The sequence below is a fragment of the Rhodanobacter sp. 7MK24 genome (assembly GCF_014842995.1).
Taxonomy (GTDB): Bacteria; Pseudomonadota; Gammaproteobacteria; order Xanthomonadales; family Rhodanobacteraceae; genus Rhodanobacter_A.
The window spans coordinates 1-50,805 of the sequence record NZ_JACYXL010000016.1 but is presented as its reverse complement, the minus strand read 5'-3'; the positions used below and the strand labels follow the sequence as shown (position 1 = coordinate 50,805).

The 50,805-nt window shown below is 59.1% G+C and carries 47 protein-coding genes and 2 pseudogenes; 22 read left to right on the top strand and 27 right to left on the bottom strand.

Annotated elements, in window-relative coordinates; all coding sequences use genetic code 11:
- The 5 genes and pseudogenes from IHE49_RS17840 to IHE49_RS18545 form a co-directional block, all read right to left on the bottom strand.
- A pseudogene (locus IHE49_RS17840) lies at positions 1–682 on the bottom strand (transposase); the annotation flags it as partial.
- A gap of 53 nt (positions 683–735) precedes the next feature.
- Positions 736–1,575: a hypothetical protein gene (locus IHE49_RS17835; RefSeq protein ID WP_192160457.1), complete on the bottom strand. Its 840-nt coding sequence runs from the start codon at positions 1,573–1,575 to the stop codon at positions 736–738.
- 3 nt (positions 1,576–1,578) lie between these two features.
- Positions 1,579–3,003: an AAA family ATPase gene (locus IHE49_RS17830; protein ID WP_225578549.1), complete on the bottom strand. Its 1,425-nt coding sequence runs from the start codon at positions 3,001–3,003 to the stop codon at positions 1,579–1,581.
- 262 nt (positions 3,004–3,265) lie between these two features.
- The gene (locus IHE49_RS17825) at positions 3,266–4,426 is read right to left on the bottom strand and encodes a phospholipase D family protein (protein WP_192160453.1); all 1,161 of its coding nucleotides are present in this window, start codon (positions 4,424–4,426) and stop codon (positions 3,266–3,268) included.
- Positions 4,427–4,769: 343 nt separating this feature from the next.
- A pseudogene (locus IHE49_RS18545) lies at positions 4,770–4,865 on the bottom strand (integrase core domain-containing protein); the annotation flags it as partial.
- Between the two features lie 207 nt (positions 4,866–5,072).
- On the opposite strand from IHE49_RS18545, the gene IHE49_RS17820 reads away from it, so the two are divergent.
- Positions 5,073–5,558 carry a hypothetical protein gene (locus IHE49_RS17820; RefSeq protein WP_192160452.1) on the top strand — a complete coding sequence of 162 codons (486 nt, stop codon included), beginning with the start codon at positions 5,073–5,075 and terminating at the stop codon, positions 5,556–5,558.
- A gap of 97 nt (positions 5,559–5,655) precedes the next feature.
- Here the strand turns inward: IHE49_RS17820 and IHE49_RS17815 are convergent, their stop codons facing one another.
- The 13 genes from IHE49_RS17815 to IHE49_RS17755 form a co-directional block, all read right to left on the bottom strand.
- A complete protein-coding gene (locus IHE49_RS17815; RefSeq protein ID WP_192160475.1) occupies positions 5,656–5,841 on the bottom strand; it encodes a CsbD family protein in 186 nt (61 codons plus the stop codon).
- A gap of 272 nt (positions 5,842–6,113) precedes the next feature.
- The gene (locus IHE49_RS17810; RefSeq protein WP_225578548.1) at positions 6,114–7,223 is read right to left on the bottom strand and encodes a DNA topoisomerase IB; all 1,110 of its coding nucleotides are present in this window, start codon (positions 7,221–7,223) and stop codon (positions 6,114–6,116) included.
- A gap of 43 nt (positions 7,224–7,266) precedes the next feature.
- Positions 7,267–7,509 carry a hypothetical protein gene (locus tag IHE49_RS17805; RefSeq protein WP_192160450.1) on the bottom strand — a complete coding sequence of 81 codons (243 nt, stop codon included), beginning with the start codon at positions 7,507–7,509 and terminating at the stop codon, positions 7,267–7,269.
- Between the two features lie 63 nt (positions 7,510–7,572).
- Positions 7,573–8,454: a trehalose-phosphatase gene (gene otsB, locus IHE49_RS17800; RefSeq protein ID WP_192160448.1), complete on the bottom strand. Its 882-nt coding sequence runs from the start codon at positions 8,452–8,454 to the stop codon at positions 7,573–7,575.
- A 240-nt stretch (positions 8,455–8,694) separates the two neighbouring features.
- Complete coding sequence (locus IHE49_RS17795; protein WP_192160442.1) at positions 8,695–9,402, bottom strand: response regulator transcription factor; 708 nt, start codon at positions 9,400–9,402, stop codon at positions 8,695–8,697.
- A gap of 24 nt (positions 9,403–9,426) precedes the next feature.
- On the bottom strand, positions 9,427–9,774 hold the full coding sequence (locus tag IHE49_RS17790) for a PRC-barrel domain-containing protein (protein ID WP_192160440.1): 348 nt from the start codon (positions 9,772–9,774) through the stop codon (positions 9,427–9,429).
- 150 nt (positions 9,775–9,924) lie between these two features.
- On the bottom strand, positions 9,925–10,302 hold the full coding sequence (locus IHE49_RS17785) for a sensory rhodopsin transducer (RefSeq protein WP_192160438.1): 378 nt from the start codon (positions 10,300–10,302) through the stop codon (positions 9,925–9,927).
- A complete protein-coding gene (locus IHE49_RS17780; protein ID WP_192160436.1) occupies positions 10,299–11,366 on the bottom strand; it encodes an SDR family oxidoreductase in 1,068 nt (355 codons plus the stop codon). Before IHE49_RS17780 ends, IHE49_RS17785 begins: the two co-directional genes overlap by 4 nt.
- 12 nt (positions 11,367–11,378) lie before the next feature.
- Entirely contained in the window at positions 11,379–14,330 is a 2,952-nt protein-coding gene (locus tag IHE49_RS17775; RefSeq protein WP_343227603.1) for an FAD-linked oxidase C-terminal domain-containing protein, read from the bottom strand.
- Between the two features lie 256 nt (positions 14,331–14,586).
- Positions 14,587–15,657: an enolase C-terminal domain-like protein gene (locus IHE49_RS17770; protein WP_225578547.1), complete on the bottom strand. Its 1,071-nt coding sequence runs from the start codon at positions 15,655–15,657 to the stop codon at positions 14,587–14,589.
- Between the two features lie 22 nt (positions 15,658–15,679).
- On the bottom strand, positions 15,680–17,533 hold the full coding sequence (locus IHE49_RS17765; protein WP_343227602.1) for a thiamine pyrophosphate-requiring protein: 1,854 nt from the start codon (positions 17,531–17,533) through the stop codon (positions 15,680–15,682).
- Between the two features lie 112 nt (positions 17,534–17,645).
- Positions 17,646–18,956: a glucoamylase family protein gene (locus tag IHE49_RS17760; RefSeq protein WP_343227601.1), complete on the bottom strand. Its 1,311-nt coding sequence runs from the start codon at positions 18,954–18,956 to the stop codon at positions 17,646–17,648.
- Complete coding sequence (locus IHE49_RS17755) at positions 18,953–20,413, bottom strand: glycosyl hydrolase (RefSeq protein ID WP_192160435.1); 1,461 nt, start codon at positions 20,411–20,413, stop codon at positions 18,953–18,955. The genes IHE49_RS17760 and IHE49_RS17755 overlap by 4 nt, the downstream gene beginning before the upstream one ends.
- Before the next feature lie 538 nt (positions 20,414–20,951).
- On the opposite strand from IHE49_RS17755, the gene IHE49_RS17750 reads away from it, so the two are divergent.
- Positions 20,952–21,239, top strand: coding sequence for a hypothetical protein (locus IHE49_RS17750; RefSeq protein WP_192160434.1), 288 nt, complete (start codon positions 20,952–20,954; stop codon positions 21,237–21,239).
- Between the two features lie 155 nt (positions 21,240–21,394).
- On the opposite strand, the gene IHE49_RS17745 is transcribed toward IHE49_RS17750, so the two are convergent.
- The gene (locus IHE49_RS17745) at positions 21,395–22,126 is read right to left on the bottom strand and encodes a response regulator transcription factor (RefSeq protein WP_192160433.1); all 732 of its coding nucleotides are present in this window, start codon (positions 22,124–22,126) and stop codon (positions 21,395–21,397) included.
- Positions 22,127–22,569: 443 nt separating this feature from the next.
- Here IHE49_RS17745 and IHE49_RS17740 point away from each other — a divergent pair, with 443 nt between their 5' ends.
- From IHE49_RS17740 to IHE49_RS17725, 4 genes are all read left to right on the top strand, one after another.
- On the top strand, positions 22,570–23,532 hold the full coding sequence (locus IHE49_RS17740; protein ID WP_192160432.1) for a cation diffusion facilitator family transporter: 963 nt from the start codon (positions 22,570–22,572) through the stop codon (positions 23,530–23,532).
- An 839-nt stretch (positions 23,533–24,371) separates the two neighbouring features.
- Positions 24,372–27,950: a chemotaxis protein CheB gene (locus IHE49_RS17735; RefSeq protein WP_192160430.1), complete on the top strand. Its 3,579-nt coding sequence runs from the start codon at positions 24,372–24,374 to the stop codon at positions 27,948–27,950.
- Positions 27,947–28,315, top strand: a complete 369-nt coding sequence (locus IHE49_RS17730; RefSeq protein WP_192160428.1) for a response regulator — start codon at positions 27,947–27,949, stop codon at positions 28,313–28,315. The genes IHE49_RS17735 and IHE49_RS17730 overlap by 4 nt, the downstream gene beginning before the upstream one ends.
- A gap of 121 nt (positions 28,316–28,436) precedes the next feature.
- A complete protein-coding gene (locus tag IHE49_RS17725; protein WP_225578546.1) occupies positions 28,437–28,805 on the top strand; it encodes a response regulator in 369 nt (122 codons plus the stop codon).
- On the opposite strand, the gene IHE49_RS17720 is transcribed toward IHE49_RS17725, so the two are convergent.
- Together IHE49_RS17720 and IHE49_RS17715 are read right to left on the bottom strand one after the other, a co-directional pair.
- Positions 28,806–31,670 carry a PAS domain S-box protein gene (locus tag IHE49_RS17720; protein WP_192160426.1) on the bottom strand — a complete coding sequence of 955 codons (2,865 nt, stop codon included), beginning with the start codon at positions 31,668–31,670 and terminating at the stop codon, positions 28,806–28,808.
- Between the two features lie 510 nt (positions 31,671–32,180).
- A complete protein-coding gene (locus tag IHE49_RS17715) occupies positions 32,181–32,672 on the bottom strand; it encodes a DUF6496 domain-containing protein (RefSeq protein ID WP_192160424.1) in 492 nt (163 codons plus the stop codon).
- Positions 32,673–32,816: 144 nt separating this feature from the next.
- On the opposite strand from IHE49_RS17715, the gene IHE49_RS17710 reads away from it, so the two are divergent.
- The gene (locus IHE49_RS17710) at positions 32,817–33,809 is read left to right on the top strand and encodes an SDR family oxidoreductase (RefSeq protein ID WP_192160422.1); all 993 of its coding nucleotides are present in this window, start codon (positions 32,817–32,819) and stop codon (positions 33,807–33,809) included.
- Positions 33,810–34,156: 347 nt separating this feature from the next.
- On the opposite strand, the gene IHE49_RS17705 is transcribed toward IHE49_RS17710, so the two are convergent.
- Positions 34,157–34,300 carry a hypothetical protein gene (locus tag IHE49_RS17705; protein WP_192160420.1) on the bottom strand — a complete coding sequence of 48 codons (144 nt, stop codon included), beginning with the start codon at positions 34,298–34,300 and terminating at the stop codon, positions 34,157–34,159.
- A 205-nt stretch (positions 34,301–34,505) separates the two neighbouring features.
- On the opposite strand from IHE49_RS17705, the gene IHE49_RS17700 reads away from it, so the two are divergent.
- Positions 34,506–34,757, top strand: coding sequence for a hypothetical protein (locus IHE49_RS17700; RefSeq protein ID WP_192160418.1), 252 nt, complete (start codon positions 34,506–34,508; stop codon positions 34,755–34,757).
- Between the two features lie 500 nt (positions 34,758–35,257).
- Here IHE49_RS17700 and IHE49_RS17695 read toward each other — a convergent pair whose 3' ends face one another.
- Positions 35,258–35,461 (bottom strand): hypothetical protein, encoded by a 204-nt coding sequence (locus IHE49_RS17695; RefSeq protein ID WP_192160416.1) that lies wholly within the window; start codon positions 35,459–35,461, stop codon positions 35,258–35,260.
- A gap of 97 nt (positions 35,462–35,558) precedes the next feature.
- On the opposite strand from IHE49_RS17695, the gene IHE49_RS17690 reads away from it, so the two are divergent.
- From IHE49_RS17690 to IHE49_RS17665, 7 genes are all read left to right on the top strand, one after another.
- Entirely contained in the window at positions 35,559–36,152 is a 594-nt protein-coding gene (locus IHE49_RS17690; RefSeq protein WP_225578545.1) for a hemerythrin domain-containing protein, read from the top strand.
- Positions 36,153–36,287: 135 nt separating this feature from the next.
- Entirely contained in the window at positions 36,288–37,607 is a 1,320-nt protein-coding gene (locus IHE49_RS17685; protein ID WP_192160459.1) for a carbohydrate porin, read from the top strand.
- A gap of 366 nt (positions 37,608–37,973) precedes the next feature.
- Positions 37,974–39,278, top strand: coding sequence for a divalent metal cation transporter (locus IHE49_RS17680; RefSeq protein WP_192160414.1), 1,305 nt, complete (start codon positions 37,974–37,976; stop codon positions 39,276–39,278).
- Positions 39,279–39,376: 98 nt separating this feature from the next.
- Positions 39,377–39,829 (top strand): PA2169 family four-helix-bundle protein, encoded by a 453-nt coding sequence (locus tag IHE49_RS17675; RefSeq protein WP_192160412.1) that lies wholly within the window; start codon positions 39,377–39,379, stop codon positions 39,827–39,829.
- Positions 39,830–39,870: 41 nt separating this feature from the next.
- The gene (locus IHE49_RS18615; protein ID WP_255523437.1) at positions 39,871–39,999 is read left to right on the top strand and encodes a hypothetical protein; all 129 of its coding nucleotides are present in this window, start codon (positions 39,871–39,873) and stop codon (positions 39,997–39,999) included.
- Between the two features lie 49 nt (positions 40,000–40,048).
- Positions 40,049–40,948 (top strand): hypothetical protein, encoded by a 900-nt coding sequence (locus IHE49_RS17670; RefSeq protein ID WP_192160410.1) that lies wholly within the window; start codon positions 40,049–40,051, stop codon positions 40,946–40,948.
- A 73-nt stretch (positions 40,949–41,021) separates the two neighbouring features.
- A complete protein-coding gene (locus IHE49_RS17665; protein WP_192160408.1) occupies positions 41,022–41,180 on the top strand; it encodes a DUF3309 family protein in 159 nt (52 codons plus the stop codon).
- A gap of 240 nt (positions 41,181–41,420) precedes the next feature.
- Here IHE49_RS17665 and IHE49_RS17660 read toward each other — a convergent pair whose 3' ends face one another.
- The 3 genes from IHE49_RS17660 to IHE49_RS17655 all read right to left on the bottom strand — a co-directional run bounded on the left by IHE49_RS17660 (position 41,421) and on the right by IHE49_RS17655 (position 42,945).
- Entirely contained in the window at positions 41,421–42,119 is a 699-nt protein-coding gene (locus tag IHE49_RS17660) for an SseB family protein (protein WP_225578544.1), read from the bottom strand.
- 109 nt (positions 42,120–42,228) lie between these two features.
- Positions 42,229–42,498: a BPSL0761 family protein gene (locus tag IHE49_RS18635; RefSeq protein WP_304626446.1), complete on the bottom strand. Its 270-nt coding sequence runs from the start codon at positions 42,496–42,498 to the stop codon at positions 42,229–42,231.
- 81 nt (positions 42,499–42,579) lie between these two features.
- Positions 42,580–42,945 (bottom strand): hypothetical protein, encoded by a 366-nt coding sequence (locus tag IHE49_RS17655; protein ID WP_192160406.1) that lies wholly within the window; start codon positions 42,943–42,945, stop codon positions 42,580–42,582.
- Between the two features lie 127 nt (positions 42,946–43,072).
- Here IHE49_RS17655 and IHE49_RS17650 point away from each other — a divergent pair, with 127 nt between their 5' ends.
- A complete protein-coding gene (locus IHE49_RS17650) occupies positions 43,073–43,390 on the top strand; it encodes a helix-turn-helix transcriptional regulator (protein ID WP_192160404.1) in 318 nt (105 codons plus the stop codon).
- Positions 43,391–43,594: 204 nt separating this feature from the next.
- On the opposite strand, the gene IHE49_RS17645 is transcribed toward IHE49_RS17650, so the two are convergent.
- Entirely contained in the window at positions 43,595–44,227 is a 633-nt protein-coding gene (locus IHE49_RS17645; protein ID WP_192160402.1) for a hypothetical protein, read from the bottom strand.
- 441 nt (positions 44,228–44,668) lie between these two features.
- On the opposite strand from IHE49_RS17645, the gene IHE49_RS17640 reads away from it, so the two are divergent.
- From IHE49_RS17640 to IHE49_RS17615, 6 genes are all read left to right on the top strand, one after another.
- Positions 44,669–44,950, top strand: coding sequence for a hypothetical protein (locus tag IHE49_RS17640; protein WP_192160400.1), 282 nt, complete (start codon positions 44,669–44,671; stop codon positions 44,948–44,950).
- A gap of 170 nt (positions 44,951–45,120) precedes the next feature.
- On the top strand, positions 45,121–45,411 hold the full coding sequence (locus IHE49_RS17635; RefSeq protein WP_192160398.1) for a hypothetical protein: 291 nt from the start codon (positions 45,121–45,123) through the stop codon (positions 45,409–45,411).
- A gap of 19 nt (positions 45,412–45,430) precedes the next feature.
- On the top strand, positions 45,431–46,177 hold the full coding sequence (locus tag IHE49_RS17630) for a hypothetical protein (RefSeq protein ID WP_192160396.1): 747 nt from the start codon (positions 45,431–45,433) through the stop codon (positions 46,175–46,177).
- Positions 46,174–48,039, top strand: a complete 1,866-nt coding sequence (locus IHE49_RS17625) for a helix-turn-helix domain-containing protein (RefSeq protein WP_192160394.1) — start codon at positions 46,174–46,176, stop codon at positions 48,037–48,039. The genes IHE49_RS17630 and IHE49_RS17625 overlap by 4 nt, the downstream gene beginning before the upstream one ends.
- A gap of 10 nt (positions 48,040–48,049) precedes the next feature.
- Entirely contained in the window at positions 48,050–49,036 is a 987-nt protein-coding gene (locus IHE49_RS17620) for an ATP-binding protein (protein ID WP_192160392.1), read from the top strand.
- The gene (locus IHE49_RS17615; RefSeq protein WP_192160390.1) at positions 49,033–50,385 is read left to right on the top strand and encodes a hypothetical protein; all 1,353 of its coding nucleotides are present in this window, start codon (positions 49,033–49,035) and stop codon (positions 50,383–50,385) included. The genes IHE49_RS17620 and IHE49_RS17615 overlap by 4 nt, the downstream gene beginning before the upstream one ends.
- Positions 50,386–50,805 lie beyond the last annotated feature (420 nt).

The following is a 50,805-nucleotide window of genomic DNA, read 5'->3' as shown; positions in this document are numbered from 1 at the left end:
TTGAGGACGCGGGCGTCGGCGGTGCAATCGAACACGAAATCCATCGACCACACTTCGTTGGGCGCCGATGGACGGACCAGCGGTTGCCGCTCGCTCACCGGCACCTTCTTCCGCTTGCGCCGACGCACCTGCAGCCGCTCATCCCGATACAGCCGCTCCACACGCTTGTAGTTCACCGGCTCGTTGCCCTCCTGCCGAAGCTTCAGGTGGATCATCCCTACGCCATAGCGCTTGTGTCGCTGCGCCAGCTCCACGATCCGCCGCCGCAGCGCCACGTTGCGGTCTGGCTGCGCCTGATAGCGGTACGCGCTGGCGCTCATGCCCACGATACGCAACGAGCACCGCTCGCTCAGCCCCTTGTCGATCATCTGGCGCACCAACGCGCGTCGGGCCGGTGCGCCTACGGTTTTTTTCGCAGGACGTCCCGGATCACCTCGTTCTCAAGCATCTGCTCGGCCAGCAGCTTCTTCAGCCGCGTGTTCTCCGTCTCCAGCTCCTTCGGGCGCTTGGCATCCGGCACGCTCATGCCGCCGAACTTGCTCCGCCACAGGTAGTAGGAGGCCTCGCTGAAGCCGTGCTTGCGGCACAGCTCCTTGATCGGCTGGCCGGCGTCCGCCTCACGCAGGAAACCGATGATCTGTTCTTCGGAAAAGCGCTTCTTCACGTCCAATCTCCTTCGGATGGGGGATTGGACTCCAAACCACGGTGCTACTCAAAACCGGGGGGACGTCGAGACTACTCAGGAAGGAATCCGCCTTCGCAAAACCAATCCGACGTGGCCAACGCCTCATAGGTAGCACGCTGCCACGAATTCATCTGCGCCTGTGCTCGACTCCGCGCTTGCTCCGCCAGGTGCTCACGAACGGTTTGGGCAGAGCCGCTGCGCAAAATGCGCTCCAAGGCGAATCTAATATCGTTGATTTCTACGGCTGCATGCGATGCATAGAGTGGCGCCAGTTGAAAAACGCGGAAGTGAGTTTCGATCCGCTGTCCCAACCCACCCCAGTTCCTAGGTGGATTCGCGGAAAATGTGAGCGCTGCTGGTCGCTTCTCGATCACCTTTGCGAACAGCCATCGGTCCGCCTCCACGACATCGAAGTACGGATGGAGGGTTTGCTCCTCTTGGCTTGCCGCTTCCTGCGCCCGTTTGATGAAGTTGCATTCCGCGCATGCGGGTACCAGGTTTGGAGCCGTGGTGACGAGGAAGGGGTGATTTGTCTGCGGGAGATAGTGATCCAGCGTGGACACGGTCCGCTGTCCGCACAACGGACAGGTATCGTTCTCCGGAGCCTTTTTGATGGTGTCGTAGATATTGCGGGTGCGCTTACTCTTAACGAAGGTGCCGTTGTAGACACGCTTCATCTCTGCCGTGGTGACCTCACCTCCGACGTCGCTGGTACCGGCGATGTCGTGCAAGGTCCCAAGCGCACCTTTGGACACGTAGTTCTGTTCTGCCGTTTCGATGAGCGGAGTCACATTTTGCAGGCGATTCTTCAGCGATGAGTCCTGAATGCTCTCAATGCAGAGGTCGAGAATCTCTTTGGCGGTGACCGTAGGGCATGGAAGTCGGCGCATCGATCATTCCTCGTCGCGTTCAGCGACCAATGCACGGACGATGGAACGAGCTTCCGCGCCGAGCTGGCTGTTGAACCGGCGGACGATCGCGTCGTAGTCGAGGTTCTGGTCGACCGCTGCTTGGAGCATTTGGTGGAAGCCCGAGCGGGTGACTTCCAGACCAAAGACGTCACGCGTAAGCAGTCCTATGCTTTCACCGAACGTTTCGAGGGTTGGACGTTCGACCACCGAGACGGCACGCGCGCGGCGGAGCTTCCAAGCTGCTGAGCGAGGCACTTCCTGCAGAACGACCGGCGAATGGGTGGCGACGATGGCGACGCCATTACGCTTGACGAGAAGGTCCGAAAGGCAGCGAATGAAGGCGGATAACAGCGGGGGATGGAGGTGCCCCTCGGGTTCATCCAAGAGAACGAGCGTCTTTTCATCGACCAACTCGACCAGCCGAGTCACGGTCAACAACACGATGGCGTGTCCCGAGCTCAGCCGCCTAAAGAGCGCCTCAGCTTCGATCCTGCGCCGCTCTTCTTCCTCGATTTCCAGCAGCACCGCGACGTTGAGATCGCGAAAAAGATCATCGACTTCGAGGGTCAGAAGGGCCGCGCGCCAACGCTCAGCCTTTAGGCCCACTCGACAGCGCTCAAAGCTTTGCCGAAAATCCTGCGCGAGCGTGAGCGCATCCGCAATGCCGGCCACTGCGCCTTGCCCTTCCACATGGTGGCGCAAGCCGACTTGATGGGCGGTCAGGCGATCATCGGAATCGCCTTTCAGGTCAAAAGAGTCGAAGGCGCTGAATGAAATAAGGATGACGCCGGCGAATGCCCACCCTTCGTCGAGCAGCGCGATCTCACCATACGACTCGCCCTCCGGCGCTTGGCGCCCCAGCAGAGCCAGTGCCAGTTGCCGCATGCATCGCGTCTTTCCCACACCGTTGCGTCCAATCAGGACATGCACATTGGTCGGAGGGTGTGACTCCGGAACCACCTCGAAAGTGAGCGTCGCGGTAGGCACGTCGGCCGGGTGCGGTAACGTGTAGTTGAATCGAAATTCGGTGAGTTGGGCATCACCACGCGACAGCCGATTGAGGCGGCCTCGTACGTTCGCGGCTCGCACGTCACGCAACAGCGATTCGCCCATCACGTATTCGTCGAGATGGGCGTCAAAGATCAAAAGATTGAAGGCGCAGTCATTCAGGCCTTCCAACACACGTTGGCGCAGGGTCGGAGCCAATTGATTCAAGGTGGCGTAGTAGTCTTCGCCCTGTCCAACAGAAAAGAAGCGGTCGTCCAATCGATCAAAGGTGGGCAGCAGCGACGGTGCACGCTCCCCTTCGGCGGCGGTGCGCGAAGGCTTCAGGCCAACTTCGCCAATTTTGACTGAGCCAATTTCTTGCACCAGGCCGCGGTCGTCAACGACGACCAGCGTAAACATGGTGCGGTACTTGCCCCAGTCATCCCAATAGTCAGTCCTGAGGTAGGCAGAATTGGCGGGAGCGTCCGCGGGTGGGCGTACCCCTGCACCTAGGATGGTAAAGAACACATTTCCTCCTTTGAAACGTCAACGTGCGTCGTAAGGGTCGGCCGATAGCAAAAATTTGCTGATTCTGCGCCGAAGCTCCGGATCATCAATCGCCTTGGCCTCACCTGGGCGTGCGTCCGTAAATCCGGCCTGCCTCCTTCGCCCTATAGCGCCCCTAGATTTGGTAGAGGTCACCAGAGCTCCTCCCGTAAGTACGCCAAAGTAATGCATCCAGCTCAGCGAGGTTTTTGGCAGGGCCACGTCGATCCGCCTGGACGGCAGCCCGCAACAATCGGGCAAGGGAAAGATAGGAGGCGCCCTCGGATGCTCCGCGCGTAACCCTGAAGTCGATCGCCTTCATAAACTTCCGAATGGGATCGTTCTTGACGGGATAAAGCGAAGGGAAAGCCAAGCACAGCATTTCCGAAAGGAACGCGCCTCGAGCCGCCACCTTCCTGGCATGCAGCTCGTCAATCTTCGTAACCACGACATCATCACGTTCCGTATCGGATGCCTGAAGTATGGCCAGGAACGCTTGGCTCAGAGCTTTAAAATCACCCGTGCTGCCCGACCGTTCCCACCCGGCGCCTTGAAGGCGATTCTTCCACTTATGGCCCCAATGCAAGGGGAGCTTCTCATAGAACTCAGCAGAGCTTATCTTTCCGTTGGCGCACTGTTTAAAAAGCTGGACAAGGCCGGCTTTACGTAGCTGATACTCTTGTATTTGCTTGCGACGCTGCCTCACCAAACGTCTCGCGTCGGCGGGGCTCGGCAACGTCAGCGCCTCGTCGAACTCTTCTGACGCGGTCTTGCCCTTGGAGTTGGTCGGGCCACCATTTGGGGCTTCCCGATAGGTCTTCAACCAATTTTCATCGGCGTCAATGCAATCACCTGAGATGCGTTCGACCCAGTTCCGCGCTTCGTTGAATTGTTCTTTCTTGAGGTGGTGATAGAAATTTGCCTCGTAATTGGTCGAGAACGCAGCACGCGTTAAATTCGAAGAGCCAACCAGAGCATGCAAACTTCCATCGGCTTCCCTCCAAAACATGGCTTTAGGGTGGAATCCGCCGATGCGCTGAGCTACGAGAAAGCAGCTCTTCTTCTCCCGGGGTAGCCAGCGAGTTACGTCGCGACAAGCTTTTTTTCGAGTAATTCCATAGTCCTTTCCGATGATCATACGGAAGGTGACGCAGGCAGTACTAAGCTTGGACGGTGGACACCATTCGGTGAGATATGCGGAGAGAATGTATAGCTCTACTGAGCACTTGAAAGCACGCTTGTAGTGCTCCTCCAGACTCTTTGCTTCCGCTTTCGGAAGCAAAATTAGGTCACTCATGCACTCCAACTCCCCTGTGGTCACGCTCAATCCTAGCTGACAGCAACCCTGCTTCGCGAAGGCAACGGGTTAACGCTGCCCTGTGGTCCCTTCGATCGCTTCAGGTTGCCCCCTACCCCCGATAACACGGGCTAATCGGTTCGCTTTTACGTTGTGCTTTGCCGAAAGCTATCCCTTGGCCAAAGTCAGCTCATCGCCTCCATTGCGGCGAGCGACAGCTGGCGTTCCATCGCAGCTGCCGAGTGTCACATCTTGTCCTTGAAGAATGGCGCGAGCTGCCCGGTGGTTTCGTTACAGATGGCGTAACCATCGCCGCATCAGGTTGAACACACAGCTGAGGCAGCTCGTTGCACAGACGCCCGTTGAACGATTCAATGTAAGCGTTCTGGTTCAGCTTACCCGGCTCAATCAAACTCAACAACATGAAGCGTGAGGGAGAGCTGCCCGCGAGCACCCGCTTCGCCAAAGGAACTGCTACTGGCAGTTTTGAGTTGATAGCGCGAGTGGCTGTCGTCAGGGTTGACCAGAATCTGGAATATCCAAGCATTGATGCCGGTACAGTGATCAGGGGGTTTATGCGTCGAAGATCCGTGGATGCGCGAAATCGCACTATTTACCTGCGTCGTCCTAGTGACGGGAGAGTGCTGTGCCCAAAACACCCGAAGACACCCGGCTTGAGAGCTGGCATCGATTCTTCGCGGCCTACGCGAACAATGAAGCGTGGACACTGGCTGAAGCGCCACTGTCTCGGATGGATGATGTTTTAACGCTTCTCAATGCTGCGCATGCCGCGGCTTGGCATTGGCAGGCTGTCGGCAACGTCTTGAACCACATGCGCGCCCTCATGCTTCTTGCCCAGGCGCACGCTGTGGCTGGCCTGGGGCAAAGCGCTTTGCTATATGCAGACGAAATGCGCGCGTACTTTTTGAGTGAAGCTTCCACCCCGGAATGGGAGCAGGCTTTCATGCATGCTGTTCATGCGCGCGCAGCGCATGCCGCGGGGGAGCATGCCCAGCACGCAAGCTCGTACGCTTCAGCAGAAAGTGTCATCCGAGCCCTCACAAACGAAAATGATCGAGCCATGGTTTCTCGTATCTTTGAACAGGTGCCCCGGCCGTGGTTGCCGTCGTGAGGTTGGGCTCTTCCATAACGAGCGTATTGTCGGCCCTGCGGGCGCCCAAGAAAAAGGCCGGTCGAACTCCGACCGGCCTTTTTCACTACTAACTCACTCAATGCTTTTTGGCTTCGTCACGGGCGCGATCTGCAGCCTTCCCTACGGCATTCTGAACTTTGCCAGCGTTCTTCTCAATGTTGCCAGACGCTTCTTTCGCCTTGTTGCCAGTTACTTTGCCTACTACCTCTTTGATGGCGCCTTTGACTTCGTGTTTGGTGCCTTCTGTCCGGTTCTTGTCCATGGTGCGGTTGCTCGCTTTGGCCGCAGGGGCGCGGCCATTTCTTATAGGCGCGAACTGGTCTTCCTCGCGTGAATCTTTGTCGAAAAGCAGCCCACATAGTTCGGGTGGTGAAGCGGAGAGTTTGCCAGGCAAATCTGTTCTTGGTGGCCCAATGGCCGTCTATTCTCTTTGACAATACGACACTCACCCAGCAGTGGCATCAAGAGTGCAACTCGGCCGCGCCATTCTGAGTGGCGCATCGCCTCCTCGTGTCAGCAGCGGTGGTTTGCTTCTCAGGACCGAGCCATGTGGTGAAGAAAGCGCAGGACGCCGGCCTCTAGTTTCCGTGGAAAGTTGACGATCTCGGCTGGAACGAAGTGTTGCAAGGTTCCCTCTTTCCAACCCCTTAAAACGTAGGGATGGACGTAGGAAGCGCGGCATACACTGGGCGTATTGCGCAGTAGGGTTGCTACTTTGGTCATGACAGCGTTCAGTGCAGCCTGATTAGACCGCTCCCGGGCACGCACCGGTGTTTGTGTTAGCAATCCAGCGGCCCTTACCGTGCCCGACCAAGTGCGAAAGTCTTTGGCGGTGAAATTGCCCACCGACGCCTGCTGCAGATAAGCATTGACCATTCCGGAGTCCACAGCGTGGCGTCCTCCCTCAGCATCTAAATACTGAAAAAGGCGTTGCCCGGGCAATTGCTGTACACGACGCAACAACCGGACCAAGCGGTTATCCGACAGCATCAATTCGACGTGCCGACCGCTCTTGGCACGAAAGCGCAACCGCAAGCATCCATGTTCCCGCTTGAGATGTCGCGTGCGTAAGGTGGTAAGACCATAGCTTCCGTTGTCATGGGCGTATTCCTCGTTACCCACTCGGACAAGCGTCTCATCGAGCAAGCGGACCACCAACGCTAGCACCTTGCTTTTAGGCCAACCTGGCAATGCCAAGTCGGCGCGCACGCGACGACGAAGACTTGGAAGGATAGCCCCGAACTCGCGCATATGATCAAACTTGTCCGCATCGCGATGCCGCCGCCAGTCGGCATGATAGCGATACTGTTTGCGTCCCCTCGCATCACGCCCCGTCGCTTGCAGATGGCCGCGCGGATCGGCGCAGATCCACACATCGGTGTAAGCCGGAGGGATGGCCAGCAGGCGGATTCGCTCCAGAACATCTGCACGCGTAACCCGCCGCCCGCGGGTATCGTAGTAGATAGTCCCCTTTCCCTTGCGAGCGCGGCGATACCCTGCCTGGGCATCGCTGGAATACACCAAAGGCCCTGCCACTTTGCGGGTTCGTTCCAGTCTTTTATGGATCCGCTTTTCTACATCTGCCATTTCTATAAAGAGAGAGGGCGCATGACAGTGGCTCGCTTTTGGACGCAGCAATGGCAAAGTCTGGGCTTGTTTGCATGATCACCGCCACGCTTACCCCTGCTCAATCTTCCTTGACCTCGTCGCCTTCACTATTTCGGCTTTTATGCCCGCCACCCGGAGTGTGGTTGTCCTCACCTGTGCCGTTCTTGGCATCACCGCTGCGATCCGTATCTTCCGGCTTTCTGGGAATTTTGGACGTGTCCACTTCATACGTAGAACAGTGGTTCGAGCTCTTGGTCATCGCAAAGTCTTCCTTCTTCTGGATCTGCGCCTTCTGGACTGCTTCCTCGATGTAGCCAAGCATGTTGCCGGTCCTGGTTTCGATGACGCTGTCGAGTAAATAAGATGAAGGTTGGATCAACGGTACCTAGAGGCTCAGCCGTTCGAGATCACGCTCTTCGTAAGAGCTGGTATGCACCATCACATCCGCAAAGAAGTTCATTTGATCTGAAGGCACACACACATAGGGCTTGTCCGGATGGAGCTTCGCGGGTGCCGAGCGACGCAAGGTCCCAAGCAGATCGCACAGGTAGCCGCGAACTTCGGCCGGCTCTGCCAGATGCTGAGTTGCCCAGCTTGCCGCCCGACTGCCTGTCAGGATGGCGTTGCCACTTAGACTGCGTACATGCGCGAAGGCTGCCTCATCGGAGTGATCGTCACCGAAATACCATGGCTTGCGATCCGCGAATGGAGCGAGTCTGAGCAATCGCTCGACCGCATACGCCTTGGTGATGCCGAGTGGCCTGAACTCGATCGCCCTGTCCCTCAATTGGATGTCGCATCCGGGCAGCGCGGGGGCCAGCAGGCTCGCCTGTAGCAGCAATTCCATCCAGGCAGCATCGTCATCGTGCGCATGCAAGGTCATCATGATCCCCTTGTCTTGCAATATGACGCCAGGGATCTTCAGCGCCAGTTCCGTCACTGCAGCACGCATGCGTGGGCGATCCACGATCGGTATCGCCAGGCGCCGAAGCCGGCCGCCACAACGGATCTCCATGCCGTAAAGACCAGCGACGTTCCAGTCTGTATTGCCGAACAAGCAGTCGATATCCTCGATGCTGCGACCACTCACGAATGCCAGTGCACCGTCCAACGCTTGGCGCAGCTCCATGAGGAGCGCCAGCAGCTTTTTGTCTGCGCACGGTTCACGCGAGCCCTTGACGGCGCCAAGCAGAGTCCCATCGATGTCCAGCAGAATGGCAGGACGCATTTCCGGTCGGTCCTCAGGTGTGGCGAGTAGCGCATGCATGGCAAATGTCATTCCTGGGTTCGATGCCTGCTTGGCAGGGTCCTAAGTGATATCCGCGCAGTAGTGAATTCTTCGTTGCCCATCGACATGACCCAGGCTGCCTCTTTGCAACGAAATTTTCGCGGTTGGTCTATGTCACGCTTACCAAGATGCCGCCTCCCTCGCGCTATCCGCAGGGTGCGCTCCAGCCACCTGCTCCCAATGCTCGATACCCTGCGAATCAACCGTTTGCGAAGAATGTCACCGCATCGACTCCAAATTCGCGAGACGATAGCCAGCCGAATGTATGGTGTGGAGCAATGGCAGATCGAACGGTTTGTCAATGACCTGTCGCAAGTTATACAGATGCGAGCGAAGTGTGTCTGAGTCGGGCATTACGCCGCCCCACACCTGTCGTTCTAGATCACGCCTCTTCACGACATGAGGTGACTCTCGCATCAATATCGTCAGTAGCTTGAGGCATATCGGCGAAAGGCTGAGTTCGCGGCCGCCACGCGTCAATCGCAGCGTCTGGGTCTCCAGCTTCAAGTCGCTGACGATCAAGATATTCTCGAAGACCTGACGCCGTTCGCGGCGTATCAAGGCTAGCAAGCGTGCCTCAAGCTCCCTCGATTCAAACGGTTTCGCCAGATAGTCATCTGCTCCTGTACCCAGACCACTTATCTTGTCATCCGTACTGTTGCGGACACTCAACATCAGAATAGGCGTGGCCTTTCTTGCCTCCTTTCGAAGCTTGCTACACAGGCTCAGGCCGTCCAGCCTGGGTAACATCACATCGAGGACGATGGCATCGTAGTCATCTACGATCGCCATGTGCAGCCCCAACACTCCTTCAGCTGCGCGGTCTACTCTATATCCGGCCCTTTCCAGCAGTATTTGGGTCGTCAATGCGACCTGCTCGTCATCTTCCACCAACAAGATGCGGCCCAAGTAGTCACTTGTATCCATACCCCCTCCCCCGCAGATAGCTGCTTACAACTGGGAGTAGTACTGCCGCACCCGATCCTCAAATCCTGGGTCGGCGAAATCCGGCCAATGATCTTTGTCGAATCCAGGGGCGCTCTCGAGACGGTCCTTGTTGACATTCAAGATGAGACATTTGTTTTCGCCATCGACGGTCAAGGCGTCCCACGGGACAGCAAAGAGCTTGTCGCCAATGCCGAGGACTCCACCGTAGGAAAGGACGCCATAACTCACTTCGCCACTCTGCGTGTCGATCATGATGTCCTTGAGCTCGCCTAGCGCCTCATTGTTGAGGTTCTTTACCTTATCTCCGGTAAGCGTCGAAGCCGAAAGGAATTGGGTACTTGTGTTCGTCATAGCGATGTCCAAATTGAAGTGATGGCCAAAAAGGCGGGGAGCAACAATGCTGCCTGTCCGGGGATCAAATCCCGGTCGATCACCCGAAGGCGAAAATTGACATACTGATAACATCCGCAGGCTCGACCGCTCTGAATCGCATCAGGGACGTCAGGCGCTTTCACCGAATGCAATCGTGCTCAGCAGTGCAAGGGCATCCTTGCGTGAGTCCAGTCGCGTGTGTTGCACCACGATCGGGACATCTGATTCGAACACGCTGGAGTAATCGGTGTCGCGCGGCACCGGTGCTGGATCGGTGAGGTCGTTGAAACGCATGTGCAAGCTGCGCCGTGCAGGCACGATGACGTGGTAAGGCCCCACTGGATCGCGGTCCTTGAAATACAGCATGATGCGCACCTTGGCATCGCAATCGCTTGCGTTGAGCATGCAGGCGGCCTCATGGCTGACGAAGCGGCGGTCTTCATCGTCGCTGCTTTGGCCAGGGATGTAGCCCTCGGCGATGGCCCAACGACGCATCCCGATGCTCATGACCACCTCCGCTGCAATTTGCGCGCACTGCGTTGCAGCAAATTGTCTGATTTGGCTTGGCGACTCGCGGCGTACCAGCAACCTGCGGCCAGCGCAGCCGCGGTGAACAACGCAGCGCCCAGCAAGGGCGAGCGGTTCTTTTCTATCCACAGTGCCCCGCTATGGTTTCGTGCGCGCTGGCTGAAGCGACCGCGTGCGCCAGAGTCGCCGGCCACCGGCGTAAACAAGTTGTCGGCACGATTGGGATCATCGGGCTCGTTGGTCTGCTGACCGCTGTAACCGGTGCGGCCCAGGTAGCGATCAAGCAGGCCCGGCGCGATTTTCTGTCCCCACTCAGCCATCAACGTTGGGGCGCCCACTGGCACACTGCGCCGGCGATGCGCTGCGGCCCATACGATCGCGCTAGCCGCCACCTCCGGCTCGAAGATTGGAGGTACCGGTTGCGGTCGGTTCGGCATGCGGTTGCGTGCCCATGAGAACTGTGGCGTGTTCAACGCCGGCATCTGCACCGAGGTGATGTGGATGCGGCTGCGGTCGTGAATCAGCTCGCTACGCACCGCGTCGATGAACCCCACCAACGCATGCTTGGCTCCGCAGTAGGCCGACTGCAGCGGGATGCTGCGATAAGCCAGCGCGGAACTCACCTGCACAATGGTGCCGCGGTTACGGGGCCGCATGTGCTTTAGCGCCGCCATTGTGCCGTAGACCCCGCCGAGATAGGTGACCTCCGTGACGCGCTTGAACTCCTCTGCATCGATCGCGCTGACCGGCGCGAAAATCGTCACCATCGCGTTGTTGACCCACACGTCGATCGGGCCCAGTTCGTCCTCGATCTTCTGTGCTGCCTGGCCCACTGCCTCCGCGTCAGCCACATCGACGCTGCAGGCCAGCGCACGCACGCCCAGCAGTTCGAGCTCGCGCGCCGTGGCGTTCAATCCCTCTTCGCCGCGGGCCAGCAAGCCCACATGAGCTCCTGCACGGGCGAAGGCGCGTGCGGTGGCGCGACCGACACCGGCGCTAGCGCCGGTGATCACTATTACCTGGTTCTTGAAATCGATAGTCATGTACGTTCCTCGTTAGTCGGGGGCGCGTTGCGGCGCGGGGGCGGCCGGCGCCGTGCCGTCATGGATTGCGCGTTGCAGTACCTGGGCTAAGTGCAGCGGCATACGCCCGGTGGCCTGACGCACTTGCTCGCGGCAACTGAAGCCGTCGGCGATCAGAAGAGTGTCGGCGCCAGTGCGGCGCACAGCGGGCAACAGCACACGCTCACCAATGGTTTGCGATAGCGCGTATTTGTGCGTTTCGAAACCGAACGAACCTGCCATACCGCAGCAGCCGGAATCGAGCAGCTCGTAATCCAGGCCAAGCTGCTCGAACACGTGGCAGTCGGCCTCCTTGCCCATCACCGCGCGATGATTGCAATGCATGTGCACTATGGCTTTCGCCGCAAGACGGTTGGGAACATAGGCGTTCTTCTGCAGGAATTCGGCCAGCGTATGCGTCTGCTTGCACAGCCGCTTGGCATCTTCGTCATGCGGGAATAAGTTGCCAAGCTCGTCGCGGAATGCGGCCACGCAGGCCGGCTCCAATCCCACAATGGGCGTGCCAGCACGGATATCCTCGTGCAGCATGGCGAGGTTCCGCTTCCAAAGCTCGGTGGCGCGATCGAGCATGCCCCAGTCGTACAGCGGCCTGCCGCAGCACAGCGGCTGTTTGGGTAGCACCACGGTGCACCCGGCATGTTCCAATACCTCGACTGCAGCGATCGCGGTCTCGGGAAGAAAGTGGTTGGTGAACGTGTCCGGCCAGAGAATCACGCGAAGGCCGTCCGATTTGCCCTCGCTACGCCGAGCGAACCAATCGCGGAAGGTCTGCTTCGCGAACTCGGGCATCTCGCGCTGTGGTGCTATGCCGCCCAGCTTCTTGAGTAGCGGCGACCACAGACTGCTATGGGTGAAGTAATTCACCGTACGCGGCAGATGCGCTGCCAGTCGTGCCCATACGTGGATCAGGCCCATCGTGTACGCGGCGCGTCGACGCAGGTGCCCCTGGTAGTAGTGGGACAGGAACTCGGCCTTATAGCTGGCCATGTCGACATTGACCGGACAATCGCCCTTGCAGCCCTTGCAAGCCAGGCATAAATCTAATGCGTCGCGTACGTTCTCATCGCGCCAGCCGCCGGTAATCACCTCGCCTTTCAGCATCTCGAACAGCAGCCGTGCTCGCCCTCGCGTCGAATACTTCTCCTCACGGGTGGCCATGAAGCTAGGACACATGGTGTCGTGATGGGTGCGCCGGCAATTGCCAATTCCCACGCAGCGCAGGATGGTGCGACCGAAGTTGTGGTCGTCCTTGGGAAAATGGAAGTGCGTCTGCGACCTTGATGGCGCATAGCCTGTGCCGATGCGCAGGTTTTCAGTAGGTAGGTAAGGATCGACGATCTTGCCCGGGTTCATGTGGCAACCCGGATCCCAGATGCGCTTGAACTCACCGAACGCCTGCACCAGTTCCGCACCGAACATCCGACCGAGGAACTCGGCCTTGGATTGACCATCACCATGCTCGCCGGACAGTGAACCGCCATAGCTCACCACCAGGTCCGCTGCATCGCCAAGGAAACGATGGAATTTATCGATGCCCGGCTGGGTTTCCAGATCGAAATCAATGCGTGTATGGACACAGCCCTGGCCGAAGTGGCCGTACAGATCGCCTTTGTACGAGTAGCGCTTCAGCAAAGCGCGGAAGTCGCGCAAATACGGGCCAAGCTTCTCGGGGGGCACCGCAGCGTCCTCCCAGCCCTCCCAGGTAATCTGCTTGTTCGGTACATGGGCAGTCGCACCAAGTCCTGACTGACGCACCTTCCAGATCAGCTCTTCCTTGGACTTGTCGTCGTACAGCTTCATATCCAACGGGGCATCTTCCCTGCCCTTGAGCTGCTCCATCAGCTTGTGGGCCTTGTCGTCGGATTCGTCCTTGGTCTCGCCACCGAACTCCACCAACAGCCAGCCGCCGCCTTTGGGCAGCAGCTCAAGGTCGTCCGGATGCAAACCAATCGCCTTCATATCGGAGACCAGTTCTTCACCTAGTCCTTCCAGCCCCACTGGGCCGGCGGCCAGCGCGTCCATTACGTGGTCCGCGGCGGAGAACACATCGATGTAGCCAAGCACCAGCAGCGACCGTACCGGCGGGCTGTAGACCAGGCGCGTGGTGGCTTCCAGGATGGTGACGCAGGTGCCCTCGCTGCCGACGAGCGCGCGTGCCACGTTAAAGCCGTTCTCGGGCAGCAGCTCGTCGAGGTTGTAGCCAGACACACGACGTGGAATTTTCGGATAGCGCGAACGGATCAGCTCGGCATATTTGTCGCGCAGCGTCTTCAGTGCGGCGTAGATTTCGCCGCGTCGACCGCCCTCGCGGATGAACCGTTCCAGTTGCGCATCGGACGTGGCGCCCACGCGCATGCGCAAGCCGTCGTAGGTCAGTATCTCCAGTTCCTCGATGTTCTCGGAAGTCTTTCCACCCATTACCGAGTGCACGCCACAGGAGTTGTTGCCGATCATGCCGCCCAGGGTGTTGTGGGTATGCGTGGACGGATCGGGCGCGAAGGTCAGCGTGTGTTTTTCGGCAGCGTCGCGCAGATCGTCCAGGATCAAACCCGGCTCAACCCGTGCACGCTTGTTGGCTGGGTCGAGTTCGACGATGTTGTGCAGGTATTTGGAAAAATCCATCACCACGGCGACATTGCAGCACTGACCGGCCAGCGAGGTGCCGCCGCCGCGCGAAAGCAGCGGTGCACCATATTTTCGGCAAGCGGCCACGGTGGTCACCACGTCCTCGAGTGACTTCGGCAACACCACACCGATCGGCACTTGCCGGTAGTTGGAGCCATCGGTGGCATATAGCGCGCGGCTGCCGGCGTCGAAGCGCACCTCACCTGAGATGCCGGCCAAGTCACGCACCAACGCGTTGACGTAGGCCGGCTGTGTTACCCCAGCGCCGCGCGCATCGGGCTTCAACGCTTCGGCCTTCACTGCTCGTTTTCCGCTAGCGAATGGGTACCAGCGCTGCAGTCGTCATGACCGCACTGGCAACCGTCGCCCGCCCTCGTGCGCACTGAAGATCCCTCAGCCGCGTAGCGGCACTCCTCACTGCAATACGCCTGCCCATTGGGCACTCTGCATCGGCATCCGTGGCGCTGGCATTGTTCCTGCTCGTGATCGATCTGCATGACATGTTCCCCGCTCACCTGAGCTTGCCCGCTGGCCGGAATCACCGGACCGTCGCGATTCAATGCGCCGCGTAGCGCGCGGCGTCGTGTTCTTTCAAAACCAACCCCAACCCTGGCCGGGTTCGATCTGGGCGCAGCACGCCGTCGACCGGCAAAAGCGCACCATCGAAGAGCAGTTGCTCGATGCGCACGTGGTCGTGGAAATACTCTGCATGGATCGCCGGCCGCAGCGCGCAAAGCGGCTGCACGTGGATAGCCGGCGCACAATGCGAGGACAGCGGCAAGTCGAACGCTTCGCACAGCGCGGCCACGCCAAGCAGGCCGCTGATGCCGGCGCAGCGCGTGGCGTCGGCCTGGAGTACGTCCACCGCGTCTGCCGCGAGCATGCGGCGGAAGTACACCGCGTCGTAACCGTATTCGCCGGCGGTGATGTCCATGCCGGGCGGCGCGCGGTCCCGCAGCAGGTGCAGGCCATCCAGGTCATGCGAGGGGCGCGGCTCCTCGAACCAGCTCACGCCAAGTTCGGCGAAGGAATGCGCCAGCGCCAGCGCCTGCTTGCGCGTGTAGGCGCCGTTGGCGTCCACAAACAGGCGCGTACCACCGACAGCGCCGCGAGCCGTCCGTACACGCGCCACGTCGCGATCCGGACTCCGCCCCACCTTCATCTTGACCATGCCGATGCCCGACTCCACCCAACCGCCAAGCTGTTCGGCAAGCTGCTTGTCGGTATAGGAGGTGAAGCCGCCACTGCCGTATACCGGAATCGCCTCACGCACCGCGCCCAGTAAATCCAGCAGAGACAGGTCCAACAACTTCGCCTTGAGATCCCACAAGGCATTATCCACCGCAGCGACGGCCATCGAGGCAATGCCGGGGCGACCGAGATTGCGGATCGCAGCGAGCATCGCTGCCCACACGGCGGCAATGTCCAGTGCGTTGCGTCCAGTCACGACCTTGGCCAGGGTGTCGCGTACCAAAACGGCTGTGGCGCCATCGGCGTAGCTGTAACCCAGGCCGTGTTTGCCCCCAGCGTCGATCTCGACCAACACAAGCGTGGTTGATTCCCACGCCAAGGTACCATCGGATTCCGGCAGGTCAGTCGGCACTGTGTACACAGACACTTTTGGCATCTGGAGTTTCACCGCATCCATGTCAATGTCCACGATGACCGGGAAGGAAGGTGGCAAGCACCTCCTTGGCGGACTGCCGGATCATGCCGCCCGTGTCCTCGTCGCCCTTGAGCATCGATTCGGCAAACGCTTTGGCCTCTTTCAGCGTGATATGAGGCGGCAACGGCGGCACGTCGGGGTCGGTGATCGCCTCGATGACGCATGGTCGATCCGCGGACAACGCGGCGTCGAATGCAGCACCGATCTGTGCGGGATCATTCACCATGATGCCTTTCAGCCCGAGCATCTCGGCGTAGCGTGCATAAGGGAAATCCGGCACATGCTGGGCGACTTCGAATTTCGGATCGCCTTCCATCACGCGCTGCTCCCAGGTCACCTGGTTCAGATCGCGATTGTTGAGCACCAGGATCACCAGGCGCGGGTCGGCCCACTCCTTCCAGTAGTCGCCGATCGTGATAAGTTCGGCATTACCGTTCATCTGCATTGCGCCGTCGCCGACCATCGCAATGGCGACGCGCTCGGGGAACGCGAATTTTGCCGCGATCACGTACGGCACGCCCGGCCCCATCGTTGCCAGGCAACCGGATAGTGAGGCCATCATGCCGCGCCGAACCTTGAGGTCGCGTGCGTACCAGTTGGCCGAGGAGCCTGAATCCGAAGCTAGGATGCAATTGTCAGGCAGTCGCGAGGACAGCTCCCAGAACATGCGTTCGGGATTGATCGGAACGGCCTCATGCATCGCCCGCGCCTCCAGCACGCGCCACCATTCGGCAACGTTCTTCTCGATCGTCTCGCGCCAGCCACGGTCAGTCTTGTGCTGTAGCAGTGGAATCAGCGCACGTAACGTGGCAGCAGCGTCGCCGACCAGACTGATCTCCATCGGGTAGCGGATCGAGAGCATCGCGGGATCGAGATCGATCTGCACGCCGCGCGCCTGCCCTTCCTTTGGCAGGAATTCAGAATACGGGAAGCGCGATCCGATCATCAGCAGCGTGTCGCACTCCATCATCATGTCCCAGCTCGGTTTGGTACCGAGCAGGCCGATGGACCCGGTGACGTACGGCAGCTCGTCGGGTAACGCCGCCTTGCCTAGCAGCGCTTTAGCTACGCCCGCACCAAGCAGCTCGGCAACTTCGATCACCTCGTCGGCGGCCGCCAACGTGCCAGCACCAACCAGGATCGCCACCTTGCTGCCCGCATTCAGCAGATCGGCGGCATGACGCAGATCGCCCTCGACCGGTACCACCCGTGGAGGGCGATAGCCGAAACCGGAATGGATGGTGCCATGCGCACGGGGCGGCACCGGCACCGCGCCGAGGATCTGCACATCGTTAGGTACGATGATGCAGGTCACCGTACGCTTGGCGATCGCGATGCGCAGCGCGCGATCCACCACATGACGGACCTGCGCGGGGACCGTGATCATCTCCACGTAATCGCTGGCCACGTCCTTGAACAACGAGACCAGGTCGACCTCCTGCTGATATTGACCACCCAACGCCGCGCGCGCCTGCTGGCCTACAATGGCTACGACGGGCTGGTGATCGAGCTTGGCATCGTACAGGCCGTTTAGCAGATGGATGGCGCCTGGCCCGGAAGTAGCCAGGCACACGCCGACCTCGCCGGTGAACTTGGCGTGCGCACAGGCCATGAATGCGCACATCTCCTCGTGCCTTGCGCGCACCAACTTGAATTTGTCGCCTGCGCGATCGATCGCGCCCATCAGTCCATTGATGCCATCGCCGGGAAAGCCGTATAAGCGCTCGATGCCCCATTCGGTCAGCCGGTGCAACAGAAAATCGCTGACGTTCTCGCTCATGGCTCGGTTCTCCGGTTCTGATCGGGGACATGGGCCGTAAGCGACCCGCGCAGGCACCGAACAGGGTCGGCGAATGAAAGTCATCCTGCGCGGCATGTCGTTAGTGGACTATAAGTACGCTGTGTGTATCTTCATCACACCAGTGACGGGCGCGCTCACGTTCTTTCCTTCAGGACGCATGATCAAGCCAACCACCGTGAAAGCCGGCGCGGCGCAGACCGCGCACCAAAGGCGCGCAGTCGCGCATCAAGCGCCAGATCAGGCCATTGCGATAGTTTTCCAGCATCAGCACGATGGGACCCTGGTGCAATCCGTAGTGCCACGGTGAAGCCCAGCCGACATCGCCACGTTTGGCATGGAAGCTTGAATTGAAAGAGGCGTAGAACCCGAAGTCGTTGCGCGGGTTCTCAGTTTCCTCGACCAGATGGCGCAGGGTGGGCACCACCAACTCGGGTGCGAAAGGCAGTGAAGCCAGCGATGCCCACGGCGCCATCGTTCCGTCGTCCGGTCCGAATGGCGCGCCGCGTGCAGCGTAGCCGGCGAAGCGCAACAGCTTACCTTTCCTCTTTTGCGCCGCCGGCCCTGGGCCATGGGTAGCGGTCAACCCCCAGCACTTCGCCTGATAACCTTCGAAACCTCGCGGGTTGCGCCGTGCGTATTCGTATTGCACATACGTGGCACGGCGACTGTTCTCGAAATAATCGATACCCTTCTCCGCCATATAGGCATCGTGGATTCCCAGGAAGTCGATCCAGACATGCGAGAACTGATGAATAAACATCGGTCCGGCATACACGTAGGCCAATTCATAGATCCGCTTCCAGCGGTAGCCGCTCAGCCAGTGGGCATAGACATTGGAGGTGGGTGGATGGCTTGCTGAACCGAGTGCCAGCGCATACATGATCAGCGCCTCGTTGTAACCCACCCAGCTGGCGCGCTGGAAGCCACGCTCCGGCTTCCACCCCATCGAGATGCCGGCGCCACCATGTTGTGCCCAGCGCCAGTCGACGCTGTCATAGATTGCATTCGCTGCGGTGCGGATTTCGGCTTCTTCACGATGCTCGCCGCTGAAGTACTGCGCACAGGTGAGCATGCCCGCCACCAGCAATGCGGTGTCGATAGTGGAAAGCTCGCAATTACCCGCGCGCCGTCCCGTCCGGAGATCGAGGAAGTGATAGAAGAATCCTTTGTAACCGACGCCATCGGGCGCGCCGGACTGATCCGCCATCAGAAAGAAGCGCAACGTCCCCAAGACCAGCTTGCGCGCCGCTGCGCGTGTCATCCAGCTCCGCTCCACCGCTACTGGATAACAAGACAAGGCGAACCCCACCGCGGCGATGCTGCATGGCGAGTGCGGCTCGGTCGAGTCGGGTATCAGTCCGTTGCCGGGCTGGCGGTGATCGATGAAGTATCGGAACGAATCGTGCTGGATCAGGTCCAGCAAATCTTCGTTGCTGGATCCTGTCATTGATTTTTTCACGAAGATTCTCCCGTGCTGTCGTCATTCGGGACATGCAGCGTGATCGCAGCGACGGCGTGCGGAGGCAGATCGATGTTCAGTGAGAATCCACCGGTCTTCGCGTGCCACCGCAATGGCTCGCGTTGCAGGAGCGCAGCCTCGTTCAGCCGATGCTGCTGCTCGGCATTTGGATAGTCCGGAGAGCCAAGCTCCTCCCATAGCTTGCGCGGATTGCAATGATCTTCGTCGATGCGCTCCAGCCACGCGCCAGTGGGTGGCTGTGAGCAGGCAAGTTCAATTGTCACTTTCTCGGCCGCGATCGGATGTTCTGGGAACGCGTGGTTGCTCAGCAGCACCATCACGACGCCCTCCCCGCGCACCACCGCAGCGTCCACTGTGACATGCGCACCGTCCACCCGAAGCCGTTCATGACCGAGCCGGTGCAGCATCTGGAACGCGCGATAAGTAGGTTTGGGGATGCCGTCTATAGTGAGTAGGCCGAAGCCGCCATGGAACGGTACCGAGGAAAAGTAGTTCTCGGCGAAAATGTCCGAGAACGTCCACCAGCTATAGCACTGCACCAAATCGGCTACGGCCAAGAAGTTCTTGATCATGAAAGCTGCCGCGTATGGCTCGTCATGAAGCTTGAAGAACGGATTGGACGAGCTACACCATTCTGTGTAGTACACAGGCAGAGTGGCCGCTGCGGCACAGCTGTCCAGCACGCGCCGATGCAAGATGCCACGCGTTGCCAACGAAAGCTGTTTTTCGGTGTCGTCGCCCGGCTTGCCGAATGCGTCGGTTGGGTAATGATGGGTTGATACGAAATCACACGGCAGCCTCGCTCGCCGGCAGAACGCCACGAAGTCCGCGATCCATTCGTCATTGGCAGTGGCGGGACCACCCACCTGCAACTGAGCATCGACCGACTTGATGGTAGTCGCGGTGTGCCGGTACAGCTCGAAATAGTCGGCCTGGGTTCCGGTCCAGAACGAGGAAATATTGGGCTCATTCCATACTTCGAAGTACCACCTGCGCACCTCGTCCAGTCCGTAGCGATCGACCCAGTGTCGCAGCAGTCGATCGATCAGCGCTTCCCAGTCGGCCAGTTTCTTCGGCGGCGTCACGTTGCCGCGATAACTGAATACTGTGGTGTGGCCTGATGCCAGCGCGGTGGGCATGAAACTCAGTTCCACGAACGGGCGCATGCCGATCTCGCGCAGGAAATCGATGATCAGGTCCGCGTTGTGGAAGCCGTAGTGCAGCGTGTCCTGCTCATCCAACAGAATCGCCATATCGTCGTCGAGCAGCCCATGGAAGCGCACATATTCGACACCGAGTTCCTCACGCACACGGCGCATCTGCTCGCGCCAATCCGCACGCAAGGCCATACGCGCGTGATCGCTTCCAATGGTGTGCGACCACACATGGCGCAAGAGGTCGCCTGTCTGGTCGAGATTGCAATGGAATTCGGGCATCGTTCATCTCCTCCGTTCAGATGTCACCACCCTGCATGCGGTGCTTCCTTGCGTCGGCATACCGACCGCCGCTAGCACGATCGGCATCGACGACCATGCAAGCCCAGCCGCCGAGGCAGTGAAGATCAGCGATCCGCCGCGCAAACACATGAAGATCGTCATAAGCAATACCTAGTGCTGCGCGATGCCGAGATTGGTGAACGCATCGAATACCCCGAAGAGAAATCAGTGCACTGCTCGCGCCAGGAAAAATCAGCAACACGATCAATGTGTCGATCTGCTTAGCTAATGCGGATGGCGAGGCCAGCTACGCTGGAGCGGCAACGTTTAGTGTTCATCCTGCGCGTCTCACCAAATAGATCAGCGGAAACACGAAGACTCACACGATTTCTTCGAGGAAAAATCTAAGCGTAGGAATGGCGAAGTTAACGCGGTGTGGTTGTTACGTTCTCACGAGGACATGCGTGGCGTTTCGTCACCTCAAAGATGCAAGAGTCCTGCAAGGATCCATCTACAGAATATTTTTCGGAGAACTCACATGCCCATGGTTCGATTTCGACTCATCGGCCAACGTGACGATGCAGACACTCTCATCACTTCGTTGCACGGCATCGACGAAGTCGACCATGTCGAAGAAGTCGACGACTTGATACCTCGTATGCGCGACGATTCCAGCTCGTCGGAGCAGGCCAGTGATAGCGAGGGAAAGGTCTATTGTGTCGAAGTCGAGGTCCGCGACGACGAGGTATTCGATACTGTGCGCAGAAAGGCGGAAGACCTTACTCGCCGGCTAGGCGTCGGCATCGAATTCGTTGACGAGTTCTAGAAAACAGCTTATCCGTCGCGGCCACTTCTGGCCTTGACGGGGCATTCGACTCGTCGCAGGCATTGTCTGGACTTGATTCGCCACATCTCTTTCCGCCACACGATTTGCTTATGGCATTCGGCGGAAAGGACAGGTAGTTCCAGGAAACATCGGACTCAGGCCGCATCCCCCGCAGCGCTCATTTCCGTATCAAGATCCGCGACGCGATAGCCTGCCGAATGAATGGTATGGAGCAGTTGGTTGGCGAATGGCTTGTCGATGATGCGACGCAGGTTGTACAGGTGCGAGCGCAAGGTATCGGAGTCAGGAAGCGTATCGCCCCAGATTTCGCGCTCGATGTCGCGTCGGCTTACCACGCGCGGAGATTCACGCATCAGGATCGCCAGCAACCTCAGTCCAATCGGCGACACATTGAGCACCTTGCCAGCACGCGTTAACCGCAGGATCGCCGTATCGAGCACCATATCGCCGACGGTCAGAATCTCGGTAGACACCTGCCGACGATCGCGTCGAATCAGGGCATGCACCCGCGCCGCAAGCTCACTCAACTGGAACGGCTTCACGAGATAGTCGTCAGCACCTGCTTCCAGACCCGTGAGCTTGTCGTCCAGGCTGCCGCGCCCTGTAAGCATCAGAAGAGGAGTGGCTCTGTTTGCTTCACGGCGCAGTTTCCGGCATACCTCCAGGCCGTCCATCCCAGGCAATGAGAGGTCGAGCACGAGGACGTCATAGCTGCCAGTCACTGCAAGATGCAATCCGCTAGGACCGTCGGCAGCGTAGTCGACGGAGTAACCGATTTTTTCGAGAAATTCGCCTAATGGCTCGGAGATCTGGCGATTGTCTTCCACCAGCAAGATCAAACCTTTCTGGTCATCACGCATGCTCATGTGAATTCCTGCGATATCGCCCCCTGCACATACCAGCTAAGCGGAGAAGAGATGACGGGCAAGTGAAAGTGACGCGCCCGCTGGATGTCTTGCAGCTGCGACAATTCACCCACCCAAAGTTCATGGCGAAGTAACAAGCGGCCCGAAATGATGGAAGCCATCGAAAAAATCGGAATCCCTCATGTTTCCCTTTACGTTGTCGTCGCTCTTGCAAAGCATGCCGGCTCCACCGGAACCTGCGCCTGCGCCACAAGAGCCCGTACCACCAAGCCATCCCGGCGAACCGCCAGCGCCGATGCCACCACCCGCTCCGCCATTTCCGCAACCGGGGCGTCCACCACTGGTCGAGCCGGAACCCGCGCCATTACCAATAGGCGATCCCGTGCCACCACCTCCCGAACGCCCCACGGCATGAGGCACCGATCACGGCGATACCTTGCCCGATGCCTCCCTCCGCTTCACACAAAGTGGTCTATGTTGCGCTCGGCGGCAACCTGCTGATTGCTGTCGTGAAGTTCATGGCAGCAGCTTATTCCGGCAGTTCAGCAATGCTGAGCGAAGGCGTGCATTCTCTTGTCGATACCACCAATGAATTGCTGCTCCTTTATGGTTTGCGCCGCGCCGCTATGCCTCCGGATCCACTGCATCCGTTCGGACATGGTCGCGAACTGTATTTCTGGAGCTTCATTGTGGCGCTGCTGGTTCTGGCGATAGGCGCTGGTCTCTCCTTCTACGAAGGTGTCGTCCACATTGCACGCAATAAGACGATCGATCATTCCGGCGTGAATTACATCGTTCTGCTGTTTTCGATGCTGTTCGAAGGCAGCTCATGGTGTGTCGCATTGCGCGAATTCCGCGCCCGCAAAGGCAAGCTTGGCTACTTCGAGGCGTTTCGCCTAAGTAAGGATCCGACCACCTTCACCGTGCTACTGGAAGACAGTGCGGCTCTGGTCGGGTTGCTGATTGCGCTGATTGGACTGGCAGGTGCGCAACTGCTCAAATTGCCGGTGTTCGACGGCATTGCCTCTGTTGGCATCGGCTGCGTGCTGGCCGTCTCGGCTCTGCTGCTCGCACGGGAAACCAAAGGGTTGCTAATCGGCGAAACCGCCCATCCCGCCGTAAGCGATGCGATCATGGCGATCGCCGCCGCCGACGCTGACGTGCGCACCGCCAATGGCGTATTGACCGTGCAGATGGGGCCACATCAGGTAGTTGCTGCGCTGAGCGCCGAATTCGAGGATGTGCTTTCCACCACACAGATCGAAGCCTGCGTCCATCGGATCGAAAAGCGAGCAAAGGTGGCTCGCCCGGAGATCATTTCGCTGTTCATCAAGCCGCAGACCGCCAAAGTCTGGCAAGATCGCCGCCGCGCGATCGAAGCGAACGCGCATGAACTGGATAACTGAACTCTCATCTCCGCTTGGCCGCACCACAAGGCCTGTGGACTTTGAGTACAAACCGCCTTCGATTCGCTCACTGAGCGTCAGTTGTTCTTGTGGCTCTTCCGATCCAACTTCGCATGCCGTTCCGGACTGCTTCCGGGATGACTTCATCTCGATCTCGTTCGCTCCGTGTACTGCTCACGTTGCCCGACTGATTGCCAGGACCACTCTCTCCACCCTATACGCGGCATCAGGCATGGGCTTTTTTTTACTGACGGCGAGGTGGGGCCGCGCGATGTGCGTCCCCTCGCGTTGAAGGTGAGCTAGGGCGACTGACACTATAGGTGACGTACACGCGTCTTTAATCGGCTCATCGACCGTGGGGAAGCAGTTGACGGCATCCGGTTGTGACGAAAACTCAACGTGGCCGCGATCATGATCGAACCGGTTTCGAGAAATGGCTGATGCGATAGGCGGCTTCAGCGCCTTCCTTCGTGGCCGCGATCTCGCTGGCGAATCCTGTCGCTCAGCAAGGTGCGGACTCCTAAGAGAATCCCGAAGGCGGCGCTCGATCCACCCAACCGGAGAAACCGATGAACGATCGCGAGCAACGTTGTGCCCATCCCGCCTGCCATTGCATGGTGCGATGCGACGAGCCTTATTGCAGCGACTACTGCCGTAAGCGCGTGGAGACACCGCTCTCGGATGAACCGGCCGAATGTCGCTGCAGGCATGCGGCATGCGCTTCCGGTGCAGCCAAGCTTCCCGAGCATTGAGCTTGCGATCCAGCAGGATGAAACAGTACACGCCACGACGCATAATGCGGAATGCTTAGGCGGCGCAAGCCGCCACGGACCGATTCGATGAAGAAAGCGTCGTCCATTTCGCGCGAATCCATGGACAAGGATAAAGCCTCCTTGCCTCGTCCTGCAGCGACGCCGGAGCAACTTTCGCCGCTTTTGGTAGTCGGCATCGGCGCCTCTGCTGGGGGTCTGGAAGCGTATAAGGCCTTCTTCTCGAACCTGCACACGGATGTAGGCGCGTCCAAGGGTGGCTTTGCGTATGTCCTCGTACAGCACCTCTCGCCAGAACACGTTAGCCTGCTTGCTGAACTTGTGGGACGCGCCACCACCATGCCCGTGACCGAAGCAACCGATGGCGAGCGTGTAGCCCCTGATCATGTTTACGTAATTCCGCCCAACGCCACGTTGACCATCGCAGACGGCGTGCTCAAGGTCAGCAAGCCGGCTCCGCCGCGCCAGGATCGCTGGCCGATCAATACGTTCTTTGCGTCGCTGGCAGAGGATCTTGGTGACTGTGCCGTTAGCATCGTGTTGTCCGGCACCGGTAGCGATGGCGCGCTCGGCTTGCGCGCGATCAAGGACCGAGGTGGCCTGACTATGGCTCAGTCCGGCTTCGATCACCTAGCGATGAGCGGCATGCCAGCCAGCGCAGCGTCCACCGGCTACGTCGACGACGTTCTGCCCGTGGAAGCGATGCCAGCGCGGCTGTTGACCTATCGCAAGCAGATTGTCGACACCCGTAAAAGGCATGACGACCATGGCATCCGCCGGGATCTGGGAGCGCATCTGCGGACGTTGTGCCGGCTATTGCGCACCCAAGTCGGTCACGATTTCAGCCATTACAAGCGCAGCACCCTGCTGCGACGTATCCAGCGCCGGATGCTGGTATGCCAGACCGAAACTGTTCCCGACTACATCGCCTACCTCGAGCAGCACTCACAGGAACATCAGCAGCTGTTTCGCGAGTTGCTGATCGGAGTCACGGAATTCTTCCGCGATGCTCCCGCTTTTGCCGCGCTGCGCGACGAGGCGATACCGCGCATGCTGGCCGACAAGGGCGCTGCCGACACGTTGCGCGTATGGGTGCCCGGCTGTGCTACTGGCGAAGAGGCATATTCGATCGCGATACTGCTGCGCGAGGCTATCGGCGCTCAGAGTGCACCCAAGGTGCAGATCTTCGCCACGGACCTCGACGATCGCGCTATCGACATCGCTCGAGCCGGGCGTTATCGGATGCCCTTGCAGGGAATGACCCCAGAGCGTCTGGAGCGCTGGTTCAACAAGGATGGAGAAGATTACTGCGTGGCAAAATCCCTGCGCGAAATGTGTATCTTCTCGCCACACAGCGTAATCAAGGATCCGCCCTTCTCGCGGCTGGATCTGGTTTCATGCCGCAATCTGCTGATCTACATGGATTCTGATCTGCAGGAGCGGCTCTTCCAGACCTTTCATTACGCCTTGCAACCCGGCGGGTTCCTCTTGCTCGGGCCATCCGAAAGCCCTGGCCGCAGTGCGCAACTATTTGCCGAAATCGACAAGAAGCGACGCCTGTACCAGCGCCGCGAAAGCCAGCGGGTGACCGGCATACCGGCGTTTCAAGCGAACGAACGCAGTCCGGTCGGACGGATAGGTGCACGTATCGCTGCCCCACCCTCCCGGAGTATGGAAGACAGTATTGATCGAAACGTACGCCGCGTGTTGGAGAAATATTCGCCCGCCTATCTAGTGATCAATAGGCATCACGACATCCTGCGCTTCTCTGGCGACACCGGCCGCTATCTCTCGCCTTCCACAGGAACGGCCAATCTCAATGTTCATACATTGCTGCACAAGGGCCTACGGGAACCGGCGCGCGCACTCATACGCGAGGTTTTCAGCGGCAATCAAGCACTCGTCCGCGATGGACTCTCGGTGGAAATCGACGGGAGAAGGCAGCTTCTTCGGCTGATTGCCGAACCGTTGACCGACGAGAATGACCTCTGCCTGCTTGCTTTCGAAGAACGGAGTCTGCCATTGCCTCCGGCCGACACAGTAGACGGGACACCTTCCGACGCGCTCGAGCGTATCCGTGCCCTTGAGCATGAGTTGGATTCGGCGCGGACGCAGTTGCATACGGCCATCGAGCTACATGAGTCAGCCACTGAAGAGCTGAAGTCGGCCAACGAGGAATACCAGTCGGTCAACGAGGAGTTGCAGTCCGCGAACGAGGAGCTGGAAACGTCCAAGGAGGAGATGCAATCAGTCAATGAGGAACTGAATGTCGTCAACGCCGAAGCCAGTAGCAAGAACGAAATACTGACGCGGCTGAACAGCGACTTGGTCAACCTGATGGACAGCACCCAGATTGCCACGCTGTTCCTGGACCGCAGCATGCACATCCGCAACTTCACGCCGGCGATAAAGGAGCTTTTCCACTTGCGCGAGGGCGACCGCGGCCGCCCGATTACTGAGATTTCCGCGCGCATCAACTATCCCGACCTGGCCAGTGACGTGGCGCGCGTCACAAGCGAGCTTGGTGTTTTCGAGCGGAGGTTGGGCGAGGGCTCCCCCGGTGAATCGGTCTATTTGCTGCGCATACGGCCTTACCACACCGTCGAGCAGGTCGTCGATGGTGTGGTTTTGACCTTCGTGGATATCACACAGAACCATCGCAGCGAGACCGCACGCGCACGGTTGGCAGCCATTGTCGACAATTCGCAGGACGCGATCATCGGTTACACCGTGGACGATACAATCACCAGTTGGAATGCCGGGGCCGAGCGTATTCTCGGCTATCGCGCGGAGCAGATACTAGGCCAGCCCATCGCGACGCTGCTGCCACCCGGCGCCGGCAGCGGGGCGTACGACGCCTTTGCGCGCGAGCACGACGGCGAGTTCGAAGCCACCTGGCGTACCAGCGATGATCATCAGATACCTGTATCGGTGACCAACGCGCTAATGCGTGATGCAGACGACCGCATCATCGGCGGAGCGCTCATCGCGCGCGATATTACCGAACGTCGGCATGCCGAAGAACATGGCCGCCGGATGATTGGAGAGCTTAATCACCGAGTCAAGAATACGCTGGCCAGCGTGCAAGGCATCGTCATGCAAACGCTCAGCCGCGCCTCCAGTCTCGAAGAATTCCAGACCGATTTCCTAGCCCGACTGCAGGCCCTATCGAATACGCACAACCTGCTCGCGCAAAAGTCCTGGGAGGACGTCAACCTCAACGCTCTGCTCTTGAACGAACTTGCACCCTATCAGGAAGGCAATGGGCCGGACGTCGCTGCGAACGCGCGAGTGCAGGTTCAGGGCACGGACGTTAGGCTCGCCCCGAAATCTGCCTTGGCGCTGAGCATGGCGCTGCACGAACTGACCATCAACGCTGTGAAATATGGCGCCTTGTCAGTCCCGAATGGACGTATCGAGGTGAGCTGGAAGGTTGATTCCGCGCGTCGCAATCCCCGGCTGCATCTGTGCTGGCAGGAAATCGATGGGCCTGTCGTGGTCGAGCCCACCCATCGCGGTTTCGGTGCGCGCCTGATCGCCAATGGCCTGCCGCATGAGCTGGATGGCAAAGTTAAGCTCGAATTTCTTCGTGAAGGCGTTCGCTGCACGATCGACGTGCCACTCGATGCGCAAAAGGCGTCACCATGAGCAGCGCCACGCCCTGCATTCTGGTTGCCGAGGATGAAATGCTGGTAGCAATGACGCTGGAGGATGTGATTCAGCGCGCCGGCTTCAGCGTATTGTTGACGGCCCGATTGAGCCAGGGCATGGAGCTCGCTGCGACGGAGTGGGTCGATGCCGCTATCCTGGACATCAATCTCGCAGGTGAAGATAGCTTTCCGCTCGCCGCGGAGTTGCGCCGCCGAAAGATCCCGTTCGTATTCGCTTCCGGTTATGGAAGCGACGGATTACCGGACGAATATCGCGACGTCGAAGTGTTGCTGAAGCCCTATAGCGTGAAGCATATCGAGGATGCCTTGGATCGCATGATCGCCGCCGGGCGAGCCGCGTAGCCTAATATTGGAACTGTTCGAAGAACACTCGTCCCCATGATGCATGTTGATGGTGTCATGCTGCGATTGGCGATAGGTTGAACACCGGGAACAGGTCGTATGAGAGGACTATGGAGGGGGCATGCAGGGCGAAATATCGATGCTTGGACGCGTGTTGGTGATCGAAGACGACCCCGTCGTCGCCATGGTGCTGGAGGACGTCCTGCAAAAATTGGGGCTGGAAGTCATCGTCGACCTCAGTCTGGTCAATGCGCTCACGGAGGTTGACGCGGGCGAATTCGATGCCGTGTTGCTCGATATGGAACTGCGCGGCGAAAGCGCGCGCCCTGTGCTGCTGGCCATGATGGCGCAAAACGTCCCGTTCGTCGTGATCTCCGGCAGCGATCAGTCTGCCCTGGTAGCGGAGTTCCCGCAGTTGTGTGTTCTGATGAAGCCGGTGAGCAATGCGGAGCTGCAACGCACCGTGCGATCCTTGCTTCGCCAAGCGTAGTCAAGCGCCGTCCTTCTGCACGGGATCTGGTTGCGAGTCCTCTTCCTTACTCATCACTTCGCGAATGCAGCGGGCAAGTTTCGCGGTGCTGAAGGGCTTGGTGATCAGCGGCCACTTCTGAGTCGCTTGCTTGCCGCCTTGGGTCTTATCTGGCGCATAGCCGCTCATCAGCAGAATCTTCAGTTTCGGGCGCATGACGTGGGCGGCCTCCACCAGAGTGCATCCGGTCATTCCAGGCAAACCTAGGTCAGATATCAGCAGATCGACGGACTCCTGCGTCAGGAGCAAACCGAGCGCCTCATCGCCATTAGCCGCTTCCAGGGTGGAATAACCCAACTGGTGCAGCACCTGGACGACGATGCCGCGTACCACTGGCTCGTCTTCCACCACCAGAACCAGTTCGCCCGCGCCTCTGATAGGGTGCAGTTGCGCTACGCGCGGCGTTTCCGGCGGAGGCGCAAGGTTCCTCGGCAGACCGATACTGACGATGGTGCCCTTGTCCACCTCGCTGCGGATCTCGCAGAAGCCGCCGGACTGTTGTGCAAACCCGTACACCATCGACAATCCCAAGCCTGTTCCACGTCCGACTTCCTTGGTGGTGAAGAACGGGTCGAACACTTGGTCAACGATCTCTTTCGGGATGCCCATTCCCGTATCGGTAATCGTCAGTAGCACGAATTGCCCGCAGTGGAGGTCCGGCCGATGAGCCGCGGCCGACTCGTCGATATCGAGGTTAGCCGAGCGCAGGGTCAAGCGTCCGCCCTCCGGCATGGCGTCGCGGGCATTGATCGAAAGATTGAGCAATGCGCTTTCCAACTGGTTCGCGTCGCACCGGCAGGACCACAGGTCGTCTGCAAGCTCCAAATCGATCGCGACTGCTTCCCCCATGGTGTGCTGTAGCATGTCGCTCATGGACAAGACTAATTGATTTGCATCGACCGACTGCGGATCGAGCGGCTGTTTGCGCGAAAAGCTCAACAGTCGCTGCGTGAGCGCGGCAGCGCGCTGGGCGGAATTCAATGCGCCATCGATGAAGCGGGAAACGTCGCGCGTATCGTTGTCCTTGATTCGCAGATCGATGATCTCGACCGCGCCGATAATCCCTTGCAGCAGGTTGTTGAAGTCATGGGCTATGCCTCCTGCCAGCATGCCAACGGATTCCATTTTTTGCATTTGACGCAGTTGCGCCTCGATCGAAATCCTTTCACCGATATCACTGATAAACAGGTTGAGTGGATCATTGCCCCAGGATGAGCGAGTGCCGAAGTTAAGCTCGACAGTAACAAGATCGCCGCCTTTCGCCCGCAGCTTGAGCGGTACCGCATCATGCTGGAACATGTTGGCGCTGCTCAACGAAACACGTTCAACAAAGCGGTCGCGTTCGTCATCCGGCACGATCAATTGAATGAGTTCCTTACCGATCGCCTCCTCGCGCGACCAGCCGAACATCGTGACTGCGGCGGGATTCCATTCGACTACCCTGCCCGCGGGATCCAATTGAACGAAGCCGTCCGGTGCGGTATCGATCACAGCGCGTGCTCGCCGCTCGTTCTCGACGATAGCTGCCTGGCTTTTCATCCTTTCGGTGATGTCCCGGGTTATCTTGGCGAAACCCACCAGTTGCCCCTTATCGACGATAGGATCGACAATGGCGCTCACCCAGAAAAGGCTGCCGTCCTTGCGTAGGCGCCAACCTTCTCCCTCATGTCTACCCTCGCACGAGGCAGTTGCCAGTACCTTCTCCGGCATCCCGTTGGCGCGGTCTTCCGGGGTGTGAAACGTCGAGAAATGCCGGCCAACGATTTCCTCGGACCGATATCCGTAGATCCGTTCGGCGCCCCGATTCCACTGGGTGATGTTGCCCTCCGGATCCAGCATTATGATCGCGTAATCAAGCACGCTCTCCACCAACAACGCGAACTCGCGCTCTCGGCGGTGCAGCCTCGCCAATGCCGCCTCTGCTCTGTTGGTCCGATACAGCACCCGCTGCTCCAGCGTTTCGTTGAGACTACGAAGCGCTTGCTCTGCATCGATCCGCCCGCTGATATCGATCAGCACATTCAACGCGCCGACGAGCACGCCCGACTTGTCGAGCAGTGGCGTAGGATAGGCCTCGCAAACCACCCGACTACCGTCTGGCCGCACGGTGACGATCTGACTAGCGTACCTGGCACACCCATCGCGTAGCGTGGCCGCCATGGGACACTCGTCATGCGGCAGCGGTGTTCCATCGGGATGAAGCAACTTCCAGCTGACGCACCATTTGTCCTTTACGGACGGGCGGCGTCCCGCAAGAGCGACCGCGGCCTCGTTGAAGAACATGATGGTTCCATTGACATCCGTGGTGTATACCGCGACAGGCAAAGCTTGCAGCATTTGGCGGAATAGATCGTCCTGCCGATGCTCGCGCTCTGCGGTCCCCTTCCACCCGAATGTCGCGGTCAAGTCACTGAAGGGCGGCGGGTCCTGAAAGCTGCACAGGCAGGCTTTGACGGAACCGTCCTTCCCCACCAGTGGCGTCAGCCTGGCATGCAACAAAAGACGAACGCTGGGGTCACTTTCGATTTCCAGCACCGCGTCGCATGCTGGACCGCCGCTCTGCAAGACATCAATCAAGGATGTTCCGACTGCCCCGGCTCTCTGTCCATTTCGCAACAGATCCCGGAACCGGGCTTCGATCGTCGAATCATCCGGCCTGACAAGCTCCAACAGACGCTTCGCATCTTCGTTCCAGGCCAGCAATTGGCCTTGCCGGTCGCAAACGCACGCAGGCCACGGCATCGCCTGAATCATGCAACGCCCAAGATCGCCGAACCATGCGTCCGCTTCGGGTCGGTTCCCTAGTATCCGATGCAGCCAGGTCATCGACGAAGCCTCGTGTAGATGATGTGAAAGCAGTGCGAACCGCGACGCCGATGCGTGCGTTTCCGTGGAATGGCAGCAGACTATGCGGTGGCCGCTGGAATCCACTTCAGCATCCGTCCATCAGAATCTACCGAAAGAAGGGAGTAAGTAATACCACTCCAGCATCTCGGTCAGGATGCGGCTTTCGGTCTGCTCGCGGTCCACGGCAAATTGGGCATCGAGTACGTCGCGCAGAGCACTGGGCGCGGATGGACACGGCTCGAAGGAGGCAGGATTGAAGTGTTCTTATGGGACTTGGGCCAACCAGATCGTAGATCGCGCGGACACCCGCAACGTTGTGCGTAGAAGGCGATGTTGGGCTCCTAGCGCCGGCAAAGATGCCGATGCACAAACGCTCGTTTCTCCGCACATGCGCCGCGTGATCAATTTCAAAGCGATACCGGCATGTTGAGCAGACCGTAGGAACGCGTATCTATCCAGATGAGCTGAGGTATGTGAGGCACTCCTTGCTCAGGACGCGTTCCGAGCCCGCGTCCTGGCGGCCTTTTTGGCAGCAGCTGATCGCCCCGCTGCGCCCTTGGTTCGTGCCGCCTTCTTGGCGGCCGCCGAACGCGATTTCGGCGTGCGCTTAGCGGCTGCCTTCTTGGCGTTCGACGAGAGCGCGGATGAGGAAGCCGCCTCGTGCCCCTCCTTCTCCAGTGCGTGCTTGGTCGCCGCGGAGCGCTTCCGTGATGGCTGTTTGCGACGATGCGAGGCTGCTTCGTCCTGCGCTGCCTTCTTCTTCGTCGATTTGCTGGCGGACTTGCTGATCGGGGCCTTGATTCCGGCACGGCGTGCCTTGGAGAGACCAATGGCGATGGCTTGCTTGGTCGATCGCGCGCCGTGCTTGCCTTCACGCACATGCTCGATTTCCTCCCGCACATATTCCCCGGCTTGCGTGCCCGGAGACTTGCCTTCCTTCTTGTCCTTAGCTGCGGCGCGACGAGTGCGTTGTTCAGGCATGACCATTCTCCCAAAGGACGTGTGCCGACTATCACGACCTGCGTGTCCATGCGTCGTCAATAGACATCGCTCTGATCCATTGTTCACTGGAGCGGAACAAATTGCCGGATAACGTGAACCATCCCGCCATCGGAGCACGGGACCATGAGTACGAAATCGCGAGACACCAGCAAAACCGCCGAGAAGCATCGCGATATAAAGGCGCAGGCTGAACGCAAAGCGCGCGATAGCAAAGAAAATCGTGCTCCCATGCCATCCACAAAAAAGACCAAAACCGGAGACCATCAGCATCCGGAAACACCGTTTCCCGAGCGGCAGCTGACGAAACCAGGCCTGGAGCACGATCTCGATCCGCGGCCACAGTTCCTGGCGCCCACCTATTTAGGTAGCGGCAAGTTGCACGGCATGGCGGCGCTCATCACCGGTGGCGATTCGGGCATCGGGCGGGCGGTGGCCGTGCTGTTTGCCCGCGAAGGTGCCGACGTAGCTATCGTGTATCTGTGTGAGGACGCCGATGCGGAGGAAACCCGGGATTACATTCAGGCTGAGGGCCAACGCTGCCTCCTGATTCGCGGCGACGTCAAGGACCCCAACTTCTGCAAGCAAGCTGTCGAGGCCACGGTCGAGAAGTTCGGCAAGCTGTCCATCCTGGTTAACAATGCCGCCTTTCAGCAACACGTGGACGCCATCGAGGACCTCACCGAAGCGCACTTCGACGAAACGCTGAAGACCAATCTCTATGGCTACTTCCACATGGCCAAGGCGGCGTCACCACACTTGGGCAGCAACTGTTCGATCATCAATACCGGCTCGGAAACCGGCTTGTTCGGCAACGACAAGCTGCTGGATTATTCGATGACCAAGGGTGGTATCCATGCCTTCACCAAAGCCTTGGCAGCGAACTTGATCTCGCGCGGAATCCGCGTGAATGCAGTCGCACCCGGGCCGGTATGGACACCGCTGAACCCGGCCGACCAATCGCCTGAACAGATCCGTGACTTCGGTAAATCCAGTCCAATGGGCCGCCCTGCCCAACCAGAGGAGATCGCACCAGCTTATGTCTTCCTCGCCTCACCCTCATGCGCCAGCTACATCTCGGGTGCGATTCTTCCGGTTATGGGCGGTCCTGCCCCATAACAACAAGCCAAAAATGGCGAGGTTGCAGGACTACCTGCAAAACGCGATTTCTCGAAGAGATGAGAGACCCACCTGGCGTGAGTTCGAATACCGAACTCCATGCCATCTCCTAGTGCAACTGCATCGCGAACCGTGGTAGCGCGACTTGCACGTCTACGTTCAGACCCATGGGAAGTTGCAACAGAGCTTTGGTCGAAGCGATGGACCAGCAAGCGGACTGTTGTTCAGGATGATCAAGCATGCTCACGACGAACTTCCCACCCGTCGCTAACCCCTGCTCTGTAAGTATCAGTAAGCCGCTTCCCAGCGGTATTTGCCGAACACAGCGACTGGAGAAATTCATGACCTCATCTGCCGAATCCACCACTCAGACACTCGCCGAAGCGCACGAACATCACGACAAGGCTGCCGAACATCACAAGCAAGCGGCGCACCACCACGAGGAAGCTGCCAAGCGCCTTCGAGACCACAACACCGCTGAGGGTGCTCATCACGCTCATTTGGCTCACAGCCACGGACTATACGCTACGGAGCATGCCAACAAGGCGTCCAAGAGCTTCGCCAAGCGCCATGGCCTCGGCACTCTCGACCGACGGTAGACGATGCGCATCGCCTGCGGCCGCAGCTATTTCGCTGTGGCCGTAGTGCTACCAGCAGCAATTGGACTTCCGCACCACCAAGTCACGGGATGCTGTCATGCTTCAACTCAATCCACCGCTTCCTATGAATACGCCCAAGGGAGAAGGGTTCGCTCATATCCTCATCGACTATGGCCCGGAATCGGACTTGTATTGGACGGTGTTGATCACCGCCAGCGGCGAGATATGGACCTTTGCCAACCGGGACGTCCGGGCCTCAAAGAATATTACCTTGGGCCGTGTCTCGCCCGGCAGCCCGCAAGACGACGGTGCGCCCATCCCGATGCGTCCACGCAATCGCGACGGCTAGATCAACCTCGTTTCGCACAAGATGGCGGGGTTCCGCCGTCATCAAGCGATGAGGGAGCACGACTCAATAGCATTCCACCGTGCCAAGAATCTGTGGTGAGTCCTGCACCGAGCTCAAAGTGATCCGAGATTGCCCGGGTTAACCAGATGGCCATGTATCCAGGGGTCTTTACCCATCCCGTGAACAACTCTCGCTAGCGCGGCACGCGCAGCCTCCCGACTCCCCACACATGAACCGGAGGAACCGGGCTTGTCGCTGCGCAGGTACACGGAAGGGTCGCGGATCCATCCGGCGGTTGTGGCGGCACTCCCTGATAGCCGAGGCCGCGTCCCCAGCGCTCTAGTCCTCGTCGGAAGATGCATCGCGTGCAGACTTGGACAGTTCCTTTGGCGCGAGATCTTCGAATTGGCGCCTTCGAATTGACGCAAGCTCGGTTGATTCGACCCACAAGAAGCGAAAGGCGCGGAAAGCCGCGCCTTTCGCTTCGTTCCATTGATCCATCAACGGTCGTTCTTGTGGCTCTGCTGGCCGGACTTCATATGCTGCTCTTGGCCGCCGCCACGCACAGAACCGCCTGAGTTCTTGGAGTCCTTGGCAGCGCTGGAACTGCGGTCTTCGTTCTTGGGATTTTGTTGACCAGCCTTGATGGGCTGCTCGTGATTGCCGCCTCGTTCGTTGTTCTGGTTGGAATGCGAATGTGTCATCAGTGATCTCCGGAGAGCGCAAGGACGTTACCGACGAAGCTGCGCGAATTCACCGTCGGACGCCAAGTGTCGCGTTCCACTCATCAAGCGCGCATGCATGGGGCGTGAGAACTCCTTGGATCTTCATGAAGCGCGCTTGTCTGCGTCGTTCGTGATGACCGAAAAGCTGCACAAGTTTCACGACGAATGCATCATGCCGCATCTACAAGTGGGCGCCCCATCAGGAGCACCGCTCATGAAAAATGCCATCCAGCTACTCACTGACGACCACAAAAAAATCAAGTCACTGCTCGAAGAACTGGCTAACACCTCCACTCGCGCGGTCAAGAAGCGCGCACAGCTTCTGGACGAGGTAGCCACGATGCTGAAGATCCATACGACCATCGAAGAGGAAATCTTCTATCCGGCATTCAAGCAGGCTGGCAACAAGGACGACGCCAAAACGTACTTCGAGGCGATGGAAGAACATCGTGCCGCCGGCGAGCTCGTGCTCCCCGACCTCATGGGCACAAAACCCGATAGCGAGCAATTTTCCGGTCGAGCGAAAGTACTCAAAGAACTTGTCGTCCACCACGCCGACGAGGAAGAAGAGGGAATGTTCAAGCGTGCCAAGTCCATCTTCGACAAAGCAGCTCTCGACGCATTAGGTGAGCGTATGCAGGCACGAAAGGCACAGATGCTCGGCGAGTAGCCGCCGCGATCACAGGGCTGGATCGATCGCTCCCTCGCCATCCAACAAGGCGCTCCGGTTGTTTCTGGCCATCTGCGAAATTCGATGGCGCGAGCGCCGCACGCGCAGTTGTTTGAATAGGAAATTAGCTTGAACATGCGCCTGGCGGTTGCAACATTCCTCGTGCTGCCGGCGTGTTCGGCAGGTGCAGCAGCCGATGACGTAGATTATCTGATGCCGCAGTTGATCGGTGCGCAGTACACCTTCATCGATCAGCGCCAAAACAGCCTGCACTCGCCCTATCAAGGGCCATTGAGCCTGCGTCCACAGGCCAACCAGGCACGCTCTCATACCTTTGGCCTTTACTTCGGTCTGCCGATCACACCTCGTTGGGCGGCCTATCTGGACGTGGAAATGTTTCGCGGCGGCGGCGTCAGCCACAGCACTGGTTTGGCCGGGCTCACGAACGGCGACGTCGTTCGCGGCGGTGGCGGATCGCTGGGACGCGATGCTTATGTGGCACGGGTGTTCCTTACCTACGACGTTCCGCTAGGCGGCAAAACCACCCCCCTCAAACGAAAAATGGACCAACTGCCGGGTGAGCAAGCGGACCATCGCCTGAGCTTCAAGGCAGGCCTGTTCGCCGTGAACGACGATTTCGACCAGAGCCGCTACGCAGACTCCACACGTACCCAGTTCCTCAACTGGGCGCTATTCAACAATGCGGCGTGGGACTTTGCCGCAGATACGCGCGGCTATACCGTAGGCGGTGTCGTAACCTATGCAGCCGGACCGTGGACGTGGCGCTACGGGCTGTATCAGATGCCCTATCGCGCCAACGGACAACGACTCGACGCCATTTCGCGCGCACGTGAAATGGACGCGCAGGCGACCTGGCAATCGAACCCGGATGGACCGGCGGTCTGGCTGCTGCTCTATCGCAACACCGCACGCATGGGCATCTACCAGGTTGCCTTGGCGCGTGCGCTGCAAGCCGGAACCGTGCCCGACATACGCCAGGACGACCACGGTGGCCGGCACAAGTACGGCATTGCGCTGGGTGCTGACCTGCCCCTAGCAGATCATGGCGATACAGGGCTCTTCGGCCGCCTTGGCTGGAACGACGGCAAGACCGAGTCGTTTGCCTTTACCGAAGCGGATCGCAGCTTGAGTATCGGTGGACAGCTCGCCGGAGTGCGCTGGCACCGTCCGGATGACCGCATTGCCCTAGCGCTGGCGGTCAACGGATTGTCACCCGATCATCGTGCCTACCTCGCTGCAGGCGGCACGGGTTTCAACTTGGGCGACGGGCAATTGAACTATCGCACTGAACAGATCCTGGAGACCTATTACGATCTCGCTATCGCCGGCCATGTGTGGGTGACGACCGATCTGCAGCTAATACACAACCCTGGCTACAACCATGACCGGGGGCCGGCGCGCTTCGTTGGCGTTCGCGTGCACCTGGAATACTGATGCTCGTTGCTCCGGCCTCACTTGAAGATGCTGGTGGATTCTGGCCAGTGTCCCGGAAAATCACCCCAAGACGGTTGCCAGCGAAACACGCTGCCGAACTCATCACACCGGGAATTCAGGTTGGCGTTCGTGTTGATCGAGGCGGTCTTGCTTCGGACGACGCGTCGTCTGCGAACCGTCGATTCCATCTGATCGCACTGTCCTGCCCATCAATGTCCGTATGGCGGTTTCAAGGATACGCATTCGGACACATCAAAGCGTTGTTCACTTCAGTTTCGCGCGGGCGATGCGTGCACCTGAGGATGCTGAGTGTGCCTGCCTTGGTGCTCTCCGTCAGGTGCCCGCGCCTTTCGGAATCCGATTCTCATGGTCGCAAAAGCAGCTGCATTGACAAGCAAGTCGCTCGAAACCGACGAGGGGCGAAAGTTATTTTTTGGCCGCTTAAGTGCTGGCCTGATTACCGGGGCGGCGGACGATGATCCCAGCGGCATCGCGACCTACTCGCAGGTGGGCGCCGCCTTCGGTTACAGCACACTTTGGGCAATCCTCTTGACCATGCCGCTGATGGTGGCCATCCAGGGGGTAAGCGCTGGCATCGGGCGAGTGACAGGACACGGCTTGATGGACGGCATCCGCCGCCACCATCCTAAATCCCTGGTATACGCGCTTACTACATGCATCCTGGTTGCGAACGTGATCAACCTCGCCGCCGACATTGGTGCCATGGGCGCTGCGCTGAAGCTGCTAGTGGGCGGACCGGCACTCGTCTACGCCGCTGTGTTCGGTTTGGGATCGCTGCTCCTGCAAATGTTCATTCCGTTCTCGCGTTACTCGCCTTTCCTGAAAGTGCTGACGCTGAGCTTGTTCGCCTACGTCGCCACAGTGCTTGTGATCCACGTGCCGTGGGGAGAGGTACTCAAAAGCATCGTGCGACCAGCGATCGCCTGGAACGCCAAATATGCGGTTGGTTTGGTGGCATTGCTTGGTACCACCATCAGTCCTTATCTGTTCTGCTGGCAAGCCTCGCAGGAAGTTGAGGAGATTCGCGCTAGCAATGAGCGCAAACCTTTGAAGAGGGCCCCGCATCAAGCTCCAGACGCATTGAGGCGCATTGGAGTCGACACTAGCACCGGGATGATTTTTTCCAACCTGATCGCTTTCTTCATCATCCTGACCGCGGCCGTCGTACTCCACGCGCACGGCAAAACCGATATCCAGACCTCATCCGATGCTGCGCAGGCATTGCGCCCCCTGGCAGGAAAGCTAGCGTTTGCGTTGTTTGCGGCCGGCATCATCGGCACCGGCCTCTTGGCCGTACCGGTACTCGCCGGCGCCACAGCGTACGCTGCCTCCGGGGCCTTTGCGCAACGCTCAGGGCTGCAGCACAAGCCGCAGCATGCGAAATTCTTCTATGGGGTTCTGATCGTCGCCACCGTGATCGGATTTGGGCTGAATCTGACGCCGCTTGATCCGATCAAAGCGCTGTACTGGAGCGCGGTGATCAACGGTGTAGCCGCGGTTCCACTCATGGTCGTGATGATGTGGATGAGTTCCCGGCGCAAGGTAATGGGCGAATTCACGATCCCATGGGCCATGAAGATTTTGGGTTGGTTGGCCACCCTCGCCATGGCTACCGCCGCCATCGTTATGTTCGCGACTTGGGGAAAGTGAATGAAGTTCAGTCACGTGCTCTGGACGGTCCGTTCACGTCAACTAAGCGCCGCATCGCTGATTCTTCCTGTCCATAATTTTCTTCGACTGGATGCGTCATGACCCCCACGAATATCCACGACATCGCAGTCTTGAACGGGCTTGTTCAAACCGCGATCGACAGTGTTGACGTCTATGCTGAGGCAGCCCGAAAAGTAAATGACGCTTATCTGAGTGGCAGCTTTTCACGATGGTCGGAAGATCGCAGTCAGGTCGTCGGTGCACTGAAAGCCCATGTCAGCACCTTGGGCGGCGATGCCGAACTTGGAGGCACCACCCTTGGCTCTGCACATCGCTTGTTCGCCAAGCTTCATGAGGCGCTGGTCTCGGGGGACACCCCGATCGTTGACGAAGTCGAGTGCGGGGAAGACCGCATCAAACACAGATTCGAAGAAGCGCTGAGGGATCGCGCCCTCTCCATGCCGACCCGGCGAGTCATTGAACGCGCCTACGTATCTGTCCTCGCCGGTCATGAGCAAGCCAGTGCCTTGAAGCGTTCGAGGCGTGGCTAGATCGTGGCCCGAATGCCCCTTCCCTCTCAAAGGAGACCGTCATGAACGAAGGTTCCGCTTTCCCATCGAGTCGAAAGGAACGCGGCGGGATCGGCTATGTGCTGCTGTGGTTGCTGGGGGTACCACTTCCGATATTGGTTCTCATCGCTCTGTTGCGAGGCTGCGCCTGATGTAAGGCGTGGGCTGCATGGCTTATCGACGCAGTGACGGAGAAAGATGATGAATTCGAACATCGCAAGCACCGAATCAGCGGCAGGGGTGGAACATCCGCGCATGAGCTGGGGCGCCGTGATCGCTGGGTGGGCGATTGCAGTCGGAATGGCATCGCTGTTGTACATCGTCGGTCTGGCTGTCGGGCTTTCAGTGTTCGATCCGGAACGCGCCGCGAACAGCGCCAGGGGGATGGGAATAGGAACGGCTATCTGGATGATCCTTACCTGGGTCGTCTCGCTTTTTCTTGGCGGCATGTTTGCAAGTTGGTTCGACGGCAAGAACGACACGACGATGGGCACGATGCACGGAGTAACGGTGTGGGGTCTCGCCGTTGTGATGAGTGGCCTCTTGCTCTCGGCAGGAATCGGGCACGCCATGAATGCACCTGCGCTGTTCGGTGATCACATGGGATCAGGACAAGCCAACGAGGCAAATGTGCCAATCAATGGAATGCCGGGCTCGCCAGCGGCAAATGCCTCCGCGGACATTCAAGCCCAGTTGGAGTTGGGAGCTCGATCGGCTGACGGCGCCGCCAATGCCACCCCTCGATACGCCATGGCAATACGTACCGAGCCGGGAGCCATTGCCATGGCCACTGACGCAATAATGTCATCGCAGCCGCAAACGGCGAAAGACATCCTCGTGGCCTATACCGCCATGACACCGCCACAGATCGATGTCACGGTCGCCAATGCGACAGCACGGGCGCAGCGGTATCAAACTGAAGCGAAAGCGCTTGCTACACGGACCGCCAAATGCACGAGCGCTGCGCTTTGGGTCGTCTTTCTCAGTACATTCCTAGGCCTGCTTGCGTCAGCCTTGGGTGGCTGTTTGGGAGCAGCGCGGGTTCACCGCGTGTACCACCTGCGAACATACCGTCCCATGATTTCGACCGAGTTGAATTGATCGGATCTATGCAGGCACGCCCGCATCGGCAGGCGTGCATCCCGTTCTGGCATACCGACAATGAGGTGCACCCATGGCGCTCTCCACCATCCTGATCATCGTGCTCATCCTGTTACTGCTCGGCGCGCTGCCTGCGTGGCCGTATAGCCGCACATGGGGCTATCGTCCCATGGGTGGGTTGGGTCTCCTGTTAATCATCTTGATCGTGCTATTGGCACTGAGGGTAATCTGATGGCCTCGATCTATGATCAGGCTAGCGCGAATACGGTGCGTCCGATCTGACCAAATGATATGGCTGTACGCGCCGCCTAACTACGATAACGCGCCCTAATCACCAACAGGTCATGGGATCGCGTACTCATGCCAGCTTCGGGACGCCGCGGACGTCATGGGGTGTCGGCGGTGAGCAACGACCCTGGCGCTTCAGGTTCCGTAGAACTGGATACCGTGATGGCATAGCTCGGGCAGTGGCTCATCGGGAAGAACGCACATCATCGTGACGGGAAGCGCCAACGGCGGGGACACGGAGTTCAACTCCAGCGTGGTGAGCTGCACCATTACGTTCGGTGTTCCCTTTCGTCACTACCAAGGTCAGCAGCAAGAAAACGTCCGAATCGTCCGGCCCGCGGTGGGCTTCCACCAGATAGCCGGCTCGCACGGAGGGTTCACGCTCGTAGAGAGCGTGGAGCGCCAGCACCAACGCATCCGTCGGCACGGATGGTGGGCACACTCCGACCTGCTCATTCGCCCCCAGCGTTTCTTTAGAAAAGACGCCCAGCGGGCGGCCTTCCAGGAGAGCGCCGATCTCGGGCGGATAGAACGTCAGCTGATCTCGGTTAGGGTTGAGTATCAGGGTCGCGCCACGGGTCAGCTCAAAGAGCCGCCGCCCGGCCATGGCCACGATCATCACCTTGCCTGCGGCTGCCACCACCTCCGCCTGTTCCCGATCACTGAAAAACGGCAGCACCGTCTGTCCGTTGTCAGGCCTGATGAACTGAACGAACCGGATGCGATCGGGTTGCGCGGGTTCGGTAGGGACGTGCGCATACACCGTGGCCTCCATAAGTGCCTTATAGAAGGCCTGCTCGGCATCCATGATATCTGCGGGGTTCGAGGCAGCCCTCGCTGCTTCAAACAAAGCGTCAAGTGGTGATCCGGCTACCTTGGGCATGGGGCGGTCGTCATCTTGGTCATTTGCTAGATCGATTCCATGGGCAGCGGGAAATACGGCTGAGAAAACGTGCCGCTACACGCGGGCCGTCACACATTTGTTCATGCGGTCATTTCACGGTGCGAGGTACTCGTGGCGTTGGCCAGTTGGGCGAAGGCGATCCGTCTATGCTCATGTCAAAGACTGGCTCCAGGATTAGGTGGGGATCGGCAAGCGCTTGCCACCCCGCATGGAACACATCGCTCGGGCTTGGATAGTGGCGCAGCAGAGTGCGCGCCTGCTCGCGAACGGCGACAGGAACGCGTCGATTGGCCAGCACTTTTGTCAGGAAACGCCGCGTTTCGACGACAGCCCAAGTGCGTTCGTAAGGTAGGGTCATGATCAACTGATACGTGGTGGTGCGTGCGATCGACACCCTGCGGTTTGTTTGACGCCGTATTGGCGCGCGATCCGGGCGAAGCTATCCACTGGCGGGGCCCGTCACGCGTCGGCGTCGTTCGCGGCTGGCGCGGAAGGTATCTTCGAAGCGGTCGATGAACTCGTGCGCTGCGCCGCGGAAACGTAGCGCATCGGCAGGTAACGACACACGTAGCTCGCGAGCGATGTCCATGGCGTACTTCACTTGACTGTCGGTCGGTAGCTGCAGGTCGGTATCAAGGCACGCTGCGAGCGAGTTCGCAAAACATTCTGATAGGCGCTCGACAAATGTGAGGTCGAACTCGTCGCGGCAGGCCCGCTCACGCTGCACCCCAAGCGCTTCCTCGAGCCGATCGTCCATCGGCACGGGGATGGACCACTGATCTTCGAACACCAGTTGCAGGGGCATGGGTCTGGCTTCCCATCGGTCGGTACGGTGACCAAGTGCGAGGCTATCGGCGAAACTACGAATATCGTAGTATCGACGACACGGCAAAGCAACGAATCTCGCAGGAGTCCTCTTCCACGAGATTTCGATGCTTTGCGCAGGTGAACCGACATCCGTCTTCAGCAAACGTTTGAAGGAGGCGCGCTTGGATGCCGGCCTTTCCCAGCGGGAACTGGGCCTCCTCGCCGGTTTGGATCCGTTTGTGGCCAGCACTCGCGTCAATCGTTATGAGCTCGACGTCCACGCACCGGACAAGGCCACCGCACAGCGCCTCGCCAAAGCGCTTGGGGTTCCACTCGCCTATCTCTATGCCGATTCCGATCGCCTTGCACGCATGATTCGTGCCTTCAGCGCGATGGATGCCACTGAGCAAGATAGGCTTCTAAAGGCCATTGAACACGCGTAGCGGGCACCGATGGGCCGTGACCTCACGGCGCGCCCGCGAAGAAGTCCGGGTTTATCACTTATCGGAAGTTCGGAGCTGATTGAATTCGATCACCTAGAAGCAATTGCTGGTCACCCATCATGCGCAGCGTCGTTGCGTCAACGCTCTAGACCGGCGGGACCTACGAGTTCGCCTCCCCTTGCTGGATGAATCTTGGATGGCGACCTATTCAATGCTGTCCAAAGATGGCAGTTCCGTCGGGTCTAACGCCCCGGGGTACATCGTCCGAGTAGCCGCTATCCATTCTGCTTTGAACATCGGTACATGGAGGGGATCGGTGGGCGGCAGGTGATGAATCGGTCTCATATCGAGGCAAGGACAAAGGACATGCTCCACGAGTTCGGGGAGTAACGGCTCAAGGGCCGGATTGCTCAACCACCGCTTTAGCACGTCTAGCAACACAGCGCTGTGCAATCGATACAGGTCATCTTCGTCCGTCAGGTAGCTTTCATTGACGAGGGCGATCAGAAGCGCGAGAAGTTCTGGCGCAATCGCTGTGGACACATTTTCCAGAGCGGCGCGGTAGGTTGAGAGGACCTCGCTGCGGGGTGCTGCAAGTGCAGCTTGATACGCCACGTCGCCGATGATGGGTCGACGCTCGGCCAACGTTGGGCGTACCAGCCCAAGACTCCGCAGGGACAACGCCAGACAGTGACGCACCTCTTCAACGGTGGGGTTTCGTCTGGCTAACAACCACCAAAGCGGCTTATCCAACCAACGGCTGCTCCCTGGAACCAGTTGCTCACCCAACTCAACCGCATCAAACGAGATTTGCCGGTACGCCTTTGCCAACTGCATAGGACCACCTTGTCTCGGCCCCGATACCCGCCTTTTCACCGTGGGGAGCTCTTGTGCCTCAGCCCCTAGGTCAAACGCCTCTTCAACCCTCCACACCAGCTGCCTGGGATCATTGCCCTCTCTAGCCACACCGCGCAATCCCTTCGCCTCGGGCTGGGGTGGCAATGGCTTAGAAAATTTTGCGCAGACCAGTCGGTGCTCAAGTGTGGCCCAACTCGTTGCCGGAGGCTGCCCCTTTGCGCTGTTATCTTCCGCCGCGGCCGCTCGGAACATGGCTGCCCAAACGCGGCGGGACAAGCGCGCAATGGGATGCTCCGCGGGGCGACCTCTGTCTTTGAAATTCCCCAATTTCGAATCCTCGACGTCCAGGTTAAGAGCTGAGTACCGTCCCTCCACGCTATGTGTACAAAGCGTTACGTGCCGTAACAAGGCAGATCCCACATGTCGCTCGACACACCACAATCGCTCGGTGAGTACCGCCTCGAACTGACGACGCTTTATGGGCCGCTGATCGGTGGCCGTGAGCTCGGTCGCGTCCTCGGTTTTTCGACTCAGGAGGCTTTTCGACAAGCTGTGAAGAGGGGGAACATGCCAGTTCGGACGTTTGCCATCAACGGGCGCCGCGGAAAATTTGCGGCGACTGCTGACATCGCCGCCTGGCTCTGGAGCGCCTGTCATCCACTCGAGCCACCGTATCCCACCACGAAAAAAGGAGGTGTCTAAGCCCAGCTGCCGCAACTCGAACAGAAAAATTTCACCGATCGCGCGCACAAAAAAGCCCCTGCGCTAACAGGGGCCGGCGATGCCCGGAGGCCTCGAACACCTCCAGCATAACCCGTTCAGTCGGTGGGTCAAGCCCTGCCCCGCATCCGGGGCCTACTGGAGGTAACACGATGATCGATCTGATCGCTGACAACTTGCACTCCGATTCTGCTCCTCAGCCCCAGGCCGATTTGCCGGGTATCCCGAGGGGTAGCTCCCTGCACGAGATTTTCTCTGGCTATGGTCTGTCGCCTGTCGAGCCACCGAGTGGGCTTCGGCGCTTTCGGCACGAGTTGGCGTGTGGCGAGCTCTCGGCCATCGCCGAGTTTTGGCTGACGAGTAACGGCACCGTCGAAGCCTTCCGCATTTGGTCGGTTCGCCCGCGCATGCCACGCCCCGGCACCGCCTCGACGACTGCCTGATAAACGCAGGGAGATTTCCATGTCTTCATCTTCGACAAAGGGGGCGGCATCAGCCGCCCCCTCCCGGCACGCGTTTGACCTCGCCACGCCTCTCCACGATGGCCGCGAACGGCCCTTTTCACCTCGTCTGCTTAGCCATAGTGAATTTAAGAAAAGGGATGTCTACCGCTTTGTAAGCCCAAAGGAGAACCGCCCCGTCAACGTGTGTGGGCCATTTGAACTCGGATTTCGCCTTTGTCTTGAATTTGATCCCCAAGTGACTGCTGCGACCGAGCGCCCCCGCAAACTAACGGTCGGCGGCAAGCCGGTCGAACTCTCCTTTTGGTGGCGAGAACGCTCCGGGCGAGAACAGCATGCTCTGTTGGTAGCAGACCCTGACACGCTCCCAGGAACCGATGGTAAACGCCGGCCGCGCCAGCTCGAGCGACTCACAACGGCTGCCAACGATGCAGGCATCCATCTGAAGATTATCACCGAGCCGGAACTCCGGGAGCGCTCAACGCGGATCGAGCTGTACTACCACCTACTACCTTTCGTGCAATCGGCCCGGGATCTCAATTCGGACCTTGTGCTCCGCCACGAAGTGTTGAGCGTCATTTCGCTCTACCCACGAGTCCGCGTGGAACAGGTCGTGCGTGAACTGGCGCGGTTCCCGCAGGCCCAGATCCACATCGTCGTCGCTGAACTGTTCTACCTCGGCGCCATCGAGACCGACGCAACGACGCGGCTTCGAAACAACTCCCTGGTGTGGAGGGCTCCTGGATGAAGCTGCGTCTCACCGAGGAGCTCGTCGAGCACATCCGCGCGACGCCAAAACCCGATGAAAAAGCCTTTGTGGCAGAGGAATGGCCTGCAATCGACGACCGAATCAAGGCATTGGATGATCTCCTATCTGGAGCCACGATCAGTGCAGTCGCCACACGCCACTCAATTGACCGTAAGACGATCAGTCGTCTCCTACGGAATGCCGTCGAACGCGGGGTGGACGGACGATACATCGGCTATCAGGCTTGTATCCCGTTCAAGCGATTTGCGCCGCCGACGCCACAGAGTGCCGAGGTTCCAGCCAACGCGCATGCTTTTGCCCTTGAAATGCTGCTACGAGCGCTACCGGTCGTCGCAGAAATGCTGCACGCATTCAAGAAGGCGCTTCCGACCCGAAGCTGCAAGAGTCCAGCTTTCAATCGCCTCTACCATTCGATCGCAGCCATTCTCCGCCAACGTGGTTACGACCACCATTATCCGCTGAACACCACGGATGGAGGACGACGAGCCATCCAGGATTACCTGAAACGGTATCGGGCTAGGCTTGAGTCCGAAGCAGGAGCGGAACAACCCGAGACGGGGTCGATCACACGAGTCGACCATATCTTCACTTTGCGACCGTTCGATCGGTTCGAATACGACGAGCATCGCATCGATCTCGATGCTTGGTTTGCGCTACCGCTCTCTGACGGAACATTCCGCTTGGAGCTCGTGAAATGCATATGGCTGCTCGCGATCTTCGATGTGGCGAGCGCTTCTAGCGTTGCTACCTCACTCGTCGTTGGCCGCAAATACGACAGCGACGATGTCTGCGATTTGATTGCGCGTTCGCTGAAGGTTTGGGAACCACGAGAGCTCGTGGTGCCAAGCATGCGCTACTCGGAACGCGCCTGGATGCCCTCACACCTGGCCGTGGATGGTGTCGCTCCACGTGGATTGCTCCTCGCGATGGATAACGACAGCTCGCACATCAGCAACATGACACGTGAAAACGTTACCGACTTTCGCCTCGGCATCACGCACTACGGCCGCGCAGGCATTGCTGAGACCCGCGCCTGTGTCGAAAGTCGCTTCAAACTATTTGAGGATGAGATCAGCCGCTATATCGCTGGCGGCTATCGACCGGAGACACACCAGAACGAGCGAATCGTGGTCTCAACGCTCCCGGGTGACCGCTACCCGATCTTGGTGAACGTGCTGGAGGATCTCTACGACACCTACTTCACTGCTGCAAACGTCAGTGACCGCAGCACTCGCGACACTCGAACTCCGAAGATGCTCATCGACGAATATGTAGGGTCGGGTGCACTACTTTGGCAAAGTCCAAATACACAGGAACAAGTACGGCGACTAACGGTTCGCCGCATGAGGGTCACGATCAGGGGTTCCAAGAGAAACAAAGTACCCCCGGTCGTCTATCAGGACTACGCCCGGTACCGGTCGCCCCAATTGATGGGCCAGTGGTCACTCATCGGTCGGACGTTCAACGCCACGTACGAAAATCCGTCCGACATTCGGGAACTCACACTCTGGGATGACGAAGGCAAGCGGCTTTTCACGCTGCACGCCCTAGCACCATATGCGTCGGCTCCACACACGTTCAAGATACGCCAGCGCGCAGCTGCCTGGAACCGTGCCAACGGCGCACGCCCCCACCGCCCCTCTGAAGCTGCTGAGGTCGTCCAAGACAACGTTCTGGCGTACCACGAAGCGGTACGCGCTGCCGCTGCCACGACGCCGTGGGCCACCGGACTGATTGCTGGTGGCGCCATCCCCGGTCGACTGGAGGCTTCGCGGACCGTCCCAACCCAAGCCCCTTTGGCCGGCCTACGCCCGCTGTCGGGCAAATTCTCTCTCCGCTGAGGTATTCGTCATGGACCTGCGTGACCACCCGATGCGACGGGAGCATCGACCCAACATCCTGATCCGCCCAAACTACCGCCTTGCACTTGCAGTCGCTACAGCGCTTGAGTTCGGCCGTCCGAGCCTGCGCGAGATTGGTCACGCCCGTACCGGGAAGTCCACAGCGAATGAACTGCTGGCCGAACTGCGCGGTTGGCGGCCCTTCAACATCGGCTTTTTGAGAACCATCGCCGGCAACCCAGATCGTCATACAGAATCGGCTCTTTTTCGCGATCTGGCGCTCGGTCTGAAGTTGCGCCAGCCGAAAAGTTCGACGGGCACGGAAGCATTGTTACGCATGGCCAACGCGATCGAGGAGGAAGCAGGTCGCGCTAACGCATCCACAGTCATCCTCAGCATCGATAACGCCGAACTGCTACAGATCGAGGACTATAACCACCTCGTCCGACTGCACACGATGTTTGCGGGAGAACTACGGCTTTTCTTCCTTTTCATCTGTCAGATCGACGCACGCCCAGAAGGTTCGGAAGCACTGGCAGCGCTCGCCCCGCCACACATCAAAGGGCGTTTCTTCGTAGACCGGCACTATGTCACCGGATTGCTGTGGTCGATCCCCGAGTCAGAACAAACCGAACAAGACGCAAACGACGTCGCGCTCGCCATGCGTGTTTACGACCGAGATCTTCGCTGGCCCGAAGACGACGGACCGACTTATACCGAAGCATTCGCACCAAAAGCCTATGCCGAAGGCTGGCGACTCGAGCAGCAAGTCGATGACATCCGGCGCGAAATCGAAGCGATGTGTGCGACAGACAATCTCATGTTTATGCCCGATTGGCTCATGGCGTCGTTCGAGCCGTTTGTGTATTACGTGCTTGTCCGGGTTGCCGGGTCCGATTCCAATTTTTCCAAGCTCTCAAAGGATCACATCAAGGCTGGTCTCCGTGCCTCTGCGTTCATCGAATTCGAGCGCGCGCGCCAAGGATTCAAGCGGTGACCGCGTTCCGTAGATATGCCAGTCGTCTGGTGGGCGATCGAATTGAGGCCTTACCAGGCCAGTCCCCTTTCGGCTACGTCGCCCGCCTGGCTCGTCTCAACCTGCTTTCGTCAGGCGACTTCCACGGTGTACTCGGGTTGCGAGTACATCGCAGCGTCAACCTTCTCGAGCACCTTGTGCTTTCGCGGCGATGCCAGGAAGCGCTTGCGGAGGCGCTGAACTTCGAGATACCCAAGACGTGGAATCCGATCGCTTGGCACCCTTTTACGGGCGGCATGCCCACGATAGGTCTCGAAGTGTTTCGTTATTGCATCGGGTGCATACGCGTGGGCTACCACTGCGGACTGCACCAGATGCCATGGCTCTCCTCTTGTCCATGGCACGGTGTGCGATTACGCCACGGCTGTCCAAGATGTGGCGGTGTCATCGCAGTCAGCGGCGACGCCGGACGTAAGCTGCTGACCTGCGTATGTGGGTTTGACCTCCTGAACGAGACGGCCACCGCACGTCTGAACGCTGCACCGGCCAATGCAGAGAAAGCAGTCTCCGCGTACTTGAATTGGGCCGAGCCATTGCGGCGTAACCGATGGCTAGCAGGCCCACCCGACACGCCCATCACACACGAGGCGGCCGCCGCTCTCATACAGCCTCCAAAGTTCTTTGCCGCGGCCACTGATCCGCCTGACCGAATATCAATCCACCGGCGTCAATATCGCCAGGCGCCACCGCGTCAAGCGTTGCTGGATGATGCTCAATTATTGGGCGGACTCTCGGGCGATTTCCCGAAACTGCTTGAACTACCTGCATTTCTAATTAAAGGCACACAGGCCGTTGCACGCGATGTGGCGGCGAAGCTTCCGGCAGGAAGCCTTACCGAGCGTGAGCAGCTGCTTTTCCTAGGGACACCGGAGGCTGATTTGTCATCCTTTGAAGCAGCCGACCGCTCGAGCTCCGGCACCATCGGGTACCTCCCTCCCTTGCTCGTGGGTCCCAGGCGCTTTCTTGAGCTCTCGTCGATCCATCCGATAGTGATTCGTATGATCGCAAAACTGCAGACCGCTCCGTGCTTCGCTCGGGCCACCGGGACTGACCATGTGCAGGCGAACTCGATGCGGCTGCGGGTCGAAGGCGGTCTGCTATGTCGTGGTTACGCCGAGGGTATTCGAACCGTTCTGTCTCGCTACGTGCCGTCGCTGTACACCATGAAGCGCGATCGTCCTCGCCTGACGGCGGCGTGGTGTCTGATTGAGACTGAGTCCCCGTACACCGTCTGGACTGCCTTTACCCCAATCAACCGGCAGGAGGCTGCCTCAGATACCTTGATTCAGGCGAGACCCTACCGTCGATAACGGACTGGACTGATCACCGCCTACGAAAGCTGGGGAGCAATGAGTGCCTTGCGTTGATGCGTGGGGATCCGCTACCGCGGCGGGTGGACACTGAGGATCAATAGGTGCGTAGCGTTGAACGTTGGGGAGAAATGTTCGCGATCGGCAACGTTGCCTTGAAGGCCAATCCCGAACTCCATTCCTTACGAATCAACAACCTAGATTTCCCCTAGTCGGCTGCGTGCAACACCTATGCAGCGGAGAACGCTTCGCGGCTGCTGTTCCGGTCCTCACTTGGGCTTCTGAAGCGTCCTCGTTTTCCCGAGTCACCCGGAAATAGAGGTAGTTGATGATGCCATGGCAAACGCGACGGGCGAGAGTCCGCCGAGTGAGCGATGGGGACGTTGATGGTTGTAGCGGTGGCGCCAGTCCTCGGTCATG

Excerpts from the sequence above, each read along its gene's own strand:
- IHE49_RS17650 (WP_192160404.1), top strand. The coding sequence starts at position 43,073 with ATGCTTTGCGCAGGTGAACCGACATCCGTCTTCAGCAAACGTTTGAAG.
- IHE49_RS17725 (WP_225578546.1), top strand. The coding sequence starts at position 28,437 with ATGCAGGGCGAAATATCGATGCTTGGACGCGTGTTGGTGATCGAAGAC.
- IHE49_RS17720 (WP_192160426.1), bottom strand. The coding sequence starts at position 31,670 with ATGACCTGGCTGCATCGGATACTAGGGAACCGACCCGAAGCGGACGCA.
- IHE49_RS17655 (WP_192160406.1), bottom strand. The coding sequence starts at position 42,945 with ATGCCCCTGCAACTGGTGTTCGAAGATCAGTGGTCCATCCCCGTGCCG.
- IHE49_RS17660 (WP_225578544.1), bottom strand. The coding sequence starts at position 42,119 with ATGCCCAAGGTAGCCGGATCACCACTTGACGCTTTGTTTGAAGCAGCG.
- IHE49_RS17690 (WP_225578545.1), top strand. The coding sequence starts at position 35,559 with ATGGGGCGTGAGAACTCCTTGGATCTTCATGAAGCGCGCTTGTCTGCG.
- IHE49_RS17700 (WP_192160418.1), top strand. The coding sequence starts at position 34,506 with ATGCTTCAACTCAATCCACCGCTTCCTATGAATACGCCCAAGGGAGAA.
- IHE49_RS17730 (WP_192160428.1), top strand. The coding sequence starts at position 27,947 with ATGAGCAGCGCCACGCCCTGCATTCTGGTTGCCGAGGATGAAATGCTG.
- IHE49_RS17630 (WP_192160396.1), top strand. The coding sequence starts at position 45,431 with ATGTCTTCATCTTCGACAAAGGGGGCGGCATCAGCCGCCCCCTCCCGG.
- IHE49_RS17695 (WP_192160416.1), bottom strand. The coding sequence starts at position 35,461 with ATGACACATTCGCATTCCAACCAGAACAACGAACGAGGCGGCAATCAC.
- IHE49_RS17745 (WP_192160433.1), bottom strand. The coding sequence starts at position 22,126 with ATGAGCATGCGTGATGACCAGAAAGGTTTGATCTTGCTGGTGGAAGAC.
- IHE49_RS17830 (WP_225578549.1), bottom strand. The coding sequence starts at position 3,003 with ATGTTTACGCTGGTCGTCGTTGACGACCGCGGCCTGGTGCAAGAAATT.
- IHE49_RS17620 (WP_192160392.1), top strand. The coding sequence starts at position 48,050 with ATGGACCTGCGTGACCACCCGATGCGACGGGAGCATCGACCCAACATC.
- IHE49_RS17740 (WP_192160432.1), top strand. The coding sequence starts at position 22,570 with ATGCCTCCCTCCGCTTCACACAAAGTGGTCTATGTTGCGCTCGGCGGC.
- IHE49_RS17815 (WP_192160475.1), bottom strand. The coding sequence starts at position 5,841 with ATGGACAAGAACCGGACAGAAGGCACCAAACACGAAGTCAAAGGCGCC.
- IHE49_RS17640 (WP_192160400.1), top strand. The coding sequence starts at position 44,669 with ATGTCGCTCGACACACCACAATCGCTCGGTGAGTACCGCCTCGAACTG.
- IHE49_RS17685 (WP_192160459.1), top strand. The coding sequence starts at position 36,288 with ATGCGCCTGGCGGTTGCAACATTCCTCGTGCTGCCGGCGTGTTCGGCA.
- IHE49_RS17735 (WP_192160430.1), top strand. The coding sequence starts at position 24,372 with ATGAAGAAAGCGTCGTCCATTTCGCGCGAATCCATGGACAAGGATAAA.
- IHE49_RS17715 (WP_192160424.1), bottom strand. The coding sequence starts at position 32,672 with ATGCCTGAACAACGCACTCGTCGCGCCGCAGCTAAGGACAAGAAGGAA.
- IHE49_RS17750 (WP_192160434.1), top strand. The coding sequence starts at position 20,952 with ATGCCCATGGTTCGATTTCGACTCATCGGCCAACGTGACGATGCAGAC.
- IHE49_RS17645 (WP_192160402.1), bottom strand. The coding sequence starts at position 44,227 with ATGCAGTTGGCAAAGGCGTACCGGCAAATCTCGTTTGATGCGGTTGAG.
- IHE49_RS18615 (WP_255523437.1), top strand. The coding sequence starts at position 39,871 with ATGAACGAAGGTTCCGCTTTCCCATCGAGTCGAAAGGAACGCGGCGGG.
- IHE49_RS17770 (WP_225578547.1), bottom strand. The coding sequence starts at position 15,657 with ATGCCAAAAGTGTCTGTGTACACAGTGCCGACTGACCTGCCGGAATCC.
- IHE49_RS17665 (WP_192160408.1), top strand. The coding sequence starts at position 41,022 with ATGGCGCTCTCCACCATCCTGATCATCGTGCTCATCCTGTTACTGCTC.
- IHE49_RS17805 (WP_192160450.1), bottom strand. The coding sequence starts at position 7,509 with ATGCTTGGCTACATCGAGGAAGCAGTCCAGAAGGCGCAGATCCAGAAG.
- IHE49_RS17780 (WP_192160436.1), bottom strand. The coding sequence starts at position 11,366 with ATGACTATCGATTTCAAGAACCAGGTAATAGTGATCACCGGCGCTAGC.
- IHE49_RS18635 (WP_304626446.1), bottom strand. The coding sequence starts at position 42,498 with ATGACCCTACCTTACGAACGCACTTGGGCTGTCGTCGAAACGCGGCGT.
- IHE49_RS17705 (WP_192160420.1), bottom strand. The coding sequence starts at position 34,300 with ATGAGCACCCTCAGCGGTGTTGTGGTCTCGAAGGCGCTTGGCAGCTTC.
- IHE49_RS17710 (WP_192160422.1), top strand. The coding sequence starts at position 32,817 with ATGAGTACGAAATCGCGAGACACCAGCAAAACCGCCGAGAAGCATCGC.
- IHE49_RS17675 (WP_192160412.1), top strand. The coding sequence starts at position 39,377 with ATGACCCCCACGAATATCCACGACATCGCAGTCTTGAACGGGCTTGTT.
- IHE49_RS17785 (WP_192160438.1), bottom strand. The coding sequence starts at position 10,302 with ATGAGCATCGGGATGCGTCGTTGGGCCATCGCCGAGGGCTACATCCCT.
- IHE49_RS17680 (WP_192160414.1), top strand. The coding sequence starts at position 37,974 with ATGGTCGCAAAAGCAGCTGCATTGACAAGCAAGTCGCTCGAAACCGAC.
- IHE49_RS17825 (WP_192160453.1), bottom strand. The coding sequence starts at position 4,426 with ATGAGTGACCTAATTTTGCTTCCGAAAGCGGAAGCAAAGAGTCTGGAG.
- IHE49_RS17670 (WP_192160410.1), top strand. The coding sequence starts at position 40,049 with ATGAATTCGAACATCGCAAGCACCGAATCAGCGGCAGGGGTGGAACAT.
- otsB (WP_192160448.1), bottom strand. The coding sequence starts at position 8,454 with ATGCATGCGCTACTCGCCACACCTGAGGACCGACCGGAAATGCGTCCT.
- IHE49_RS17790 (WP_192160440.1), bottom strand. The coding sequence starts at position 9,774 with ATGACGAACACAAGTACCCAATTCCTTTCGGCTTCGACGCTTACCGGA.
- IHE49_RS17755 (WP_192160435.1), bottom strand. The coding sequence starts at position 20,413 with ATGCCCGAATTCCATTGCAATCTCGACCAGACAGGCGACCTCTTGCGC.
- IHE49_RS17795 (WP_192160442.1), bottom strand. The coding sequence starts at position 9,402 with ATGGATACAAGTGACTACTTGGGCCGCATCTTGTTGGTGGAAGATGAC.
- IHE49_RS17625 (WP_192160394.1), top strand. The coding sequence starts at position 46,174 with ATGAAGCTGCGTCTCACCGAGGAGCTCGTCGAGCACATCCGCGCGACG.
- IHE49_RS17835 (WP_192160457.1), bottom strand. The coding sequence starts at position 1,575 with ATGCGCCGACTTCCATGCCCTACGGTCACCGCCAAAGAGATTCTCGAC.
- IHE49_RS17635 (WP_192160398.1), top strand. The coding sequence starts at position 45,121 with ATGATCGATCTGATCGCTGACAACTTGCACTCCGATTCTGCTCCTCAG.